This window comes from Parabacteroides sp. CAG:2 (genome assembly GCF_000436315.1).
Taxonomy (GTDB): Bacteria; Bacteroidota; Bacteroidia; order Bacteroidales; family Tannerellaceae; genus Parabacteroides; species Parabacteroides distasonis.
Genome location: NZ_FR885250.1, coordinates 1 through 49,092 on the forward strand (window position 1 = coordinate 1; position 49,092 = coordinate 49,092).

Sequence of the window (49,092 nt, forward strand, 5' to 3'; positions counted from 1 at the left end):
GGTAAAAATCCTAGGGCGCAAAAGGCGCATCTTTACGCTTTCAAAGAAACATTTTTAGAAAAATAATATTTACATCACTCTACAGACAAGAGGGGTATAAACGTTATTTACAGAAAAAGTTTTAGAAACATACGTAAAGATGCGCCCCTTGCGCCCTAACCTATCAGCAACATCCCTAATACGGGATACAAAAAAGTCAATGGGACACGGCCGTAAAGTCATTGAGAAACCATCTCTATTCCATTGACTTTACCACCGTTTCCCATTGAGATACTATCGCAAACCAGACACTTCAAGGACGGAAACTCATTCCCCGAAAAGAAACTTACAATCCCGTTCGGCCGCCGGTCTCGTCCAATCCTGCGGGATCATTTGCCATTGGTTTAAAGGTTGTGGGCTAAGTACGCCCTTTTCCTTTATATATTGAATCATATAATAACGGAGGTCTTTATCGGTCGAATGAATGATACGACTCTTTAACTCGTCTTGGGGAATACCGGCCCCTTTCGTCAATAACTCACCTCCTCCATTACCTCGGTAAGAGTTGAGAGCTACTTTATACGTTTTATTCTCGTCGAAAGGCCTGTTATCCGCCATTTTCAAGATCGTAATCTTCTCACCCTCTGGTTTCGTTACGTCCACGGTGTAAATGATACCAGCTGCGGAGTCAAAGTTAAAACTGAAGTTGACGAATGAGACATAATTCTCCTGTCCTTTCTTTCTCTCTTTCAATAATAAGACATGATCGTCCGGAGATTTCATCCGGTTGGTCCACATAGCGTATGATTCCTCCAAGAAACCTTTGATCTCGGCTCCCGTCAAATTCATCGTATAAAGCATATTCTCATATTTGTAAAGACTGAACATATCGCTGATCGTGATATCCCCTTTATCTATTTTTGCGTCAAAGGATAACGGGGCGGCAAAAGAGACGTCCGCACCAGTCAACTCCAATTGTAAAGAGTGAATAAAATCAATAAAAGCGGATGGCCCAAAGTAAGCGGGACGGGTCGCGATACTCTCCGTAAAAGTTCCCACCTTCTCGGAGACAAAATCATTCACCGCTTTGTATTGCGGAGCGAATTTCTCCATAAACTCCTTGCTAGGCTCCAACTTATCCACATCCGTCAAAACACCCGATACTTGTTTGTCCAAAACCTTTCCATGCTCCATCTTTAACACGACATCAACGGAACCGACTACACGCCCATTACTTGCCGGATTTATCAATAACACGGAATCTCCCTCGATATTCGCCACCTTACCACAATACCGGCGATGATCATGCCCCATCATCACCACATCGAAGCCCGGAATGCGCTGGGCAACCTCCATCGACGCATCCTCACGGTACTGGCCGGACATGGTACGAGCCTCATTTCCCGCATGAAAGATACCTACCACAACATCCGGTTTCTCCTTCTCCTGAATGATCTTCATCCATTTACGGGCCGTCTCTTCCATATCGGCGAAATAAAGACCTTGCCACAGAGTCTCCGGCAACCATACAGGAATGGCCGGAGTAATCATCCCCAGTACAACGATCTTCACACCATCACGCTCAAATACCTCATAAGGCTTTAAATAGTTCTCCCGGTCGGAGGTACGGATAATATTGGCACCCAAGATAGGGAAATCACATTGTTTGATCCAACGATCGAAAACGGCATGGCCAGCCTCTACATCATGGTTACCCATATTTCCCGCATTGTACCCCATATAATTCATCATGGCGGAAGCTATATGCGTAGAGACCGTATCCATGAAATTGTAATAATACGCCGAAGGTTGTCCTTGCAAGATATCGCCATTATCCAATAGCAAAAGGTTATCGCCATACGCCCGGCGTTCTTCTTGCACGAACGAATATACCCGTGCCAGACTTCCTCCCCACTCCCGCTGCTCGATAAAATTATACGGGAAGAAGTTTCCATGGATATCACTGGTTTCCACTAATTTCAACTTTACTTCCTTCGTTGTCGCCGACAGACCGAGAGCGACCAGCAGCAATAAGGCAATTGAATAAACTCGTCTCATATCAGGATTTTAGATAGATTAATGACGCGAAGATAACGAAATAACCTGTTCGCCCGGTTTCAACGGGATTTCTTTTCCATTCCAGATAAATATACCCGTAGTACCTTCCGGCAAGACCAGACGGGCGGTTCCCTCACCTCTCTCATCCAATTTATAAGCGGCGGTCACGCTTCCAAGCGGATGTGGGATCGTACCGGAAACCTCCTTCAGTTTTCCCAAAGACGGAGCGATCCGTATCTTCCTAAATCCGGGAGCATCGCTATCTATCCCCAACAAGATCCGGTAAAACTCGATATTCGGACTGGCTCCCCAAGCATGGCAATCAGAACGGGATGGCTCCGGCATCTCTGCCCATGTGGTCAATCCCAACGCCATCTGATCCCGCCATATTTGTAAGTTATCCAAGAACTGATCCCCTAAACCGGAAACTTTCAACGCTTGATTCAAGTAATAACGGAAATAGATCGTACACTGGATCAAGCTCGTATCCGCCAAGGTTTGGTTCATCACCTTTACGGCCTCCTCCCCTTTCGTAACCCCAGTCAAGATCGCCAAGGCGTTCACATGCTGGGAATAGCTGCGATGATCCTGCGTATCGGCGAATAGATTACGGGCAGCGTCCCAATATTTCGGGCGGATCGTCTTACGCATCTCGGTAGCGATCTTCCGGTAATGATCCGCCATGGCAGGGAGGCCGATCGCTTGTTCCATCTCCGCCGCAAACTCCAAGGTCATTATATACATCAAATCTTGGAGCGCCGAGTTTCCCTCTTTCTCCCGTATCGGCTCGCCATAATCAAAACCGGCCGCCCAATCCACGAAGAACCAATGAGGAACGTAGGACAAACTATAATCCGGCTTCAACCATTGCTCGTACCACGACAAAACCTGACGGTAAGCGGGAAGCAAGGTCTTCATGTATGCCTCATCCCCACGGTACATCCAATAATCGTGCCCCATGCAGATCCACCAGAGAGAGAACGAGGATATGAACTGATGCACGCTAGACGGATATCGGCTCATCGTAATCCCTTCCGCCACCATGGACTGCCGTCCTTGCTCCAGGGCATTCTTCACCATATAAAGGTCTGATGTATTATACATGGAAATCATTGCCTGTATGCGTGTATCCCCGAAATATTGCAGTTGCTCGTAATACGGGCAGTCCATATACGTCTCATTGGCGCACAGACGGGCGGTACGCCATCCTATCTCGAGCATACGGCCCAGCTCCTCATGTCCCGGAGCGGAGAAAGTGGTCTCGTTACGGAAAGGATAGGCGGAGAAAGTCCCATACATATCCTCGATCACCAAAGGCTCGGAAGCCGTCTTCACTTTCAACTCCACATATCTCCATGTACGCCACCACAGGGACGTGAAGAGACGATTATCTCCCCCATCAGCCAGTATCTTATCCCCGTACCCGATAAACCGCTTATCCGCCAGCTCGTCCCGATGTCCCTTGCCATTCAACGCATACGATTTAGTGGTCGATTCCTCTTCTTGCTTATAGAGGGCTTCCGAATAACCGATATGGATCTCGGCCTCCTTTCCTTTGCTGAAGGCCAAGGAGAAATAACCCGTCGTCAGGTAATCATTATCCAGAAGCAGGCGTACCTCCGTATTCGCCGGGATCGTCAAAGCTTTTGGCCAGTAAGGAAATCCTTGCGGGCATTCGATCCCTTCCGACCGGCGGAGCTTGGCCAGACGCTCGATCCGGCTATCCATCGGAGGGATCGGGCTAGGAACCAGCAACCGTCCCGGGTAATCTCTCGATCCTTTCGTGGCACCCTCCATGCCCCGTACGACCTTCTCCCATTTCCTGTCGTCGTAATCCGGTTGTTCCCAGCCCCAAGGATAAGCGGAGGCTTCCAGTTCCTCGCCCGGGCCAGCCACGTAATACCCCAATACCTGCCATTCGGTCCAAGGAGCATACGCCTTATTACGCAGGCAGACCCAAGTGGTATCCGTATTTACCACCGCCTCATGCCCCGTATTGCCTTGCAGGATAAAGCCGGTCTGTCCGTAACTGATCTGGGCGACAGGTTTCCGCTCGGCATAATTCCAGACAACGGAGGCCAGCGTATTCTTCCCTTTCCTCAGATAAGGAGCCAGATCCACCGTCTCGAAACTCCAGTTATAGATATCCCCACGGGCCGGGCCCAAGGATACCAATTTCCCGTTTACATATAATTTATAACGGTTATCGGCGGAAACATGGACGATAAACCGGGAAGGAACCACCTCCAGATCGAACGATTTACGAAAATGATAGACCCCATATACATTCGGGGCCTCACCCGGGTAGGAGATCCAACGGGCTTTCCAACGTCCCTCGAAAAGAGAAGGATCGATCTTCTCCTGATTATACCCTCCCAAGCTAATCTGGGAGGAAAGGGAGAAGGCTTGAAACACAAAAAGCAAAAGGAATAAATAGGTTTTCATACAAACACGGTATTATTTGAGATTAACGATCCGAACAAAGGTACAAAAAAAGAGAAAGCGCCAAAAGAACTTTTGCCTTTTGACGCTTTCCCTCACCATATACCGGATGCCCGGCCTTCCTTTAGAAGAACACCTCCGGCTCCCGGCGCGCGCTAAAGTTCTTATGGAGCATCGCCGTGTAAGGAGTATCGAAGGTACGTGCGCCCTCGGGACACTCCTTCACGCAGGCGCAGCACTTGATGCACAGGTTCGGGTCGCTATACATCCCCTCGTCCACCAAGGATATCGCGTGCGTAGGACACACATCCACGCAATACTCACATTGCGTACATAAATCGTTATCCGTGACCGGAGCCTGCGGCGTGGAAGGGCCTTTCGCCCGATACGGGAAATTGCCCTTCACCTCCAAGGCGGACAAGCATTCCACGCAGGAGACCTTCTCCAGCTCCTTGATGATCTTCTTCCCGAATTCCGTAGCCTGATTAAGATCCGACTCGTCCGGGCGCCCCTCGGCAATGGGCATCCCCTTGCGGCTGAAGGAATGCTCGCCGATAAAGGCTCCGGCAGCCACGGGCACGAAGCCCTGCTCGGACACTAGGTCGCAAAGCTCCTTCAAGGCATCCTCATAATCCCGGTTCCCGTACAGTACCACGGGGACCACCGGCGCATGGTGGGCGGAACGGAACATCCGGAAACGTTCCATGGCCGTCTCCGCCACACGGCCTCCGTATACGGGAGCGGCTATAATCGTCAGCTCATCATCAATATACTCTTCCATATCCAGGCTCTCACAAGTGACATCAGACTCGGACATCGAAGTGGCACCCATTCCTTCCGCTATCGCATAAGCGATCTTGGCGGACGTGTGTGTCGGAGAAAAATAAATTAAATGTATGTTACTATATTTCATGATTCTTATTTTAACGCACCCTCTATTTTAGTCATTAACTCAGCAAATTCCTCATCGGTATAGCCTTTGCTCGTATAAATGATCTTCCCGTCTTTTCCGACCAAATAGCCACGAGGGATCAAGTTCTTGGCGAAAGCGCCGAAAATAGCCCGGTCCTTATCGGGATACAATGGAAAATCGAAGCCTTTTTTCTCGTTATATTTCTGTAGATCGGCATCGGAATGCTCACGCCCGATCACCAAGAGAACGAAGTCCTTGTTGTTCTTGTATTTCGGCCAGAGGGTTTGTTGGACAGCGGCCAATTCTTTTTGGCAAGGAGGACACCAAGTGGCGAAAAAATTCACGAGGATCACTTTTCCCTTCAACGAAGCGGACTGCAACTTACTCCCGTTGTCGGAAACAATCGTAAATGACGGCATAGTATCACCGACCTTCACGATATCGGAATTATCCTCCTGAGCTTTGCCTACGAAAGCCAATAACGCTAGTAAACTAACCAATAAATACTTCTTCATAACCTTAATCATTTCTCGTTTAGGATTCAGCGACAAAGATACATTAAAATTCTCATCAAACCGCATAATTCTAAGGCTTACGAAAGTTCTACGGTGCCGTACCTACCCCTCGACAGCTCTTCTAAAAGTTCTAGGGGGTTAGATGTTAAAAAAAACGTACGTGAAACCCGGAGATGTCACGTACGCTGATATCATGCAAACCCGGAGAAAGATTTACCGCAGACTTTGCGCTAAGTCATAACCGGCTTTCAACGCCTTTAGGTTCATATTAACTATATCCTCGCCCTTACGACCGAATATCTGACGGATTCCCGCCTCGATCTTATCATACTCGATCCCGATAAATGGGGCAGCTGCACCCAACATCACGATATTGGCGGCACGGACAGAACCCGCTTCCTTGGCGATCTCCTCCACGTCCAATACGACCTTGTGAGGGAGCCTGTCCAACTCGGCGTTCACTTTCTCGATCTCCGGATAGTTCGGGATGTTCACGAACGGACGGGAGTTCGTCACCAGCCAACCCTCTTTCTTCAGGTAAGGCAGATAACGCAAGCTCTCCATCGGTTCCAAAGAGATGATCAAATCGGCGTGGCCCTTCGGGATCAAGTCCGAGGCGATCGGCTCGTCGGAAAGACGCAGGTTAGACTGCACGTCTCCCCCCCGTTGACTCATACCGTGTACTTCCGCTTGCTTCATATACAGACCTTCTTTTAAGGCAGCTTCTCCAATAACGGCGGCGATAGAAAGGATACCCTGTCCTCCTACGCCTGATAGTATAATATCTGTTTTCATTTCTTGCTTGCTTTTTTCTTTCTGGTTAATGTCTGGATACACTCACGGCGAGGGATCAATACGGATACGCCCTTGTACTCGATTTCCTCACGGATGATAGACTTCATCTCCTCGAAGTTCTTTTTTAAAGGAACCATCACACGGATGTGAGCCGGGTCCACACCGATACCGGCGCAGATAGATTCCAGACGTCCCGTTCCGGCGGAATCCTGCCCTCCGGTCATGGCCGTTGTCTCATTATCGGAGATAACGATGGTGATATTCGTGTTCTCGTTCACGCAATCCAGCAAACCAGTCATACCGGAATGGGTAAACGTAGAATCGCCAATCACGGAGATAGCCGGGAATACACCCGCGTCGGAAGCACCCTTCGCCATCGTGATAGAGGCCCCCATATCGATACAAGAATCGATCGCACGGAAAGGAGGCAAAGCTCCCAAGGTATAACAGCCGATATCGCCAAACACCTTAGCCGTACCGTTATACTCGGCGATCACCTCGTTCAAGGCCTCATACATATCCCGGTGTCCACAACCTTGGCACAATGCGGGCGGACGTTGCTCAACCACCTCGGGGATCGCATAATAGCTCTGGATCTCCTTACCCAAGGCTTTGCCTACCGCGTCTGGCGTAAGCTCGCCGTCACGCTGAAGCGTACCGTCCAGACGGCCATGAACCGTCACGCCTTTCGCCAAGAAACCTTTTAATTGCTCTTCAACGACCGGATATCCCTCTTCCAACACCAAGATCTCCTTACACTCGCCAACGATCTTCTCCACTTGCTTTCTCGGAAGCGGATACTGGGAGATCTTCAATACGGGATGCTCGAAACCGTCCGGATAATTCTCGGAAAGATAATTGAAAGCGATACCCGTCGTGATGATACCCAAGTCTTTATTCGGGGCATCGAAATACTTATTATATGCGGAATTCTCGGAAGCTTCCGTGAAAGCCTCTTGAGACGCCAGCAAACTCTTGAAACGTTTACGGGCCAATGCCGGGAGTAAGATAAAACGTTGACGACCGTCTTCCGGACAATTCATCCGGTTCTCCGGCTTCAACGGGCTGGTTACGACACCGGCACGAGAATGCGCCATACGGGTCGTTACACGCAGCAAGATAGGATACCCTAATTTCTCGGATAACTCGAATCCATGATATACCATATCATAAGCCTCTTGCTGGCTGGATGGCTCAAACATCGGGATCATGGCGAAATTGCCATAAACACGGTTGTCTTGCTCATTCTGGGAAGAGTGCATGGATGGGTCGTCGGCCGTAAGGATGATCATACCTCCGTTGATACCGCTCATAGCGGCGTTCATAAAGCAATCGGCGGCTACATTCAAACCCACGTGCTTCATGCAGCAAAGCGCACGTTTACCGGCATAGCACATACCCAAAGCGGCTTCCATGGCGGTTTTCTCATTTGTGCTCCAGCGACAATGGATACCTCTTTCCTTCGTTACCGGAGAACCTTGGATATATTCTGTGATTTCAGTAGAAGGGGTTCCCGGGTATGCGTACACCCCGGAGATTCCAGCGTCTATAGCGGCTTGCGCTATGGCCTCGTCCCCCAAAAATAAATGTTTTTCCATGTGTATCTGTTTTCTTAATATTGACTATTCACACTATTTAGCTGCCAAAGGTAATGAAAAATGTTCAATTTAGAATGAGAGACTTATGATTTATACTAGATCCATTACCGTATCCGGCGCCTATTCAACTCCGCCCGATACCGGTTGGCATTGCGGTTATGCTCCGCCAACGTCACGGCGAAATTATGCCGTCCCGAGAAATCCTCCTTAGCGCACATGTATAAGTATTTATGTTTCGTATGATTCAATACGCTATTCAAGCCCTTGATAGTAGGAATCCGTAGAGGACCGGGAGGTAGGCCCGCATATTTATAGGTATTATAGGGAGAATCTATTTCCAAATGCTCAAATAAGATACGTTGCAAAGAAAAATCCCCCACCGCAAACTTTACGGTAGGGTCCGCCTGTAAAGGAATACCGGCACGAAGGCGGTTGATATAAAGACCCGCCACGATTGGATATTCGTCCGATGCCGCCGTCTCCTCTTCTACGATAGAAGCCAAGATAGATACCTCAACTGGAGTAAGCCCGATCTCCTCTGCCTTTTTCAATCGTTCCGGTGTCCAGAAAGCGTCATATTCACGCTTCATGCGACGTATAAATTTATCCGCGGATATATTCCAATAAATCTCATAGGTATTAGGAATGAAAAGGGCATGGATCGTTTCCGGGGTAAAACCTAAAGAGTCGCAATACACGGAATCATTCAATAGACGCAGGAGATTTTCCTTCCCGAACATCAATTGATCACTTATACGTTCCGCCAAATCTTCCTTGAAACGGATATTATTAAAAGTAACCCGGGTCGCTACTTGATGTCCTCTCCGCAAGTCATTCAATAAGGTTAAATTACTCATGCCGGGTTTCACGGCGTATCGACCGGTACGCATGGACGCAGGATACTTCAACAATCCACTCAATTGCTTAAAGCTACCGATACGGAGACAGTTCGCCGAATCACTCAACTGCCGGCAAAGATCATCAAAATCCTTTTTATCATCTATATAGACATAGACCGTCTTATCCGGCTTAAAATTCGGAGCCCAAGCCAAACGGTACACCCAAAAGCCTCCACCGCCTATCAAAACAACGAGAATCGCTATCAAGGCGATAATTATCGGACGCCTCGATAAAATTTGTTTGTTCAAATCCATGAATAATCTATTGAATATCAGAATAAGGCACAAAAGTAGTATCTTTTTTCGAAAAAAATGATGTGCAAAGCCTTGTTTATTTAAAATTATAGTTCTACCTTTGCATCGCAATTCTAAGGAAGAAGCACAGAACACACAAGGAAGTGTGGGTGAGTGGCTGAAACCACCAGTTTGCTAAACTGACGTACTCGTTAGGGTACCGGGGGTTCGAATCCCCCCGCTTCCGCAAAGAGCCAACTAATAAATTTATTAGTTGGTTTTTTTGTTTTTAAGCCAACCGAATTAAAGTGTTTCATATATTTGTCATATTTGAACTTATCGTAAGTCGATCTGTTATTAAAAGGAGATAATTAAATATATACATTATGACAATTGCTTTTATCCGAACATATAACAATAAGCAAAACTCCGAGGTCCAAGAAGCTGTGATCCGGGAATTTGCAGAATCTCAGAAGATAGAGATCGGGAAGTGGGCTAAAGAGGTGGGAAATAGTCCTCGTGCGAACCGCAGACTGGAAAGTATTGTCAAATCTTTAAGTCCCGGGGATGAGATACTTGTGTCCGATATATCCCGTGTGAGCCGTAAGATGATCGAGATCATCCATATCATTTTGCTTTGTATAGAGCGAAAGGTAACGCTCCGTAGCGTAAGCGACGGATATGTGTTCGAGGATAATATCGACAGTAAGACTTTGGCCTTTACCTTCGGTCTGGTCTCTGAGATCGAGCGAAAGCTGGTCTCTATCCGTACGAAGGAAGCCCTTGCCTTGATCAGAAGTAAAGGTGTGGTGCTGGGCCGTCCGAAAGGTAGTCAACAAATGGGACGCTTGGAGCCTTATAAGGAACAAATCGAGAAAGACTTGAAAGACCCGAGCTTGACTTACGCTCAGATAGCGGAGAAATACAATGTATCGTTAAGTAGCTTCAAACGCTTTCTGAAAGAGTATCTTCCCGATAAGAAAAAGAAGAAGACTAAAAAATAAGAAAAGCTCCTTTCACCTCTGCTAAGTATATTAGCATTCAGTAGTGAAAGGAGCTTGTTTTTTTATTTCTCTATACGGATACGGGCGTCTACAGCGAACAAGCCTCTATCCGTAGCCACCAACGGATTTATATCCATTTCCTTTATCTCGCTGGCAAAACGCAATAAGGTAGAGAGGCGAACGATAATGTCCGCATATTGTTGCTCGTCGATACCCTTTTGCCCACGTGTACCTTTAATGATCGGATACCCTCTCAAAGAACGAATCATTGAATAAGTCTCATCGTATGACAACGGAGCCAAACCATAAGACACATCTTTCAATACCTCCACGAAGATTCCACCCAACCCGCAAAGTACCACATGGCCGAAACGATCCTCATATTTAGCTCCCAAGAATAATTCCTGTCCTTTCAACATCGGTTGTACCATGATGCCCGTAACACCCGGCAGACGCATCATACGTTCATACTCGAACAATAAATGCTCTTCTCCACGGATATTCAAGGCCACACCACCGATATCGCTCTTATGCACAGGCCCTACAACCTTGGCTACCACCGGATATTTCACCTTCTTGGCAAAAGCCAGCAACGCATCCCTATCATCCGAAGCATATTCCTCCACTAACGGGATATTAGCGGCACGCAACAATGTACGCACTTCCTCCGGATTTAAATAACCGCTACCCGGCAACCGATCTATGATACGACGAACTTCCGGTACATCCACGCCATATAGCTGGATATCCGTGCTCATCGGTTTCGGCGTATTGATCACCCGTGAAAGGGCAGTACCCAATGTCACCTCGTCCGAGAAGTTCACATGGCCTTTCTTGACAAAGCTCTTCACCTCCGGTCCGGCCGTTACGATAGACGGTAATATCGGGAAGATCGGCTTCTTGCACTCTTCCATCTTTTTATGAAGTACCTCGTAGGTATCATAAAGTTTTACCAAACCGGGACTACCGAAGATGACCATCATCAAATCCACATTATCGAAACGATTCTCACAGAAATCGATGGCTGTAGCCAGATGTTCCGGTGTCCCCGTACCGATAATATCAATCGGATTACCGACAGCGGCACCCGGATACAGTTTGGATTTCAACTCATCAGCGATAGGGCCTTCCAAACTAGGGACATTCAAACGCCCCTTGGATAAGGCGTCCGCCAGCATTACCGCAGGCCCTCCGGCATGTGTCACGATCGCACAATTCTTCCCTTTCACGTCTTTCAAGGTAAAGATACTCGCCACGGTAGTCAATTCCTCACGGCTAAAACAACGCACGATACCCGCCTTACGGAACAAAGCCTCCACGGCAGAGTCCGAACTAGCGATAGCGCCCGTATGCGAAGAGGCAGCTCGCTTTCCCGACTCCGTACTTCCCGCCTTGATAGCGGCGATCTTGCATCCCTTACGTATCAAGGAAGACGCATGATACAACAATTTATCCGGTTGCTTGATTTGCTCGATATACAACATCTTGATCTTGGAATCCAATACCGGATCAAAGTTCCGATCCATATATTCAAGGATATCCTCTACTCCATTCTGCTTGGAGTTTCCAACCGACCAAACAGAAGAGAAACGCAGCCCTTTTGTCAGCGCCGACTCGATAATGAACAAGGCCGTACCGCCGGAGCTAGAGATGAAATCCACGCCATCGGGATGGAATTCCGGTATCGGTTGCGTAAACACGCCATGATAATTCATATTCATCAACCCGATACAGTTCGGGCCGATCAAGGAAGCTCCCGCCTCATTCACGACATCCAGCATCTGTTGTTCCAAGATACCGCCTTCGTGTGTCTCCTCGCCGAAACCGGCTGAGATCACGATAAAAGCTTTTACCCCCTTTTGCCGGGCCAGCACTTCCATCACCTCGGGGCACGATTTACTCGGAATCGAGATGATCGCCAACTCCGTCTCCGGGATATCATGTACAGAAGGATAAGACTTGACGCCTTGCACGTCTGTCTCCTTGGCGTTTACCACACATAATTCTCCTTTATATTTTCCATCCAACAGGTTTCGCACGATACGACCGCCCGGTTTATGTACGTTGTTGGAACCTCCCACCACTACGATGCTTTGAGGATTAATCAATTCTCGGTTAATCATAACATTTTGATTAGTTAGATTCAATGAATGGGAGCAAATATAGTTTTTTTCTCCATTTATTCATTAAAACCCGGGGTATTTATTTACACTTTGCACTCTCTGTCTGCAACCAGTCACACCATGCATCCATCCCGTCTCCTTTCGTGGCGGATACCTCGAATATCTGGAGACGGTGATTTACCTTCAAGGCGTTTTCCCGAAGCACTTCCACTTTTGTATTCAGATAAGGAGCCAGATCAATCTTGTTGATTACGCAGATATCTGCCTCCTGAAAGATATGTGGGTATTTCAACGGTTTATCATCTCCCTCCGTCGTACTCACGATAACGACTTTCTTGGACTCTCCGAGATCGAACATGGCCGGACAGACCAGATTGCCGACATTCTCTATAAAAAGGATCGCTCCCTCCTTCGGATTCAGATGCTTAACGGCATGATTGACCATGTCGGCTTCCAAATGACAGCCGGTACCGGTATTTACCTGAAACACGGGAATCTCCAACGCCGCTATACGGTCGGCATCGTTTGAGGTTTGTTGATCGCCTTCTATCACATAGATCGATCGCTTCGCTTTCAAACGGCGGATCGTCTCTTCCAGCAAGGTTGTCTTACCGGATCCGGGCGAACTCATCAAGTTCAGGCAGAACAGGTTCTTAGCCTCGAAATATCCCCGGTTTCGCTCCGCCAATAAGTTGTTACGTTGAAGTATATCTTGTTCCAGATTGATTACGATCCCTTCATCAGGATGGTGATGATGTTCATGGCCATGAGAATGCTCATGCATATGATCGTGATGGTGATGATGCTCTCCGCATCCGCAAGTTCCGCACATAGTATTTAAGTTTTTATTTCATTAATATATCATTCCTTTTTAATAACAATCGACTTCACCCGAAGTTCCTTCCCTTTAAGGATTTTAACTAAATAGGAGCCACAATGGGGACAAGGGGAAAACAAGGCGTTCATTGGGAAAATGGTCTCACAGTCGCTACACTGTCCTTCCCCCTCAATATAATGACGGATAATCCGGGCCTTTTCCAGCTTGCTACCTTTTATGGCGCTATCCAATGCGAACTCTAAGGTTTGGATCTCTACGCCGGACAAATGTCCTATCTCTAACTCCAACTCTTCGACCACCGAGGCTCCCCGGTTATCCGCTTGTTCCTCGACCAGCTCCACGATGCTACGGGCTATAGACAACTCATGCATATCTGATCTCTTTTAAAAGGGAGTCACCGAGGCGATCGTTAATTGCCCCACGGCTATCCCCCCATCGTTACAAGGTATACGAGACGGAATATAGACGGGGACCCCAGCCATGATGAACTGTCTCCTCATCGACTCCGTCAATAATTTATTCTGGAAACATCCTCCCGAGATAACCACTTGTGTCGCTTTCGTCCGTTTAATCAACAAGCGGGCTTTCTGCACAAACAAGGAAGCCAATGTCGTATGGAAACGGGCGGATATCAAGCTCACCGGGACCTCGTTCGTCTTATCATGCAATAATGCCTCAAACAAAGAATAAAAAGAGATTTCCTCTCCCTCCGCCGAGACTGGATACGCATAAGCGTTCCTCTCTCCCATCGCCGCCTGCTCCAATAAGACCGGAGCCTCCGCTTGGTGGCTGGAGACATCGCAAATCCCCAATAAAGAAGCTACCGCATCAAACAGCCGGCCAGCGCTGGATGTATAGGGTGTATTCACACCTTTCTCCATCATTCGTTCAAGCATAGCGATCCTTTCCGTGCCTATGCGTTCCACGAAATCGGCCGGATAAGGAATACCCGACGGTTCGTCCTTGAAATAATGCCACAAATAGGCGACAACCATTCGCCATGGCTCCTCAGCCGCCTTGTCGCCTCCCGGTAACGGGACATACTCAAAATGGGAAAGGCGACGGTATTTCGCTCGGTCACAAAAGAAGAACTCGCCTCCCCAAACCTTACCATCATCACCCAGACCTGTCCCATCCATCACGATAGCGAGAACCGGCTCATTCAATCCATGCTCCAACATACAAGCAGCGGCATGAGCATGATGATGTTGTACCTTTAATAAAGGTAAGGAAAGAGATTTCGAGATACGTTCCGCCTCTTGGCTGGAAAGATAATCCGGATGCAGATCACAAACCAATCGCTGGAGATTGAAACGAAACAAATGACGAAACCGCTCCATAGATTCCGTATAGAACCGGAAAGTCTCCCAGTTCTTTAAGTCGCCAATATATTGACTTTGCAGGATCGTCTCTCCTTTTCCCAAAGCGAACGTGTTCACTTTCTCCGCACCGAAAGCCATGATCCCTTCCACATTTGTATCCGTGAAAAAGGGTTCCGGCACATAGCCTCGGGAACGACGGATCAAGCAGGGTTGTCCTCCGCAGACCTGCAACACAGAATCATCTACCCGGTTATGGATCGGGCGATTATGATGCAAGAGGATCGCTACCTTTCCCGCTAATTGCGCCTCCGCATCCTCTGGGGTGATCGCTATCGGCAAATCGCTTAGATTCCCGCTGGTCATTACCAACGCAGGTATCCCTGTACGAGCAAACCAATCGTAATGAATCGGCATATAAGACAACATACATCCTAGCGTATGCATGCCCGGATTGATTCCGGAAGCTAACCGGCTCCGTTGCCTCAGCAGCACGATCGGACGGCGCCAAGAGACGAGGCATCGCTCCTCCATCGGCTCCGTTGCCGTATAGACTTGCAAATGTTCCAGATCACGGAACATAACAGCGAATGGTTTGGTATCCCGCTGCTTTATCTCTCGCAGACGGGCAACCGCTCTCTCGTTCGAGGCATCACAAATCAAATGATAGCCTCCGATTCCTTTAGCCGCAATAACCTCTCCACCAAGCAATAGACGAGAGGTAAGTTTCAATAAGGTCTCATAATCGATATAAGTCTCCTCGTTATAAGTCGCGTAATAAGTCGGGCCACAATGATTGCAAGCGACCGGTTGGGCATGGAAACGGCGATCGATAACATTCGTATATTCTTTCTCACAATCGGGACACATAAGGAAACCGCCCATCGTTGTCTGCGAACGGTCGTAAGGAAGGTCCCGGATAATAGAGAAACGAGGGCCACAATGCGTACAATTAATAAAAGGATATCCGATTCGATGGGGTTGCGTAGTCCGGTCTCGCATACAATCCGCACAAACAGCGATATCCGGGGAGACCTGCGTGACCTCATCCGATTCTGAATGGCTGGGCGTAATCGTAAAATCGTCAAAATCATCTTCATCCATTTCCGTAGATGTATAGGAGATCCGATGGATATAAGCGACACGAGGATGCTCGGTCCGTATACGACTTATCAGCAAATCCCGATCATCCGGAGTAGCGGCAACCAATATACGTACTCCATTATTCATATTCTCCACACAACCTTTCATCCCCAGATCTTTAGCGATCCGGTAGATAAAAGGGCGAAAACCAACCCCTTGAACCAAGCCTTGAATAATCAACGCATATACTTTATTCTTCGCCATAGCACAAATATAAGAATAAATGTCTAATCAGACACGAATCGACTATCGTATTTACTAAAGAGATATTACCTATCATCTTATAAATAATATTTATCAATTTTATCTTTCCCTCTTAAACATATTAAGTATCTTTGAGGTTACTAAATAAATTGAAACGATATGTGTTTAGCGGTACCCGGAAAGATTATCTCAATCGATCGAAGCATCCCCGAAATGACCATGGCTAAAGTTGATTTCGGAGGCATCCTAAAGAATATATGTATTGAATGGGTGGATGTGAAACAGGGGGATTATATCCTCACTCACGCAGGGATCGCTATATCTGTTGTAGATGAGAAAGAAGCGGAGGAAACACTGAAAGACCTTAAAGAATTACAAAAGTGCGTTTCGTAGACGAATATAGAAGCAACGAGAAGGTACAAACTCTTCTGGAGGCCATCCGCAAAAAGGTGACACGACCTTGGTATATCATGGAGATTTGTGGCGGGCAAACACATGCTATCGCCCGTTATCGGCTGGAAGAGATGTTGCCGCCGGATCTTCAACTGCTCCATGGGCCGGGTTGCCCGGTCTGTGTAACACCGGTCGAGACAATCGACTACGCCTTGAAGTTGGCGACACAGCCGAATGTGATCTTAGCCTCTTTCGGGGATATGATGCGAGTTCCGGGAAGTAAGGAGGATTTATTGAGCGTAAAAGCGAGAGGAGCGGATATCCGTATGCTATATACGCCCTTGGATGCCCTATCACTGGCCGAGGAGAACCCGGATAAGGAAATCGTATTCTTCGCAATTGGTTTTGAGACGACCGCACCTGTTCACCTCATGGCTTTGAAAGAGGCCATACGCCGAGGACTTCCGAACTTTTCCATATTGACTTCCCTATTCACGGTACCACCCGCTATCGAGGCTATCTTATCCGATCCAGAAAGTAAAGTAGACGGTTTCCTGACAGCCGGACATGTCTGCGCCATCACAGGCAACAGGGCCTATCACCGATTAACCGCCCGATATAAAATCCCGATGGTCGTCACCGGATTCGAGCCGGTAGATCTATTATATGGTATCTACCGCTGTGTCTCCCAGTTGGAAGCCGGAAGTTATGAGGTAGAGAACGCTTACAAACGGGCCGTCCCCGAACAAGGGAATGCCGCCGCCCGCCAACTTATGGACGAGATGCTGGAACCTTGCGACCAAGACTGGCGGGGCATCGGAATCATCCCCTCCAGCGGGCTTCAACTTCGATCCGAATATAAAAGATATTCCTCCCGAATGAGATTTCAATTGTGTCCGGAAGAAAACCAGATCGCATCCGAATGTATCGCCGGACTGATTATGAGAGGTTTGAGACACCCCTCGGACTGTCCCCATTTCGGGAAGGCCTGCCATCCCACCCATCCGCTGGGAGCCCCGATGGTCTCCTCGGAAGGGGTTTGTGCCGCTTATTATAGATATAAATAGAAAGATATGGATATACACTTGAATTGCCCGATTCCTTTTACCGACTCAGACCGTGTGCTACTGGCGCACGGAGGGGGAGGACGCATGACACACCAACTGATCAGCCAAGTATTTTATCCGGCTTTCCGGAACCCATTATTGGAGCAGGATCATGACGGATGCGTGTTTCTTATGGAAGAAGGGCGACTGGCCTACTCTACCGACTCCTTCGTGGTAGACCCGATCTTTTTCCCCGGAGGAGATATCGGTGATCTGGCGATCAACGGGACCGTTAACGATCTGGCTTGTTGCGGTGCCCGTCCTTTGTATCTGACCGCCGGGTTTATACTGGAAGAGGGCTTGCCTCTAGCAGATCTTCAGCGTATCGTACAATCCATGAAACGTGCGGCGGAGCGTGCCGGCGTACAGATCGTAGCCGGGGACACAAAAGTGGTGGAACGGGGCAAGTGCGATAAATTGTTTATCAACACCAGTGGGATCGGGATCGTCCCTCCGGGCATACGAATCGCCCCAGACCAAGCCACTCCCGGCGATGTCGTCATTTGTAGCGGCCCGATTGGTCTACATGGTATCACGATCCTTTCCGCACGGGAAAGCTTGGGATTCGAGACGGATCTAAAAAGTGATACCGCTTCGCTAAACATTATGATTTCTGAGCTGTTACATACTATAGGAGAGGTACATGTCTTACGTGATCCCACCCGAGGTGGCGTAAGCGGAACCCTCAACGAGATCGCCCAAGACGCTGGTGTGGATATCCTGCTGGACGAAGACGCCCTGCCTATTCCTGAAGCGGTACGTGCCGCATCCGAGATGCTAGGATTAGACCCGCTCTATATAGCGAACGAAGGATTAGTTCTTGTGATCCTGCCGGAAAGCCGTGCGGAACAAGCGTTACCCCTTATGAGAGGTTTCGAGGAGGGCAGGCAAGCGACCGTTATCGGTCGTATCACCAAGCAAAGCGGAGAGCAAGCCCGGGTCAAGATGAAGACATTATACGGTAACTACCGGATCATCGATATGCTAAGCGGGGAACAACTCCCCCGTATTTGTTAGAATACTTAATTGCTGAGATATGGAAAATAAAAGACCGTCCGTTTACGAAGAGTGCCGTCAGAAAGGCATCTCCCGCCGGGACTTCCTGAAGTTCTGTACCACCATGGCCGCCCTTATGGGATTGGAGGCTTCGGGAGTGGCACAGGTAGTAAATGCCTTGGAGACGAAACCCCGCCTTCCGATCATCTGGCTACACCTACAGGAATGTACCTGTTGTACCGAATCGTTTATCCGTGCCGCCCACCCGATCGTGGCGACCTTGTTGTTAGACAAGATTTCCCTAGACTATACCGAGACGCTGATGGCCGCCGCCGGCGAACAGGCCGAGGCCGCTAAGGAAGAGACCATGAAAAAGTATTACGGCAATTATCTACTGATGATCGAGGGGTCGCTACCTACCAAGGACGAGGCTTATTGTTGCGTAGGCGGCAAGAGTGCCTTGCAGATCACCGAAGAGGCCGCCGCAGGAGCTAAAGCGATCATCGCTTGGGGCAACTGCGCTTCCGCCGGTTGCGTGCAAGCGGCGAACCCGAATCCTACCGGCGCTAAAGGTATTCATAAAGTCATCAAAGGTAAACCTATTATTAATGTACAAGGCTGTCCTCCGATCGCCGACGTGATGGCGGGTGTCATTATTTATATGTTGACTTTCGAACGCATGCCGCAATTGGACGGATTGGGCCGTCCGAAGATGTTCTACTCCCGCCGAGTACATGATACGTGCTACCGCCGTGCGAATTTCGACGCCGGCTTGTTCGTGGAGAGCTTCGACGATGAGAACGCCAAGCATGGCTACTGCTTGTATAAAGTGGGATGCAAAGGTCCGAGCACCTATAACTCGTGCGGTATCATCAAATGGAACGAGGGCACCAGTTACCCGATCCAGAGCGGTCACCCCTGTTTGGGTTGCAGCGAGGAGAATTTCTGGGACAACAGCCCGTTCTATAAACGTATGCCCGATATACACGGATTCGGTATCGAGGCCACGGCGGATCAGATCGGTCTGGCTCTAGGAGCCGCTACCGCCGCCGGTATCGCCGTACATGCCGTAGCAACTAACATACGGAAAAAAGAGCTTATCGACAATGATGAGCCGGAAAGTAAATCTACGATCTAATAAAACACTACTATCATGTCAGAAAGAATTGTCATAGACCCCATTACCCGTATAGAAGGCCACCTGCGGGTAGAGGCTGAAATAGAAGGTGGCACGATCAAGAACGCTTATAGCTCGGGTACTATGGTGCGGGGCATCGAGAATATCGTAAAAGACCGGGATCCCCGGGATGTATGGGCTTTCGTAGGCCGTGTTTGCGGCGTATGTACTTCCATCCACTCGCTTGCCTCGGTACGGGCGGTCGAGAACGCACGGGGTATCGTGATCCCTCCCAACGCCAGTATGGTTCGTAATATCATGCAAGCCGTATTGTACATGCATGACCATACGGTGCATTTCTATCAATTGCATGCATTGGATTGGGTAGATGTGGTATCCGCCTTAAAAGCCGATCCAAAAGCCGCCGCTTTACTTGCCCAGCAACTTTCTCCATGGGCAAAGAATACCGAGGGGTATTTCACCGCCACTCAAGAACGACTAAAGAAGTTCGTTGCCAGCGGGCAGCTTGGTATATTCGCCAATGGGTATTGGGGACATCCGGACTATAAACTTACGCCGGAACAGAACCTTATCGCTACCGTCCATTATCTGGACGCATTGGAATGGCAGAAAGAGGTCGTCAAGGTACACGCTGTGTTCGGGGGCAAGAATCCGCATCCAAACTATATCGTAGGCGGTATGCCTTGCAGCATCGACTTAAATGAGGCCAATGCGATCAACGCAGATCGACTCGCTCTGGTAAAGCAGAAACTAGAGGAGGCGAAAACTTTCATTAATCAAGTGTATATCCCAGATTTATTGATGATCGCCAACGTCTATAAAGACAAATGGAGTAAGATTGGCGGAGGCGTACGAAACTATTTGTCTTACGGAGACTACCCGGTGTTCGATCTCGGGGAAGTGGAAAGTTATAAGATCCCCAGAGGAATCGTCTTGGATCGTGACCTTAGCAAGGTACATCCCGTAGACGCTAACTCCCCGGAAGAAATCAAGGAGTACATTTATCATTCATGGTATAAATACACGCAAGGAGACAAAGCCGGTTTGCATCCCTACGAGGGAGAGACCCATCTGGAATATACTGGCCCTCGTCCCCCCTATAAGTTATTGGACGTAGAGGATAAATATAGTTGGATCAAGACGCCACGGTGGAAACAGGAACCAATGGAAGTGGGTCCGTTAGCCCGTTTGATCGTAGCTTACGCCGCAGGGAAGGAACCTCAAAAGAGTATCGTAGACGAGACTTTACGTCAGCTTGACTTACCGGTAGATGCTTTATTCTCTACCCTAGGACGTACCGCCGCTCGTGGATTGGAATGTAGAATGGCAGCAGACTGGGCCCTTGAGTTTTTCAACCAATTGATCAAGAACCTCGAGAACGGGGATTCCCGGATGGCAAACAGTGCCGAATGGGAACGGGAGAACTGGCCCGATCATGAGCAAGGCGTAGGATTGGCCGAAGCTCCCCGTGGAGCATTAGCCCATTTTATCGTGATCGACAAGAACCGGGTAAAGAACTACCAGATGGTAGTGCCTACTACTTGGAACGCCTCACCGAGGGATGAGAACGGCGTATTGTCCGCCTACGAATCCGCTTTGATCGGTACGCCGATATACGATCCGAAGCAACCCCTAGAGATTCTTCGGACGATCCACTCTTTCGATCCTTGTCTGGCTTGTGCCGTGCATCTGTATGACGAGGAAGGAAAATATGTGCACCAAGTTGATACATTCTAAAAAACAATAGAGCCATGAAGAGTCGTAAGAAACGTTTAAGAGAAGTGTATGTATGGGAATTACCCGTACGTATCTATCATTGGGTGAATGCGCTCTGTATCGTCATACTCTGCGTGACAGGCTTTATCATCGCCGATCCTCCCGCAATCATGTCCGCTTCGGAGGCTTATTTCAGCTATTGGTTCGGCGTGGTTCGGTTTATCCATTTCGTAACAGCGTTCGTATTCTTCTTCAATTTCGTATTCCGGCTTTATTGGGGATTCGTCGGGAATCGTTATGCCAGATGGAATAACTTCATCCCTTTAAAGAAATCCCAATGGAAAGAGGTATTGGAGGTGATCAAGGTAGATATCTTGATGATTAAGAACAAACCGGTAGACAGTATCGGGCATAACGCCTTGGCTAGCTTGATTTATTTCGGAACTTTCTGGGCATTTTTGTTACAAAGTATCACAGGATTCGGCCTGTACGCGAAGATGAGCCAGTCCTTCTTCCCGCAACTGTTCGCATGGACAGTTCCCTTGATGGGCGGGGATTTGATGGCTCGCCAGATCCATCATTTCCTGATGTGGTTCTTCATCCTTTTCGCTATCGTTCATATTTATCTGGTATTTTATCATGACTATATCGAGCAACGTGGCGAGACTTCGTCCATCATCGGTGGCTGGAAGTTTATCGAGGAAGACATAGCGGACAAGGAAGAGGTAACCGAGACTGCCGAGACTATCACTAAGATCGCTAAAAAAGGATGAAAGCGGAGAAGGAAACATTAGTATTAGGAGTAGGCAATTTATTGCTGAAAGACGAAGGGGTAGGCATACACGTTATCAAGGCTTTAGAAAACGAGAAGCTCCCGGCTCACGTCCATTTGATGGACGGGGGCACGGGAGGGCTTCATTTATTAAGTTGGCTGCAAGGATATGACCGTATCATCATGATCGATGCCACGCTGGATAATAACCCTCCGGGCACCGTCCGTCTGATCCAACCTCGTTACGCTACCGACTTTCCCCCGCTTATGAGCGCCCACGAGATCGGTCTAAAAGATATGATCGACGCCATGATCCTGACCGACGATCTCCCGGAAACCCATCTCATTGTCATCTCCGCCCTCAATATCAACGAGGTCGGAATGGATCTGACACCCGAGGTAAAAGCGGCGGTTCCGAAAGTGATCCGGATGATACAAGAGATTATTTCAATACATAATAGAGCATACCGGCAATAGCGGCCCCAGCTATCGGCCCTAAAACAGGTACCCAAGCATACTCCCAATGGCTGCTGCCTTTTCCCTTGATCGGCAAAATAAAGTGTATGAACCGGGGAGCTAAATCACGGGCAGGGTTAATCGCGTAACCGGTAGTTCCACCTAAGGAAAGGCCGATTACCCAGACCGTAAACGCTACCGGAATGGCACCTACCGAACCTAAACCTATCGGCAAGGTACTATTGCTTTCGTAGGTTAGTTCTCCGTCCGTTATAAAAAATACGACAAACATCAAGGCGAACGTACCGATCATCTCACCTAAGAAATTAATTGGATAATCTTTGATAGCAGGACTCGTACAGAATACGCCTAATTCCGCATCCGGATCATCCGTAGCGTTGAAGTGATCCTTATAAACCAGCCAGACCAATAAAGCGCCCAAAGCGGCACCTATCATTTGCCCGGCTATATAAGTACATACATCACACCAAGGGAAAGTCCCTCCGATCGCCAAGCCGATCGATACCGCCGGATTCAAATGTGCGCCACTATAAGGGCCGGCTACCACAACACCGATAAATACGCCTAAAGCCCAAGCGGTCGTTATCGCTATCCAGCCCGCTCCATTGCCTTTTGTTTTCGACAAACAGACATTCGCTACAACTCCTCCTCCCATCAGGATCAAGAGCATAGTCCCTAATAATTCCGCTAAAAATGGAGACATAAGATAATAATTTAAGAATTTGTTAACTTGTTAATCTGCCTATAAGATGATTTTCATTATTCAGCCCAATTCTGAGAACGCCCCACCGCCTTATGCCATTCGTTCAATAATTTACGGGCGGTATCCTCTTTCATTTGTGGGTTAAAGACCTTATCCAAGCACCATTGTTCTTTCAGTTCATCGATATCCTTCCAATAGCCGATCGCCAAGCCCGCCAAATAAGCGGCTCCCAAAGCAGTCGTCTCCAATACATTCGGACGTACGACCGGACAGCGGCAGATATCGGACTGGAATTGCATCAAGAAGTTATTAGCGATAGCACCGCCATCTACCCGAATCTCTTTCGGCTTGGCGTGAATATCGTTTTCCATGGCCATCAATACATCATATACTTGATAGCAGATGCCCTCCAAAGCCGCACGGGTCAAGTGGGCCGCCGTAGTTCCGCGGGTAATCCCGATAATAGCGCCACGTGCGTATTGATCCCAATACGGCGCACCCAAGCCTGTTAACGCCGGCACAAAATAAACGCCCCCATTATCACTGACGGATTTCGCCATTTGCTCCGTAATCGAGGCATTCGGAATCAGGCCGATCCCATCCCTCAACCATTGAACGACGGCACCTCCCACAAAGACACTACCTTCCAGCGCATAGGTCGTCTGATCCCCTAATTTCCATGCGATCGTTGTCAATAGGTTATTCTGGGAAAGAACGGGTTCCTTACCGGTATTCAGGATCATAAAGCAGCCGGTTCCGTAGGTTGTCTTGATCATACCATCCTCTACGCAGAGCTGGCCGAACAGAGCCGCCTGTTGGTCGCCGGCCATACCGGATACCGGAATGCCTTTCTTAAAAATAGGAGTTGATGTCTCGCAGTAAACCTCGCTACAGGCTTTCACTTGCGGTAACATCGAGGCAGGTATCGTAAACAAGTCCAATAACTCTTGGTCCCATTGCAAAGTACGGATATTGAAAAGCATGGTACGGGAAGCGTTCGTCACATCCGTAATGAATTGAGCGCCCCGGGTAAGTTTCCAAACCAGCCAAGTATCTACCGTTCCGAAGCATAGTTCTCCCCGCTCCGCACGCTCCCGGATACCCTTTACGTTATCCAATATCCATTTTATCTTCGTGGCGGAGAAATAAGCGTCGATCACCAACCCGGTCTTCTGCAGGATACGTTCCGCCCAGCCTTGGGATTTAAGTTCCTCGCAATAATCCGCCGTACGGCGATCCTGCCATACGATCGCATTGTATACGGGAAAGCCAGTCTCCCGGTCCCAGATGATGGTAGTCTCCCGTTGGTTAGCGATTCCGATACAGGCGATATGGCTATCCGTGACATCCGCTTTTGCCATCGCCTCCTTGATGACAGACGATTGGGTGTACCAAATCTCATTCGGGTCGTGCTCTACCCAGCCCGGTTTCGGGAAATACTGTTGGAATGGCTTCTGAGCCAACGTAATAATAGTTCCTTGATGATTAAACAGGATAGCCCGGGAGCTAGTGGTTCCCTGATCAATCGCCAACACATATTTATTTCGAAAATTCATATCCTTCTATATTAGTATCGTTTATCAATTTGTCAATTCAGTATATAATTCGAGGCAACCTCATTAAACGCCTTTACCTGAGCAGAGGTCCAAGTCTCGTCCTTCCCCCATTCCGTAGCCAGAATCCCCGCTACTTTAGGAGCCATCGCCATCGCCGCCCGTGCGTCTAAGAATAAGATACGCAAACGGCGGGCCAATACATCCTCCAAAGTACGAGGCATCTCATTACGGACCAGCCAAGTTACCTCTCCTACCGTATAGGCATAGTCCGGATGCAACTTCTCCGCCATGGCGGGGGAAGAGGCCACTAAGTTACGGATTTCGTCGGCATCCGTACCATATACGTATAAAGGATCGGAGAAATCCGGATTCTTCCGGCTACCATGGATTTGGTAACGCTCGGTAATACAATCTTTTGTAGGAATATGCATGTAACGTATCGCTAGGTCTAGGGTATCTTGGGCCATTTTCCGGTAGGTTGTCCATTTGCCTCCGATAATGGTGATCAAGCCGGATTTCTCCCGGATCAATTTATGGCTACGTGATATCTCTTTTGTCTTTTTACCTTCGCTACGGGGAGCGGCGAGCGGACGAAGCCCCGCAAACACGGATAAGACATCGCTTCGCTTGGGTGGCCGGGTCAAATAATTAGCGGCCGTATCGAGTATAAATTGGATTTCTTTCTCTAAGGCTACCGGCTCCTTTTCCGGCGATTCCATCAAGGTATCCGTTGTCCCTACCACGACTTTATCATGCCAAGGTACGGCGAACAACACACGTCCATCCGATGTCTTAGGAATCATAATGGCGCAATCACTTTGCAAGAAAGAGGAATCCAATACCAAATGGACTCCTTGGCTGGGGCGAACGGTCGGGCGTTTACCCGGCTCGTCCATTTGCAAGATCTCATCGGCGAAGACACCGGTAGCATTGATCACGCAACGGGATCTTACTTGATAAACCGTACCGGTCTCCTCATCTCGAACCGTAACGCCGGATACTTTGCGGTCGCCATCCTTCAGAAGCCCTATGACTTTCGCATAGTTCAAGATACAAGCGCCAGCGTCGATAGAGCTGCGGACCATATTAATCGCAAGGCGGGAATCATCGAACTGGCCGTCGTGATAAAGCACCCCGGCGGTCATCCCTTTCGGACGAAGCATCGGAATGGTACGGAGCGCCCGTTTCGGACCGATACAAACCGAACGTCCCAGACCTAATTTTCCGGCCATCACATCATATAGGATCAGGCCTATCGTATAAAACGGGCCTTCCCACCAACGATAACAAGGGATTAAGAAGGTTTGATCTTTTACCAAATGGGGAGCGTTCTGGCGTAGCAGGCCTCGTTCGCGCAAAGCTTCCAGAACCAAGGAGACATCTCCTTGCGCCAAATAACGGACACCGCCATGGACCAACTTCGTACTACGGCTGGAAGTTCCTTTCGTAAAGTCCGATTGTTCGAATAAGGCGACTCTATATCCTCTTGTCGAAGCATCCAGAGCGATACCTATGCCGGTAGCTCCTCCTCCGATCACAAGAAAATCAAAGACTTCAGACGGGTCTTCCAACTGAGAAATCATTTTACTACGGTCCATATAGCTCCTCCTTTATTAAGATTAACAGTCACAAATCTAACCATTAATTCTTAGTATAACAAAGGATTTGGGAAAAAGGATCAGTAGCGCTTTCTGTTTTCCATAAAGATAACTGCAGTTTCTATTGGAAGAAACAAAAGTTTCCTGCTGAAGAAACTTTTGTTTTGCTATAGGGAAACAAAAGTTTTCCTTACGGGGAATTAAAAAAAACTGTAATAGTCTGATTATTATCACTCAAACATCTTATCGATACCTCCCGTATCCGGTGGGGTCGTGGGGCTATCTTCCTCCCCACCTTCGCTACATGGGTTCGCGTATTTCTCGGGGATCTCGAAAGTCTCGTCTTCCGAGTAGCCTAACGTTTTATCTTTATAAACCTTTTGCATATAAAGGGCGTAAATCGGTAACGCCATACTCGCTCCCTGCCCTTCCGCCAAGCGGTCGAAATGGATGGAACGGTCCTCGCCGCCTACCCAGCAGCCGGAAACCAAGCTAGGCGTAAATCCCATGAACCAACCGTCGGAGTTATTCTGGGTCGTTCCGGTCTTACCTCCCATCTCCGCCTTGATGCCGTAGCGGAAACGTACACGTCCTCCGGTACCACCGTCGATTACGCTTTTCAACATATGTAGCATCTTATAGGAAGCATCTTCCGTCAGCACCTCACTCATCTGTGGGGTAAAGTTCGCGATTGTATTTCCATATGAATCTTCTATACGGGTCACAAATAAAGGTTCTACCCGGATGCCCTTGTTGGCAAATACCGTATAGGCCCCGACCATCTCACCCACCGATACATCCGGAGTACCCAGACAGACCGAGATAACCGGATCGATATGATTCTTCAAGCCGAAAGAATGAAGCAAACGAACAAACGTATAAGGTGAGAGCTGGCTCATCAGATAAGCGGTTACCCAGTTATCCGAGTTCTGTAATCCCCACTTGATCGTAACCATCTCGCCGATTCGCTTCGCGCTGGCGTTACGGGGAACCCACAAACGACCGTTCTCGTCCATCAACTGCTGCTGCACATGTAGCATCTGGTCGCAAGGACTGATCCCCTCGATCATCGCCAACGAATAAAGGAACGGTTTCATGGTAGAACCGATCTGACGGCGACCGCCATTCACCATATCATATTGGAAGTCATTATAGTCAATACCACCTACATAAGCCTTGACCTGCCCGGTGCGAGGGTCCATCGACATAAACGCCGTACGCAAGAAACTCTTATGATAACGAATCGAATCCAAGGGAGACATGATCGTATCGATCGGACCATCCCAACTAAACACACGCATATCGACAGGCTTCTCAAACTCCTTGCGCATATCGGCCTCAGCCATTCCACTCTTCTTCATCGCCCGGTAACGATCTGTCTGGTGCATCGCACGCATCAACATCGTGTCTACTTGACCGACACTTACGTCTCTTGAGAACGGAGCATAGCTACGTCCCTTCTTTTCCCGGAAGAAAGCCGGTTGAAGATCTTTACTCATATGCTCGCGGACAGCATCTTCCGCATATTTCTGCATACGGGAATCGATGCTCGTATAGATTTTCAAGCCATCCGTATAAAGATTATAGTATTCTCCGTCGGCTTTTTTATTTTTGTTACACCATCCATATAATGGATTCGTTGCCCAAGATAATGAATCTTCACTGAATTTCTGAGATTGCCAAGAGGCGTAATCCTTACGCTCCGGTTTCTTCGCGGTCATTGTCAGACGAAGGTATTCACGGAAGTAAGGAGCCAAACCGTCTTTATGGTCCATACGGGTAAAATGTACGACCAAGGGTAAAGCCTTCAACGAATCACATTCCGCCTTGGTTATGTACCCGGCCTTTTCCATCTGCTCCAAAACCGTATTACGACGGCCGATGGTACGCTTGTTATGGCGAACCGGATTGAAATAAGAAGGGTTCTTGCACATGCCTACCAACGTGGCGGCTTCCTCGATCTTCAAGGTTTTAGGGGTCTTCCCGAAATACACACGAGACGCGGATTGGATTCCCACGGCATTGTACAAGAAGTCAAACTTATTCAGATACATATTTATAATCTCTTCCTTTGTGTAATAACGTTCCAATTGAACCGCAATCACCCATTCGATCGGTTTCTGGAAAAGACGTTCCATCATATTATCGGCACTCGGCGAGAATAATTGCTTCGCTAATTGCTGGGTAATGGTACTACCGCCACCACCGCTTTTTTGCATCAAGATACCCCGCTTCACGATGGCACGAAACAAACCCTGCGCATCGATACCGCTATGTTCGGCGAACCGGATATCCTCGGTAGCGATCAAGGCCTTCACCAAATCCGGCGAAAGATCCTCATAATTCACGTAAATACGATTGTCTTTGCTATGCGCATAGGCTCCCAACGCCTTTCCGTCCGAGGAGATAACTTGGGAAGCATATTTATCAATCGGGTTCTCCAATTGTTCCACCGGAGGCATATAACCAATTGAACCATTCGCTATCGCCATAAACACCATTACCACCGCCCCTAATATAGCGAGGTATACTATCCAACAAGAAATAAGGATACCTTTTGTAATCTTTGATGCCATCTTTTTATATTTCACGGTATGGATAAAAGACTCATCTTATCCACAACGACCTATTTAAGATCACAAAAATAGAGGAAAATACGATCTTATGCAAGTTGAGGCACATATTTCGCCAACAAATAACCACCAGCTAGTAACCAAACATATAAAATAGTGGCCAAAACAAAGGGCTTAGCGCCAGCTTTCTTAAATTTCTCGATACTAGTCTCCGTACCAAGAGCAGTCATGGCCATTGTCAGCATGAATGTATCTACCTGATTGATCCCATCTACAACCGCATGAGGAAGCAAGTCGAGCGAATTGAAACCAATCACGGCCAAGAAACCAAACGCAAACCAAGGAATAGTGATCTTACCACGAGAAGGGGCAACGCCTCCGCCATTCCTCCCCCCGTTAACAACGGACTTCACAGCGGTTCGAGCCAACATGAAACTCATGACTACTAGCACAGGAGCTAACATCATCACACGAATCATTTTCACGATAATAGCCGCATCCGAAATTTCCTTTCCCATAGCGTTACCGGCTCCTACCACATGAGCTACCTCATGCAAGGTCGCACCCGTATAAAGTCCCATTTGCTCCGGGTCTAAATCAAGAATACCCGCACGGTACATCACCGGATAAATAAACATAGAAAGCGTACCGAAAATCACGACTGTCGATACGGCAACCGCCGTCTTATGAGCCTCGCACTTCACGACCGGTTCAGCGCCCAATACCGCGGCAGCCCCGCAAATAGCGCTACCCGTGGCGGTCAGTAAAGCAAGGTCTTTATCCATTTTCATCAATCGCCCCACCCAAACACCGATCAAGATGGTAAGCACCACGATCACCATATCGATCAGGATTGCCGGAAGGCCGATCGCAATCACGCTCTGGAAGGTCAGCTTAAACCCATATAGTACGATACCCGCACGAAGCACTTGCTTAGTACAAAACAGGATACCCGGAACCCACGTCTCCGGCAAATGGTTTCTCAGGCTGTTGGCGTACAACATACCTAAAATAATGCCGACAATCAGCGGACTGAATGACAATTGTTTAATAAACTGGAACTCCGCGATATAGAATGCGGAACAAGAGAAAAGAGCTATCAGCAAGACACCATGTAATACGTTACCTCGTTTTTCACTAAACATAATTATTGATTTATTTAGTACAACATATCATTATTTGATTTCGTTCGCGAAAGTACATATTTTCATCCGATCCCTTACTTCACAAGTTTTTATAGCGAATAACCTAAAGTTATTGCCAATGTTGACTGGCAAAACGCATGAAACTTTCTTCCATACCGCTGTTCTGTCCCTGCGGCTCCACAAAGGAGAAAGTCCGTTCGGCCTTAAAACCCTCAATATCGATCACTTTCAAACGTCCTGCCATCAGCTCACGTGTCACCGCCCGAATAGAAAGAATTCCCAAAGCATCGGAATTTTCCAAGAATAATTTGATACTCTCCGTACTACCTAGCTGCAATAATACGTTCAATTGCGACAGTTTGATCTGGTGTTTTGCTAAAGCCCCCTCCAAGACCTCAAGCGTACCGGAGCCGTTTTCACGAAGTACTACGGGCAAAGCACAAAGTTGTTCCAACGTCAGTTCGTCATAAGCAGCCAACTTAGACCCTACATGAGTGACAACCACTAACTCATCCCTCATAAAAGGTATATAATGCATCGTATTTTGACGGGTAGTCCCTTCCACCAATCCTAACGTTATTTTTCCATCTCGCAAAGCCAACTCTATATCCCGGCTATTCCCATTCAATACAGATACATGTATATCCGGAAACATCTTAATGAATAAAGCAAGCACGGGCGGAAGAACATATTGGGATATTGTCGTACTGGCACCTAAATGTAAATCCCCCAGAAAATTATTTGTCAACAGATTCATCTCGAAATCCAATTGACGATACGAAGCCAATAAGGAATGGGTATGCGAAAACAACAACTCGCCCGCACGAGTTAAACGGATCTGGCTACCTGTTCGTTCAAAGAGAGGCGTCTTATATTGAACCTCCAACTCATGGATATGCTTACTAATAGCGGGTTGACTAATGAACAACTCCCGGGACGCTTTCGTGAAACTTAGGTTACAAGCTACGCTATGAAATACTTTTAATCGAAAATCCATGATATTCTATCTTTTGCCGTTTTAATTTAACAAAGATAAAAATAATACTATATATTTGTGGATTGAAACATAAATATATGAATGAATATGAAATATCTATATGTTTTATTGTTGACGTTGACCGTCAATGCATGCAGTGGTCAACGCAATCAAAAAACGGAAGAATCCAATGTAGCGCCACCCACCTTTGAAATGGTCTCGGTCCCCACCTTAATCACGGACCCAGTGGAAAGGGCCGAATATTTAGTGAAACATTATTGGGATAAATTCGACTTCAAGGATACGACCTATATCCATGAACCTCAAGTGACCGAGCAGGCATTATCCAACTATATAGATTTGATGAACTATGTCTCGCCTGCGGCTATGTCTTCTTCCGTAAAAGCGATGATGAAACAAACAGAACAAGACAGTGCCATGTTTCAGTACTTTTCCGAGATGATGGAGAAATATCTATACGACCCGAACTCCCCCCTAAGGAATGAGGAAATGTATATAGCCGTATTGGAATATCTTACCGAATCCTCGTCATTAAGCGATATGGAAAAGATACGTCCCGCCCATTTGCTAGAGCTCGCATTAAAAAACAGAATCGGGACGCCTGCGACCGATTTCACGTACACATTAGCGAACGGAAAAACCGGGAAATTATACAATATAAAAGCGGATTATCTATTATTATTTTTCTATAATCCGGACTGCCATGCTTGTCAAGAAATAACCAGACAAATGGAATCGTCCTTCTTGATCAATGAATTTTCAAAAAGCAACAAACTAAAGATCTTAGCCGTTTATCCGGACGAGGATCTGGACGCATGGAAAGAGCATGTTTCCGTCATGCCTAAAGATTGGATCAACTCATACGACAAAAGTGTTTCGCTTAAAAACGACGAGATCTACGACTTAAAAGCGATACCCACATTATATCTATTAAACAAAGAGAAAAAAGTATTGTTGAAAGACGCTACTTTTCAACAGATCGAAAATTATTTATCACAAACAACTAACTAATTTAAAACATGAAAAAAATCTTATTGTCCTTGGCTTTCTTAGCAGGAGTGAGCCTAACGGTTTCCGCCCAATTCAAGATTGGCGGCAAGACCATTAATACGAAAAAAGTGATTAATGCCGCGACTGATGTAGCGCATGCCGCTACTCTATCCGACGAGGATGTAGCCAAAATGGCAAAAGAGTACATCCAATGGATGGACACTCATAACGAGGTAGCAGGTCCGGATACGGAAATGGGACAACGCTTGGAACGCTTGACCGCCAATGTAAAGAAAGTTTCCGGCCTAGACTTAAACTTTAAAGTATATAATGTAGTAGATGTAAACGCTTTCGCCTGTGGAGACGGAAGTGTACGTGTATGTGGCGGATTGATGAAAATCATGGACGATGACGAGGTATTCGCCGTTATCGGTCATGAGATCGGGCACGTCGTTCATTCCGACTCTAAAGACGCCATGAAAAACGCTTACTTGACCTCCGCCGCTAAAAACGCCGCCGGAGCTGTAAGTGGAACCGTATCCAAACTGACCGACTCTCAACTGGGAGACATGGCACAGGCCTTGGCCGGCGCTCAATATTCCCAGAAACAAGAGTATGAGGCGGACGAATTCGGTTTCCAGTTTTGTATAGATAACGGGCGAGATCCGTACGGAATGTCTAACTCATTAAATAAATTGTTACAACTAAGTGAGTCAGAAGCTAAATCGTCCAAGTTTATGCAGATGTTCTCAAGCCATCCCGAGACTCAAAAACGTGCCGATCGGGTAAAAGAGAAGGCCGATGAGTACGTGAAAAGCAAGCAATAACTGTTAACGGTCCTTTAGCAGGAAGGACTATTATTAAAATAAAGCTAACGTATCAAGGATTTGCGCCACGAAATCATGCTGTACAACATAAAATACTATATATTTGCACCGTGTTTTTCATGGTATTAGGTTTAAGGTTAGCAATGAAGATTGGTCGTCCGTGACGGATGACCATTTTTTTGCTTTGATAATCAAAAGAACTTCTACCTTTGCGAAAGATCTATCTATTGAGAGTCATGAAACACACACATAAATATCTAGTTCTCACAATACCCATATTTCTTGTTTCTTTGTTAGCCTTAGGTTGCCAAGAAAAAGAAGAAAAGAAAGTCGTGCTTATCCATTCTTTTGAGCAAAAGAAAGATACCTACCCGATTTTTAATGAAACGCTGAAACGAACATTCGATAAACAAAAGGTAAACCCGGAGATTCATACATTCTATCTAGATTGTGAGCAATATCTGGATAGTGCCGAAATAGCCCGAATGTATAATTATATTGACTCGATCAAAGAGATTAAACCCGATATCATATTAGTAAACGATGATCAAGCTTGCTACTCTTTATTAGCTTGCGGGCACCCGTATCTAAAAGAAATACCGATTGTTTTCGCCGGCGTAAATTATCCGAATTGGTCGCTTTTAAAGAAGTACCCCAATGTTACCGGACTACACGACAAACAAGACTTCATCAAGAATATAGAATTTATACATAAATTATTCGGAGTATTGCAAATCCAGATTCCTTGCGACCGGACAATCCTTGGAAGAAAATCCTTTAATGACTTTTGGCCACAAATACAAGGACACCCGGAAATAGAAATAATCCGCCTTAAAATCCGAGGGCTAGAGTTAGATAAAATCGGAACAAATGACAGTCTATTTGTAAAGAGGCTCATAGACCTTACCCAAAATGGCACTCAGATGCGGTCGCTACCGGGAAAAAACTGTATAGCAAAAATAAATACCCTTCCATACCGAGTTTTACCGGGATCTTCTTTGCTCTTTAATTTGTCCGGCACTCTGGATCAAAGCACTTATCTAGATATAAAATACGATCATACCTCCGAAGCTTTTTATCAATTAGTCAATTATCCCAGCTTCTCCGCTCATTACGAACCGATTCAATATCATCCGGCTAAAAGACGGAATCGATACATCGGAGGTTATTTCACATCCGTAGAAATACAAGCACAAGAACAGGCGGAAATGGCTTCGTTAGTGTTGAAAGGGATCCCTGTCGCAGAAATTCCGATCAAAGAAAGCAGTAAGGAATATATTCTCGTATGGCATAGCATAAAAGCATGGGGAATACCTATCGAGAAGATCCCTTCTTATGCCCGTTTAGTCAATATCCCTTTTTATGAGCTATACAAGAAACAGCTGATCGCTTTCATTTGCGTAGCGTTCATCTTTATCAATATCGTTGCCACGGGATTATGGAAGCTATATTCCAGAGAACAGAAATATAAGAAATTAGCGCAAGCCAATTTGGTAAAACAGAACAAGGAACTGGAAGTAGCCTTAGAGAAGGCTAAAGAGTCCGACCAAATGAAATCGGCATTTTTAGCGAATATGAGCCATGAGATACGGACTCCATTGAACGCTATTGTCGGATTCTCGAATCTTATGAACACAGACATCGAGCTCAGTAAGGCAGAACGGGAAAACTTTACCGAGTTAATCAATACGAACAGCGATCTGTTATTGAACCTTATCAATGATATCTTAGATCTTTCCCGTATCGAATCGGGCCGTATGTCATTCTCTTTCCAGCAATATTCTCTAAATGAATTAATAAGCACGATTTACCAGACTTTCCAAGTTTTAATGCCGGAGAACGTAGAACTTCGTATGCAAATACCGGAAAAAAGCATATCCATTCCCACGGATAAGTTTCGGTTGACACAAGTGATTACCAACTTTCTTAGCAACGCTATCAAATTCACGCAAAAGGGATATATATTGATTGGTTATGAATACCGAGAGGAAGAGCGGCATGTACATATTTTCGTAGAAGATACCGGCATTGGTATCCCGAAAGAAAAGCAAGACGCCGTTTTCAATCGTTTCACGAAACTGGATGAATTCGCCAAAGGTACCGGCTTGGGACTATCCATTTGCAAAGTGATAGCCGAACGTTTCGATGGGTATATCGCCGTAGAGTCCGAAATAGGAAAAGGAAGCCGTTTTTCCATTATCCTTCCCCTTAACCCCAAACACACTGAAAGTGATTAATCACATTTATTCGCGATAATCCCGAAAATAATATTACTTTTGCTTTTGTATACAATTTTAAATTTCAGATCTGTGAGTACAAGAATAAAATTAAGGGTTCAAGGATTAGCGAACAGCCAAATTCAATCCGGGGCCTATGCGTTAATTTTGGCAGAGGAAAATGGTCCACGGCGAATTCCAATCATCGTAGGAACCGCTGAAGCACAGTCTATAGCGATCGCTTTGGAGCATATCGTACCTCCTCGTCCATTAACACACGACTTATTCGCCACTTTTGCGCAAGCCTTCAACGTCATTCTTAAGGAAGTCTACATATACAAATTCGAAGATGGTGTGTTTTACTCAGAATTAGAGTTTAGCGACGGTGAGCGCTCGATAAAGCTGGACTCTCGCACTTCCGATGCGATTGCCATAGCGCTTCGGGTAAATTGCGACATCTTTACTTCCGAGGAGATTGTAAAGGAATGCGGTGTCGTACTGGAAGACACCCTGTCCATCCCCGCTGACGAACCGGAGGAGGATGACAATTTATTAGAATTAGAACCGGATGAGATTAAGGACGAAGCCCAGTTAAAGAAATGGTTAAGCCTATTGGATATCCAAGAAATAAACGAGCGATTGGAAGACGCTATAGCGGACGAAAATTACGAATACGCGAAAATGTATAAAGACGAGTTGCGCCGTCGAGAAGAAGAGGAGGACACAAACAAATGATTGGAGAACAAGGAGGATTCGGACTGGTCTCACTTTTAAGAGGTCTGCTTGGGATCATTACGATTTTAGGTATCGCCTATGCGATGAGTTATGACCGTAAACGGATCGATTGGAAATTAGTAGGTGGAGGTTTGTTCATGCAGATCGTATTCGCCTTGGCGGTTTTATATGTGCCGTTCGTCGGAAGCCTATTGGAAGGATGTGGCAAGATATTTGTTAAGTTGATGGACTTCACGGATGCCGGTCTTACTTTCTTATTAGGCCCGTATGCCTCTAAAGCGGCAGGATTCAGTTTCTTGCTTCATTCGCTACCGATTGTTATTTTCTTCTCCGCCTTGGTTTCCATGTTTTACCATTGGGGGATTATCCAGAAAGTAGTCGGTGCCTTTGCGTGGGTATTGCGTAAATTCATGAATATATCCGGCTCGGAGGGATTAGTGGCCGCCGGTAATATTTTTATGGGAATGACAGAATCTCCTGTGTTGATCAAGAATTACCTGCCGACAATGAATCGTTCGGAGATATTTTTGGTCATGGTATCCGGAATGGGTACGATCGCCGGTTCCGTAATGGGTACTTACATAGGTATGTTGGGAGGAACAGACCCGGCGGCGAAGGTTTTATTCGCCACTCACTTGCTCTCGGCTTCCGTAATGGCAGTACCGGGTTCAATCGTTTTAGCGAAAATGCTTTGTCCGCAGACGGAAGAAGCCACGGACCATGTAGCTATCTCCGGCAAGGAAAAAGAGAACTCGAATATTCTAGATGCCATCTCATCGGGTACGGTTACCGGCGTAAAATTAATGACGAATATCGCTGCCATGTTATTGGTATTCATCTCGTTAGTAGCGTTAGCGAATTATGTTACGGAAGACGTAATTGGACGTTACACGGGATTGAACGACTGGATCGTACAGATCTCGGACGGCAAAGCAAAAGGACTGACTTTCCAGTTCATACTGGGCGTAATCACCGCTCCTTTCATGTGGTTGATAGGTGTACCGGGCCAGGATATCATGCTGGTAGGATCTTTACTGGGACAAAAGACCATATTGAACGAATTTGTCGCCTATTTCCAATTACAGCAATGGAAAGATGCCGGATTATTCATGTATGAGAAATCGATCTTGATGTCTACTTATATCCTTTGCGGATTCGCTAATATATCGTCTATCGGTATCTTATTAGGCGGATTGGGCGTATTAGCCCCGGAAAAACGAGGATTAATTTCACGTATCGGCGTACCGGCCATGATCGGCGGAGCCCTGGTCTCTGTGCTATCGGCTACTATAATTGGTATGATCCTTGGGTAATTGAAAATTGAGAATTGAGAATTGAAAATTAGATGGTCATGCAGATTTTTTATACACCAGATATAGCTATCAAGCCGGAATTACCGGAAGAAGAAGCAGGACATTGTATACGGGTACTTCGTCTAGGTGAAGGCGATGAGATAGTATTGACGGATGGGCAAGGCTCTTTTTATAAAGCGGCTATTAGCCGGGCGCATCCCAAACATTGTGAGGTGACCCTCTTAGAGAGTTGGAAACAACCCGATCTCTGGAACTTCAATCTCCATATAGCCATAGCTCCTACCAAAAACATGGACCGGATGGAGTGGTTCGTGGAGAAAGCGACGGAAATAGGGATCAATGCGATCACCTGTTTGAATTGTCGTTTCTCAGAGCGTAAAGAGATCAAGCCGATTCGATTGGAGAAGATATTGGTCAGTGCCATGAAGCAATCCCAGAAAGCGACTTTGCCGGCGTTAGAAGGAATGACAGATTTCAAGAAGTTTGTCGCCACTCCCTTTGACGGGCGTAAGTTTATCGCCCATTGCGAGGAAGGCGAGAAGCCACTATTAAAACATACGTATCAGCCGGGAGAGAATGCCTTAATCCTCATCGGACCGGAAGGTGATTTTAGCCCGGAAGAAATCAAGCTGGCTCAAGAGAATGGCTTCGAGCCGATCTCTTTAGGAGAGAGCCGGCTGCGTACGGAAACGGCCGCGCTAGTGGCTTGCCATACGATTCATGTGTTAAATCAATAGAATAATCCTATTTCCATTAAAAATACGTTAATCCTCATAAGGGTTATTAAGCAAATTGCTACATTTGTAATGATATTAACAAATCTAATCTAATAACAATTTAAGTAACATGAAAAAGTTGTTCAAATCATTCTTGATTCTTTCGGCCATAGCTATGGCTATCCCCTGTTTCGCTCAAACTCCGAATACATTGACTAAGAAGGAAAAAAAAGCTGGCTGGGAATTATTATTCAACGGAAAAGACTTCTCTGGATGGCGCCAATGTAACGGTACCGCTATGCCCGCAAACTGGGTTATAGAAGACAATGCCATGAAAGTATTTACCGGCGAAGGTAAGAAACCGGGACAAGGCGCTAATGGCGATATCCTTTACCAGAACAAAAAGTTCAAAAACTTCGAGCTTTCGGTAGACTGGAAAGCGAGCAAGATGGGAAACTCCGGTATCTTCTATTATGTACGCGAGGTACCCGGTAAACCTATTTATTATGCGGCTCCCGAAGTACAGGTGCTAGATAACGTGGACGCAACCGACAACAAATTAGCGAACCACCTAGCAGGTTCTCTATATGACATGCTTCCCGCAGATCCGAAAACAGTTAATCCTGCCGGCGAGCGGAATACGATCGTAATCCGTGTAAAAGATGGAAAAGTAACGCATACCCAAAATGGTAAGAAAGTTGTTGAGTATACTTTATGGAGCAAAGAGTGGGATGATTTGGTAGCTAACAGTAAATTCAAGAACTTCCCGGGCTTTACCGAAGGTATTTCTAAAGAAGGTTATATCGGTCTGCAAGATCATGGCTATCCGATCTGGTTCCGTAATATCAAGATCCGTGAACTAAAATAGTTCTTCGAATCTATCGTATATAAATAAAAAGCCCGGGATTCTGATAAATCACCGGGCCTTTTTATATCTGTTTAATAAGTAAGCCTAATTACTCCCACTCAATTGTCGCATTCGGTTTCGGAGACATATCGTAGCATACACGGTTCACGTTCTTCACCTCTTTCAAAATACGATCCGTAATCTTCATCAAGATAGGCCAATCAACCGGTTCGATCGTAGCGGTCATGGCATCTACCGTATTGACGGCACGGATAATCACGGGCCATTCGAAAGAACGGGCGTTATCACGTACGCCAACCGACTTAAAGTCGGGTACTACCGTAAAGTATTGCCATACCTTTTTATCCAACCCGGCGTTCTTGAACTCCTCCCGTAAGATCGCATCCGACTCACGTACCGCTTCCAGTCTATCACGAGTGATAGCGCCCAAGCAACGTACGCCCAAACCCGGTCCGGGGAACGGCTGGCGATAAACCATGTCATAAGGCAAACCTAACTCTACGCCACAAGCACGAACCTCGTCCTTAAATAATTGACGCAAAGGCTCAACCAACTCAAACTGTAAATCATCCGGCAGACCACCTACGTTGTGATGGGATTTCACCATCTTAGCCGTCTTCGTTCCACTCTCCACGATATCCGGATAGATCGTTCCTTGAGCCAAGAAATCGATTCCATCTAATTTGCGAGCTTCTTCCTCAAATACACGGATAAACTCACCACCGATAATCTTACGCTTTTGCTCCGGATCTTCCACGTCAGCTAGCTTATTCAAGAAACGATCGGTAGCGTCTACATACACCAAATTGGCATTCAACTGGTTCTTGAAGACCTCAACGACATCCTCGGACTCGCCCTTACGCATCAAACCATGGTTCACATGCACGCAAACCAATTTATCGCCGATCGCTTTCAAAAGTAAAGCGGCTACTACAGAGCTATCGACACCTCCAGACAAGGCCAGCAGAACTTTCTTATCCCCTACCTGACGCTTTACCAATTCAATCTGGTCATTGACAAAATTCGTCATATTCCAGTTTGCCTCAGCCTTGCAAGTATCGAACACGAAAGACTTGACAGCGCCCTTGATCGCCTCGACATCATCCGTAAACTCCGGCAATTTAACCTCGCACAACGCCTTATCGTGACCTGCGGCCATTACAGGAGTGCCCATCTCGTAAATACCCGGATTCACGTCGATAGCTACACCGTCGATAACATTGTTTGGGCCACCATTGATAATGATACCTTTCACGTTTGGCAAGGCTTTTAATTCCTCAACCGTGATGTCATGCGGATAAATCTCACTATAAACGCCTAACGCACGAATAGCACGAGCCAACACCGTATTCTCATGACTACCTAAATCCAAGATAACAATCATATCTTGCTTCATGTGACTTTTTAATTTTATTGATTTTACACTTTGTTATACCTAAGACAAATGTCACTCCCACTCGATGGTTGCAGGCGGCTTCGAGCTGATGTCGTACACGACTCTATTTACGCCTTTCACCTTATTGATAATCTCGTTGGAAACTTTGGCGAGGAACTCGTACGGAAGCTGCGCCCAATCGGCGGTCATAGCGTCTGTAGAAGTTACCGCACGTAAAGCTACCGTATTCTCATAGGTACGCTCATCGCCCATTACACCTACGGATTGAATCGGAAGTAAGATTACCCCAGCTTGCCAAATCTTATCGTAAAGTCCCCACTCACGCATCAATGACATATAGATATCGTCAGCGTCTTGCAGGATACGTACCTTTTCCGGCGTGATATCACCCAAGATACGGATACCCAATCCCGGTCCCGGGAACGGATGGCGCTTGATCAAATGCGGTTGCATACCCAACTCCATACCGACACGGCGAACCTCATCCTTGAAAAGAAGACGAAGCGGCTCGACGAGTTTCAAGTTCATCGTATCCGGAAGTCCACCCACATTATGATGGCTCTTGATAACCGTACCTGTGATAGAAAGCGACTCAATCACATCCGGATAAATCGTACCTTGCCCCAGCCACTTGATATCTTTCAGCTTATGCGCCTCCTCATCGAAGACATCGATAAATCCTTTGCCGATGATCTTACGTTTCTTCTCCGGTTCCGTAACGCCCGCTAGTTCTTTATAGAACTTATCTTTCGCGTTTACGCCGATCACGTTCAATCCTAAATGCTCATAATCCCTCATTACGTTCTCGAACTCATTCTTGCGCAGCAAACCATGATCCACGAAAATGCAAGTCAAGTTCTTACCGATCGCCTTATTCAGCAATACGGCCGTAACAGATGAATCCACACCGCCGGAAAGAGCCAAGATCACCTTGTCATCTCCCAATTGCTCCTTCAACTCAGCTACGGTAGATTCGATAAAGGAAGCCGGTGTCCAATCCTTGGCGCATCCGCAAATATTCAAGAAGTTATCCAGCAACTTCGTACCGTCTGTCGAATGGAATACTTCCGGATGAAACTGAACGCCCCACGTTTGCTCACCTTCCACATGGTAAGCGGCAGCCCTCACGTCGTCCGTGCTGGCGATCACCTTGAAATTATCCGGCAATACGGTAATCGTATCTCCATGAGACATCCATATCTGCGAACCCACATGGATCCCTTTCAGTAATTCATCCTCACCATCAATGTGCGACAAATTAGCACGTCCATACTCACGTGAATTAGCCGGTTCCACATTACCTCCGGATGTATAAGCTAGAAACTGCGCTCCATAACAAATACCTAAGACGGGATACTTCCCCCGTATCTCGGTCAAATCAGCCTTAAAGGCATTCTCGTCGTATACGGAATAAGGACTTCCGGAAAGGATCACACCTTTCACATCGGTAGCGTCATGCGGGAATTTGTTATAAGGAACGATCTCACAATACATATTCAACTCTCTGACCCTACGGCCGATAAGCTGGGTTGTTTGCGAGCCGAAATCAAGAATAATAAGTTTCTCGTGCATGCAATTATGATTATTTAATTGAGTGGCGCAAAGGTAGTAATAAATTCGGGAAGCATAAACACACTGGGCAAATATTCTTCCTTATCACGATACTTTTAAAGGATCTTCCCTTGTCCTATTACGCCTTTCCTCCTGAGACATTCATTATCCACCATCCATTGCACGATCGTCCACCAACTGTTACATGATCATGCAACGGATGGTGGACGATCATGCAACAGCCATTAGAAGATGAATACCTCAAGAGGAAAACCACAAATCCCCCTAAGGATCCGGCCAAGGGAAGCCATGAAAACAGCGAACCGCCCGACAACCCGGCGAGAGTTACAAACGGACAAAACAAAAAAAGCCTCGAAGCGTTCATTACAAACAACTTCGAGGCTTTCCTCCGAGGTTCCTGGCGGATTTTAAACCACCAAGATAATCTCTTTATTTCCAATTGATTAGAATATTCTTAGTTCCGCTACTGTAAAACAATTGTAAAACAAATATTCTGTTTAAATCGTTTATTAATAGTCACAAAGATAAACTGATAATTTTGATTTGCAAAGAAAAAATGGAAAGAATTATTCTATTTTTTCTTTTATAGTGAGCCTAAGCCATGATAGACAAATACTTCTGCAATGCAGCTATTTCCGCTTCAATAACCAGCTTTTGAAAGTCTTCCGGTAACTGTTCCGTATGTGACATTTCCAAAGCCTTGTAATAGTTTACTTTTGCATCATTACTACCTTTCAGGGTAATAATAACATAGCCATGACGAAGAAGATACAAGTTCATCAACAAACGGGAGGTACGCCCGTTACCATCTATAAACGGATGAATCCGCACCAATTCATCATGTAGATAGGCAGCAATAAGAACAGGATGTACCTTTTCTGCTTCCATTTGCTTGAAACGGAGAATAAAATCTTCCATCTGTTTCTCTATCAAATAAGGTTGTGGCGGCATATGTGTGCTACCTGAAATCATAACCGGAACAGTGCGATACCTTCCGGCATTCTCACGGTCTATCCCATGAAGAATAAGGGCGTGTATCTCTTTGATGGTTCGCTCGCTTATCTCTATATCTTGCTTGGCAATATCTTTAATATAGCTGATAGCTTCCGCATGATTAATAGCTTCCAAATGTTCGCGCATGGACTTACCCGAAATAGTAACACCTTCATTCACTACAAGAGCTGTTTCCTGCAATGTGAGCGTATTACCTTCTATACGGTTACTTTCGTAGGTGTATTCAATATCCAAAGCATCCTGAATCTTTTTCAAGGCTTCTTCGGGCAATGGACGTAAAGCTGATAGCTGTTCTTTCTGAACATCCACCTCTTTCAGCATAACATTTATATCTTCACTCATGGTTATTCTATTTCTTTAATTCGTTCTACTTGCTTATTCAGGAAGTAATCGGCATACGGAGAATAATTTCCTGTTTCATAAAAGGCAATCAGCCCTTTCCTGTAGTTCAGTATATCAGCATCCCTTGAAGAATAAACAGGGATAATATTTGCGTTCATCAATGCAATGCTTTCCATCATCCGGGAGGTACGCTTGTTTCCGTCAATGAAAGGTTGCAGTTTGGCAATGTTGCAATGAATATAAACGGCTCGCTCCAATGGATTTGTATATTGTTCTTGTTCATAAAGTATTTCATTCAACTTTGCCCGAATATCATGCAAATCCTTTGGCGGTATATACTCCGTGCCGCTAATACGAACAGCCCTTGTCCTTAAAAAGCCTGATTCTTCATCAGAAACCAACCCTGTAGATATGGATTGATGCACTCTGAATAAAGTACGCTCATCTATCATTTCCTGATTTTTCCCTTTATTGATATATTCCAGTTCGGAAATGAAAGTATTATATAAATTCTTCAACATCTTGGCATCCTCATATTTCTTTTCAGAGGTGATGCCATCTTTAAGCAATGCTTCTGTTTCCACATAAGTATAAGTGTTACCCTCAATTTTTCCTGAATAGTAACACCATACAACGGCTAAGTCCTTTATTTCATTTGAACGCAAATCCGATAGCTTTGCCAAAGGATGATTCAAAATGAATTGCGCTTTTTCCTGCTGCTCTTTATTAAATATCTGTTCCATTGTTTATGGTCAAATCTTGTTATTTCCTATAATACTCTTACCTTCATAATACTTAATCCTGCCTTTAAGTTCATCAATATCTTTCTTGATGGAATCAGAGATAGGAATATTATGCTTATCCAAAAAAGCAGTGAGCTTTTGAAGTTCTTCCTGCACTTCCATCTTTCGGATGCCATAATAATAGGTAGAAGTGAAATCAAATTCATCTTTGGTCATTAATACCCGTGCCACATCTTTAGGAGTGGTCTTATCGGTGATATGAATATCCCTTTCCAGCATCGAAGATATGTATTTTAAATCCGAAGCATCAGGGCTATACTGTTTTTTTAGTATATCAAAGTATGAATTAAACTTTTGTTCCTTGGTGTCCCATTCAAGTTTCACCATTCCGAAACCATGAATAGAATAAGCTATCACTTTCTTGATAAGCCCCTCCAGTTCTTTTTTACTGATACAAACACCATCTGATGCACCAGCAGAATAGCTATCAAAGAAATAAGCAGGCTCTACATTAAAGTATTGAGCTATACTTAATAATGTGTCTATTTTAGTAGAGTTTGCCTTGATAATTTTGTGCAAGCTCTGCTCTGTCATGCCCAATTCAACAGCAGCCTGTTTCATTGTTACATTTTTCTTTTCGCACAACTCCTTTATTCTTTCAAGATGAACCATACAATTGTATTTAAAAGTTAAATGCTAAACAAATAGTTTAGCTTAAATATATTATTTCTATATTTGCAGCATCAAAGGTAAGAAATAAAATTTAGTATTCAAATAATAAACAGATTTTCTAACTAAAAAAGTAGAAGCATGGAAACAGTAATTGTAACTACAGAATCCGCTATCGAAAAGATAATGGAAAGAGTATTGGATAAGAAGTTGCCAAAGCCTCCTGAATCGGATGTAGAGAAGACTTATAGTATTAATCAAGTAGCCAGAATGATGGGACGCTCACACAAGAAAATTTCAGACCTTGTGGCAGCAGGTGTACTAAAGGCTACTGCTGATAACCGAATTTTTGAGAGTTCTATTAAAGAGTACAACAACAAGTAGAGCTAATTGCTAAACTAAAAGTTGAACTAAAATTCTTTTTCATCCACCACTTGAAAGAGCAAGGTAGCGTCCCTTTGCAGAGACGCTACCCAACAAATGAACTGACATGACAATACCCAAAGAAACAAATATCTGCATATCAGAACCTAAAGAGGAAGAAGGCTTTCCTGTTTCTGTTTTTCCCAAGCCGATAAGGGAAATTATAAGTGAAACGAAAGCCACTCTGAATTATCCGGCAGACTTTATTGCTTCCGCTATTTGCTTTACCTTATCCGTAGGTATCGGCAACAATTTTGTAGCGAAGGTAAAGGAAGGCTGGAATGAACGTGCCATCTTGTACATGGCAATCATCGGACGTTCAGGAGTAAACAAAAGCCATCCGCTTAGTTTTGCCATGCAGCCATTGTTTGAACTGGATATTAAATCATCTGTAAAATATCAGAAAGAGCGAAGAGAATATGAAAAATACATTCTTGCTTGTAAAAAAGAGAAAGAAGATAAGGAGCAAGCGACAGAACCCGTATTGAAAAAGTTTATTGTGTCGGATATTACTCCTGAACGGCTTATCACCATTCATCAAGATAATAAAAGAGGAATCTGCCTGTATGTGGACGAACTGATGTCATGGCTCAAAAACTTCAATCGCTATAATAGCGGTTCGGAAGAACAATTTTGGCTGTCCGTATTCAGTGGAAAACCTATCATACTTGATAGACAAGGAAATAAGAACTCCGCATTCATCAAACATTCTTTTATATCTGTAATTGGCACGATACAAAAAGGACTGCTCAAAGAACTGGCGAAAGGGGAAAGGAGTGAGAACGGTTTTATCGACCGTATTTTGTTTGTCTTCCCACCTAATCTGAAAAAAGAGTACTGGAACGAGCTTGAATTATCCACACACATAGTTCCTCTTTGGAACTCCATTGTAAAGAAGCTAACAGATATCCAGTGTATTACAGATGAAGATGGAGAACTTGTACCTACCCAGCTTCCTTTTAATACGGAAGCCCGCACACTACTTTATCATTGGCAGCATAAGAATACAGATTTATGTAATAGCGAAATGGATGAAGTGTTAGTTGGCGTATATAGCAAGCTGGATATATATGTTATCCGCTTTAGTCTGATATTACAGCTCTCACGATGGGCTTGTGATGAAAGTGATAAAAAGGAAATAGACAGTACAAGTGTTGAAGGAGCAATCTCAATCGTTGAATATTTCCGCATTACAGCCAAAAGGGTACAAGGTATAACAAACTCATCGACTATGTTAGAACAGTTACCAACAGATAAACTTTCGTTATATAATACTTTACCTGTGGAGTTCACTACAAGCGAAGGCATTACAGTTGCTCAAAAGCAAAATATCTCGGTAGATTCATTCAAACGCTTTTTAGCAGACAAAAAAGGAAAACTATTTGAAAATGTCAAGCATGGGAGATATAAGAAGCTGATTTAATAAAGTCCGCACTTCTCACACTTTCCACATTTTGGCTTATTGTCAATTGATTATCAATAATGTATATGTGCGCATAAAAGTAGAAATCGCCACACTTTATGCCATCGTTAAAAAATGGCGAAGATAAAGATTATGACTTATCAGGAAGCTAACAACATAAGTATCAAGGACTATTTGAAATCACTGGGCATCCTGCCCGTAGTGGATAAACTTTATTACGGTATGTACCACAGCCCGTTACGGCAGGACGATACGCCCAGTTTCAAGGTGGATTACGGTGTAAACCTTTGGTGCGACTTTGGGACGGGTGAGGGCGGCTCGCTCATCGACCTTGTGATGAAACAGTACGGCTGCAATGCTTACGGGGCTATCAGCCGACTGGAACAGAGCTATTACTCCGCCAATACTTTTTCTTTTCAAGGGAAAAATATCCCCGAAAGGAATCCGGCAAGGGAGGAAAGGAAGCAACCAGCCAGCCCGGTAGAAATCCGTAGCATCCAGCCGTTACAGCATCCGGCACTCATCAATTATCTGAAAAGCCGGGGCATTGCGCCCGAAGTGGCAGCGGACTATGTGCAGGAAATGTATTACCGTGTAAACGGGAAGCCGCTTTTTGCACTCGCTTTCAAGAACGATGCAGGAGGGTACGAACTCCGCAATCCCGGCTACAAGGGCTGCACCTCTCCCAAAGACATCACACGCATACAGTTTGCAGAAAAGAAGAACGATGCCTGTTTCGTTTTCGAGGGGTTTATGGACTACCTTTCTTTCCTGACTATCCGGCATAAGAACAGCCTGGCTTATCCCTGTATCGACTGGCAGGATTACATCATCCTGAACTCGACCGCCAATGTTGATAAAGCATTATACCCGTTAGGCGAGTACGAAAAGATACACTGCCTTTTGGATAATGACGAAGCCGGGCGTAAAGCCACCCAAGCCATACAAAAGGAATACGGCTGGCGTGTGCGTGATGCCTCACACCTGTACAGCGGACACAAGGACTTGAACGACCACTTATGCCAAAAGTCCAGTCTGCCGGAGAAGCAAACACAGTCTGCCAAGCAACCGAAGCAGGAAGAGAAAAACAAACAATCTCCCGGTGAAAAAAGAAAAAGAGGCAGACGGTTGTAGTCAGGAGGACAGGCAAGGCGTACCAATGGCAAGCGGTGTAATTTAGGAGAGCAAGGTTATGTTTCGGTAGACCGAAACCCCTTGCTTTGCCTGACAGCAAAGAAAATTTCTCCCGTTGGTCGCAATTTTAAAGATACCATTCAATAAACAAAACGTATGACAGAGATAAGGAACAAATCAGGAGGCCGCCCGGCAAAAAGCCGGATAGACAAACAAAAGAGAGTAGTCAGCACGAAGCTGACCGAACTTCAATACTACGTCATTAAGAAGCGAGCCGGAGAATCCGGTCTGCCCGTCAGCGAGTACGTCCGGCAGGCGGTTGTTTCGGCAGAGATAACGCCCCGGCTGAACAGGCAAGATGCCGATACCATCCGCAAGCTGGCAGGGGAAGCCAACAATATAAACCAACTGGCGCACCGTGCCAATGCCGGAGGGTTCGCACTGGTAGCGGTGGAACTGGTGAAACTGAAAAATAGAATCGTTGAAATCATAAACCAACTTTCGGATGATTGGAAAAATAAAAAAGGGAAGCGGATTTAAGGGCTGTGTAAACTATGTGCTGGGCAAGGAACAGGCAACCTTGCTTCATGCCGAGGGAGTGTTGGCGGAAAGCAACCGGGACATCATACGTAGTTTCTGTATGCAAACCGAAATGAATCCCGACTTAAAGAAGCCAGTCGGACACATTGCGTTAAGTTATTCGGCAGTGGATGCACCCAAGCTGACGGACGAGAAGATGATACAGTTGGCGCAGGAATATATGCATGAAATGAAAATCACCGATACGCAGTATATCATCGTGCGCCACCAAGACCGGGAGCATCCGCACGTGCATATCGTGTTCAATCGGATAGACAACAACGGAAAGACCATATCCGATAAAAACGATATGTACCGGAACGAGCAGGTTTGCAAGAAACTGAAAACCAAACACAGGCTTTACTTTGCTGTTGGTAAAGAACAGGTAAAGCAACACCGTTTGAGAGAGCCGGACAAATCAAAATACGAGATTTACACGGCAGTAAAGAATGAAATCGGTAAATCCAAGAACTGGCAACAGCTACAACGGCAGTTAGCTGAAAAAAGTATTAGCATTCAGTTCAAGAACAAAGGGCAGACGGATGAAATACAGGGCATTTCCTTTTCCAAAGGTGAACACACGTTCAAGGGCTCGGAAATAGACCGGAATTTCAGCTATCCCAAACTGGATAAATATTTCGGGGATGCAGGACTGACTACTGCCGGAAGCAACAGGCAGACGGTTGGTGAATCCATTCGGGAGCCAGCACCCATGCCCGGCAAAGCGGATAATTCATTTGTCACAGGTTTGGGCGGTCTGTTTTCCGCTTCACCCTCTCCGGCTGATGAAACGCCCGACAATCCCGATTTGAGAAAGAAGAAGAAAAAGAAACGACAATTTAAGTTATAAACGTATGGAAGACAATTTGATTTTAGAGGGGCTTCTCTCTATGGTTAC

The 49,092-nt window shown here is 46.1% G+C and carries 42 protein-coding genes and 1 tRNA gene; 21 read left to right on the forward strand and 22 right to left on the reverse strand.

Features of this window, described 5'->3' with window-relative positions; translation table 11 throughout:
* Nucleotides 1-306: 306 nt before the first annotated feature.
* The 7 genes from QVP94_RS00085 to mltG form a co-directional block, all read right to left on the reverse strand.
* On the reverse strand, nt 307-2,037 hold the full coding sequence (locus QVP94_RS00085) for a bifunctional metallophosphatase/5'-nucleotidase (RefSeq protein WP_022191706.1): 1,731 nt from the start codon (nt 2,035-2,037) through the stop codon (nt 307-309).
* 18 nt (nt 2,038-2,055) lie between these two features.
* Nucleotides 2,056-4,482: an alpha-L-rhamnosidase-related protein gene (locus tag QVP94_RS00090; protein WP_022191707.1), complete on the reverse strand. Its 2,427-nt coding sequence runs from the start codon at nt 4,480-4,482 to the stop codon at nt 2,056-2,058.
* Between the two features lie 121 nt (nt 4,483-4,603).
* Entirely contained in the window at nt 4,604-5,392 is a 789-nt protein-coding gene (locus QVP94_RS00095) for a 4Fe-4S binding protein (protein ID WP_022191708.1), read from the reverse strand.
* A 5-nt stretch (nt 5,393-5,397) separates the two neighbouring features.
* A complete protein-coding gene (locus QVP94_RS00100) occupies nt 5,398-5,907 on the reverse strand; it encodes a TlpA family protein disulfide reductase (protein ID WP_029257199.1) in 510 nt (169 codons plus the stop codon).
* A 213-nt stretch (nt 5,908-6,120) separates the two neighbouring features.
* Entirely contained in the window at nt 6,121-6,702 is a 582-nt protein-coding gene (locus QVP94_RS00105; protein WP_005855039.1) for an indolepyruvate oxidoreductase subunit beta, read from the reverse strand.
* Nucleotides 6,699-8,300 carry a thiamine pyrophosphate-dependent enzyme gene (locus QVP94_RS00110; protein WP_005855037.1) on the reverse strand — a complete coding sequence of 534 codons (1,602 nt, stop codon included), beginning with the start codon at nt 8,298-8,300 and terminating at the stop codon, nt 6,699-6,701. Before QVP94_RS00110 ends, QVP94_RS00105 begins: the two co-directional genes overlap by 4 nt.
* Nucleotides 8,301-8,404: 104 nt before the next feature.
* Nucleotides 8,405-9,454, reverse strand: coding sequence for an endolytic transglycosylase MltG (mltG, locus tag QVP94_RS00115; protein WP_009018288.1), 1,050 nt, complete (start codon nt 9,452-9,454; stop codon nt 8,405-8,407).
* A 139-nt stretch (nt 9,455-9,593) separates the two neighbouring features.
* Here mltG and QVP94_RS00120 point away from each other — a divergent pair.
* Together QVP94_RS00120 and QVP94_RS00125 are read left to right on the forward strand one after the other, a co-directional pair.
* Nucleotides 9,594-9,680: transfer RNA gene (locus tag QVP94_RS00120), tRNA-Ser, on the forward strand.
* A gap of 139 nt (nt 9,681-9,819) precedes the next feature.
* On the forward strand, nt 9,820-10,437 hold the full coding sequence (locus tag QVP94_RS00125) for a recombinase family protein (RefSeq protein WP_005855033.1): 618 nt from the start codon (nt 9,820-9,822) through the stop codon (nt 10,435-10,437).
* Nucleotides 10,438-10,499: 62 nt separating this feature from the next.
* Here QVP94_RS00125 and QVP94_RS00130 read toward each other — a convergent pair whose 3' ends face one another.
* From QVP94_RS00130 to hypF, 4 genes are all read right to left on the reverse strand, one after another.
* On the reverse strand, nt 10,500-12,560 hold the full coding sequence (locus QVP94_RS00130) for an acetate--CoA ligase family protein (protein WP_005855031.1): 2,061 nt from the start codon (nt 12,558-12,560) through the stop codon (nt 10,500-10,502).
* A 79-nt stretch (nt 12,561-12,639) separates the two neighbouring features.
* Nucleotides 12,640-13,392: a hydrogenase nickel incorporation protein HypB gene (hypB, locus tag QVP94_RS00135; protein ID WP_011966598.1), complete on the reverse strand. Its 753-nt coding sequence runs from the start codon at nt 13,390-13,392 to the stop codon at nt 12,640-12,642.
* Nucleotides 13,393-13,421: 29 nt separating this feature from the next.
* Complete coding sequence (gene hypA / locus QVP94_RS00140) at nt 13,422-13,769, reverse strand: hydrogenase maturation nickel metallochaperone HypA (RefSeq protein ID WP_005855027.1); 348 nt, start codon at nt 13,767-13,769, stop codon at nt 13,422-13,424.
* Nucleotides 13,770-13,781: 12 nt separating this feature from the next.
* A complete protein-coding gene (gene hypF, locus QVP94_RS00145; RefSeq protein ID WP_005855025.1) occupies nt 13,782-16,064 on the reverse strand; it encodes a carbamoyltransferase HypF in 2,283 nt (760 codons plus the stop codon).
* A 159-nt stretch (nt 16,065-16,223) separates the two neighbouring features.
* Between hypF and QVP94_RS00150 the strand changes: the two genes are divergently transcribed.
* Genes QVP94_RS00150 through QVP94_RS00180 form a run of 7 tightly spaced genes read left to right on the forward strand, consistent with a single transcriptional unit; the run spans nt 16,224 to nt 22,662 of the window.
* Nucleotides 16,224-16,457: a HypC/HybG/HupF family hydrogenase formation chaperone gene (locus QVP94_RS00150; RefSeq protein ID WP_005855023.1), complete on the forward strand. Its 234-nt coding sequence runs from the start codon at nt 16,224-16,226 to the stop codon at nt 16,455-16,457.
* A complete protein-coding gene (hypD, locus tag QVP94_RS00155; protein ID WP_005855021.1) occupies nt 16,445-17,524 on the forward strand; it encodes a hydrogenase formation protein HypD in 1,080 nt (359 codons plus the stop codon). Before QVP94_RS00150 ends, hypD begins: the two co-directional genes overlap by 13 nt.
* Nucleotides 17,525-17,530: 6 nt before the next feature.
* On the forward strand, nt 17,531-18,580 hold the full coding sequence (hypE, locus tag QVP94_RS00160) for a hydrogenase expression/formation protein HypE (RefSeq protein WP_005855019.1): 1,050 nt from the start codon (nt 17,531-17,533) through the stop codon (nt 18,578-18,580).
* Between the two features lie 19 nt (nt 18,581-18,599).
* Nucleotides 18,600-19,697 carry a hydrogenase small subunit gene (locus tag QVP94_RS00165; RefSeq protein WP_005855017.1) on the forward strand — a complete coding sequence of 366 codons (1,098 nt, stop codon included), beginning with the start codon at nt 18,600-18,602 and terminating at the stop codon, nt 19,695-19,697.
* Between the two features lie 15 nt (nt 19,698-19,712).
* Complete coding sequence (locus tag QVP94_RS00170) at nt 19,713-21,434, forward strand: nickel-dependent hydrogenase large subunit (protein WP_005855015.1); 1,722 nt, start codon at nt 19,713-19,715, stop codon at nt 21,432-21,434.
* 14 nt (nt 21,435-21,448) lie between these two features.
* Complete coding sequence (gene cybH / locus QVP94_RS00175) at nt 21,449-22,186, forward strand: Ni/Fe-hydrogenase, b-type cytochrome subunit (protein WP_008773316.1); 738 nt, start codon at nt 21,449-21,451, stop codon at nt 22,184-22,186.
* Nucleotides 22,183-22,662: a HyaD/HybD family hydrogenase maturation endopeptidase gene (locus QVP94_RS00180; RefSeq protein ID WP_005855012.1), complete on the forward strand. Its 480-nt coding sequence runs from the start codon at nt 22,183-22,185 to the stop codon at nt 22,660-22,662. Before cybH ends, QVP94_RS00180 begins: the two co-directional genes overlap by 4 nt.
* Here the strand turns inward: QVP94_RS00180 and QVP94_RS00185 are convergent.
* The 6 genes from QVP94_RS00185 to QVP94_RS00210 form a co-directional block, all read right to left on the reverse strand.
* A complete protein-coding gene (locus QVP94_RS00185; RefSeq protein ID WP_005855011.1) occupies nt 22,628-23,365 on the reverse strand; it encodes an MIP/aquaporin family protein in 738 nt (245 codons plus the stop codon). The genes QVP94_RS00180 and QVP94_RS00185 overlap by 35 nt on opposite strands.
* A gap of 56 nt (nt 23,366-23,421) precedes the next feature.
* Entirely contained in the window at nt 23,422-24,921 is a 1,500-nt protein-coding gene (gene glpK / locus QVP94_RS00190; RefSeq protein WP_005855008.1) for a glycerol kinase GlpK, read from the reverse strand.
* Nucleotides 24,922-24,953: 32 nt separating this feature from the next.
* Nucleotides 24,954-26,519 (reverse strand): glycerol-3-phosphate dehydrogenase/oxidase, encoded by a 1,566-nt coding sequence (locus QVP94_RS00195; RefSeq protein WP_005855006.1) that lies wholly within the window; start codon nt 26,517-26,519, stop codon nt 24,954-24,956.
* A 230-nt stretch (nt 26,520-26,749) separates the two neighbouring features.
* Complete coding sequence (locus tag QVP94_RS00200; RefSeq protein ID WP_005855004.1) at nt 26,750-29,095, reverse strand: transglycosylase domain-containing protein; 2,346 nt, start codon at nt 29,093-29,095, stop codon at nt 26,750-26,752.
* 86 nt (nt 29,096-29,181) lie between these two features.
* Complete coding sequence (locus tag QVP94_RS00205) at nt 29,182-30,237, reverse strand: YeiH family protein (RefSeq protein WP_022191709.1); 1,056 nt, start codon at nt 30,235-30,237, stop codon at nt 29,182-29,184.
* A 109-nt stretch (nt 30,238-30,346) separates the two neighbouring features.
* Complete coding sequence (locus tag QVP94_RS00210; protein ID WP_022191710.1) at nt 30,347-31,234, reverse strand: LysR family transcriptional regulator; 888 nt, start codon at nt 31,232-31,234, stop codon at nt 30,347-30,349.
* Nucleotides 31,235-31,315: 81 nt separating this feature from the next.
* Here QVP94_RS00210 and QVP94_RS00215 point away from each other — a divergent pair, with 81 nt between their 5' ends.
* The 7 genes from QVP94_RS00215 to QVP94_RS00245 all read left to right on the forward strand — a co-directional run bounded on the left by QVP94_RS00215 (nt 31,316) and on the right by QVP94_RS00245 (nt 38,899).
* Complete coding sequence (locus tag QVP94_RS00215; RefSeq protein ID WP_353884498.1) at nt 31,316-32,245, forward strand: DUF5106 domain-containing protein; 930 nt, start codon at nt 31,316-31,318, stop codon at nt 32,243-32,245.
* Between the two features lie 8 nt (nt 32,246-32,253).
* The gene (locus QVP94_RS00220; protein WP_008773322.1) at nt 32,254-33,051 is read left to right on the forward strand and encodes a M48 family metallopeptidase; all 798 of its coding nucleotides are present in this window, start codon (nt 32,254-32,256) and stop codon (nt 33,049-33,051) included.
* A 236-nt stretch (nt 33,052-33,287) separates the two neighbouring features.
* Nucleotides 33,288-35,288, forward strand: coding sequence for a sensor histidine kinase (locus QVP94_RS00225; RefSeq protein WP_502685435.1), 2,001 nt, complete (start codon nt 33,288-33,290; stop codon nt 35,286-35,288).
* A 72-nt stretch (nt 35,289-35,360) separates the two neighbouring features.
* The gene (locus QVP94_RS00230) at nt 35,361-36,002 is read left to right on the forward strand and encodes a bifunctional nuclease family protein (protein WP_005854990.1); all 642 of its coding nucleotides are present in this window, start codon (nt 35,361-35,363) and stop codon (nt 36,000-36,002) included.
* Complete coding sequence (locus QVP94_RS00235; protein WP_022191713.1) at nt 35,999-37,315, forward strand: NupC/NupG family nucleoside CNT transporter; 1,317 nt, start codon at nt 35,999-36,001, stop codon at nt 37,313-37,315. The genes QVP94_RS00230 and QVP94_RS00235 overlap by 4 nt, the downstream gene beginning before the upstream one ends.
* Nucleotides 37,316-37,353: 38 nt before the next feature.
* The gene (locus QVP94_RS00240; RefSeq protein WP_005854983.1) at nt 37,354-38,052 is read left to right on the forward strand and encodes a 16S rRNA (uracil(1498)-N(3))-methyltransferase; all 699 of its coding nucleotides are present in this window, start codon (nt 37,354-37,356) and stop codon (nt 38,050-38,052) included.
* A gap of 109 nt (nt 38,053-38,161) precedes the next feature.
* Nucleotides 38,162-38,899: a 3-keto-disaccharide hydrolase gene (locus tag QVP94_RS00245; RefSeq protein ID WP_022191715.1), complete on the forward strand. Its 738-nt coding sequence runs from the start codon at nt 38,162-38,164 to the stop codon at nt 38,897-38,899.
* 88 nt (nt 38,900-38,987) lie between these two features.
* On the opposite strand, the gene guaA (QVP94_RS00250) is transcribed toward QVP94_RS00245, so the two are convergent.
* The 5 genes from guaA (QVP94_RS00250) to QVP94_RS00270 all read right to left on the reverse strand — a co-directional run bounded on the left by guaA (QVP94_RS00250) (nt 38,988) and on the right by QVP94_RS00270 (nt 44,638).
* On the reverse strand, nt 38,988-40,295 hold the full coding sequence (guaA, locus tag QVP94_RS00250; protein WP_022191716.1) for a glutamine-hydrolyzing GMP synthase: 1,308 nt from the start codon (nt 40,293-40,295) through the stop codon (nt 38,988-38,990).
* A gap of 51 nt (nt 40,296-40,346) precedes the next feature.
* Nucleotides 40,347-41,867, reverse strand: a complete 1,521-nt coding sequence (gene guaA, locus QVP94_RS00255) for a glutamine-hydrolyzing GMP synthase (RefSeq protein WP_005854975.1) — start codon at nt 41,865-41,867, stop codon at nt 40,347-40,349.
* 594 nt (nt 41,868-42,461) lie between these two features.
* The gene (locus tag QVP94_RS00260; RefSeq protein WP_022191717.1) at nt 42,462-43,223 is read right to left on the reverse strand and encodes a Fic family protein; all 762 of its coding nucleotides are present in this window, start codon (nt 43,221-43,223) and stop codon (nt 42,462-42,464) included.
* Nucleotides 43,224-43,225: 2 nt separating this feature from the next.
* Nucleotides 43,226-43,966, reverse strand: coding sequence for a Fic family protein (locus tag QVP94_RS00265; RefSeq protein WP_022191718.1), 741 nt, complete (start codon nt 43,964-43,966; stop codon nt 43,226-43,228).
* Nucleotides 43,967-43,975: 9 nt separating this feature from the next.
* Nucleotides 43,976-44,638, reverse strand: coding sequence for a helix-turn-helix domain-containing protein (locus tag QVP94_RS00270; RefSeq protein WP_022191719.1), 663 nt, complete (start codon nt 44,636-44,638; stop codon nt 43,976-43,978).
* Nucleotides 44,639-44,776: 138 nt separating this feature from the next.
* Here QVP94_RS00270 and QVP94_RS00275 point away from each other — a divergent pair, with 138 nt between their 5' ends.
* The 5 genes from QVP94_RS00275 (at nt 44,777) to QVP94_RS00295 (ending at nt 49,044) form a co-directional block, all read left to right on the forward strand.
* A complete protein-coding gene (locus tag QVP94_RS00275; protein ID WP_005847908.1) occupies nt 44,777-45,019 on the forward strand; it encodes a hypothetical protein in 243 nt (80 codons plus the stop codon).
* A 106-nt stretch (nt 45,020-45,125) separates the two neighbouring features.
* Nucleotides 45,126-46,481, forward strand: a complete 1,356-nt coding sequence (locus tag QVP94_RS00280; protein ID WP_022191720.1) for a DUF3987 domain-containing protein — start codon at nt 45,126-45,128, stop codon at nt 46,479-46,481.
* 132 nt (nt 46,482-46,613) lie between these two features.
* Complete coding sequence (locus QVP94_RS00285; RefSeq protein ID WP_130882623.1) at nt 46,614-47,615, forward strand: toprim domain-containing protein; 1,002 nt, start codon at nt 46,614-46,616, stop codon at nt 47,613-47,615.
* 156 nt (nt 47,616-47,771) lie between these two features.
* On the forward strand, nt 47,772-48,155 hold the full coding sequence (locus QVP94_RS00290) for a MobC family plasmid mobilization relaxosome protein (RefSeq protein WP_022191722.1): 384 nt from the start codon (nt 47,772-47,774) through the stop codon (nt 48,153-48,155).
* Nucleotides 48,121-49,044, forward strand: a complete 924-nt coding sequence (locus QVP94_RS00295) for a relaxase/mobilization nuclease domain-containing protein (protein ID WP_022191723.1) — start codon at nt 48,121-48,123, stop codon at nt 49,042-49,044. Before QVP94_RS00290 ends, QVP94_RS00295 begins: the two co-directional genes overlap by 35 nt.
* Nucleotides 49,045-49,092: the final 48 nt, after the last annotated feature.

Coding starts and splice junctions, on each gene's coding strand:
- QVP94_RS00085 (WP_022191706.1), bottom strand. CDS start 2,037: ATGAGACGAGTTTATTCAATTGCCTTATTGCTGCTGGTCGCTCTCGGT.
- QVP94_RS00090 (WP_022191707.1), bottom strand. CDS start 4,482: ATGAAAACCTATTTATTCCTTTTGCTTTTTGTGTTTCAAGCCTTCTCC.
- QVP94_RS00095 (WP_022191708.1), bottom strand. CDS start 5,392: ATGAAATATAGTAACATACATTTAATTTATTTTTCTCCGACACACACG.
- QVP94_RS00100 (WP_029257199.1), bottom strand. CDS start 5,907: ATGAAGAAGTATTTATTGGTTAGTTTACTAGCGTTATTGGCTTTCGTA.
- QVP94_RS00105 (WP_005855039.1), bottom strand. CDS start 6,702: ATGAAAACAGATATTATACTATCAGGCGTAGGAGGACAGGGTATCCTT.
- QVP94_RS00110 (WP_005855037.1), bottom strand. CDS start 8,300: ATGGAAAAACATTTATTTTTGGGGGACGAGGCCATAGCGCAAGCCGCT.
- mltG (WP_009018288.1), bottom strand. CDS start 9,454: ATGGATTTGAACAAACAAATTTTATCGAGGCGTCCGATAATTATCGCC.
- QVP94_RS00125 (WP_005855033.1), top strand. CDS start 9,820: ATGACAATTGCTTTTATCCGAACATATAACAATAAGCAAAACTCCGAG.
- QVP94_RS00130 (WP_005855031.1), bottom strand. CDS start 12,560: ATGATTAACCGAGAATTGATTAATCCTCAAAGCATCGTAGTGGTGGGA.
- hypB (WP_011966598.1), bottom strand. CDS start 13,392: ATGTGCGGAACTTGCGGATGCGGAGAGCATCATCACCATCACGATCAT.
- hypA (WP_005855027.1), bottom strand. CDS start 13,769: ATGCATGAGTTGTCTATAGCCCGTAGCATCGTGGAGCTGGTCGAGGAA.
- hypF (WP_005855025.1), bottom strand. CDS start 16,064: ATGGCGAAGAATAAAGTATATGCGTTGATTATTCAAGGCTTGGTTCAA.
- QVP94_RS00150 (WP_005855023.1), top strand. CDS start 16,224: ATGTGTTTAGCGGTACCCGGAAAGATTATCTCAATCGATCGAAGCATC.
- hypE (WP_005855019.1), top strand. CDS start 17,531: ATGGATATACACTTGAATTGCCCGATTCCTTTTACCGACTCAGACCGT.
- QVP94_RS00165 (WP_005855017.1), top strand. CDS start 18,600: ATGGAAAATAAAAGACCGTCCGTTTACGAAGAGTGCCGTCAGAAAGGC.
- QVP94_RS00170 (WP_005855015.1), top strand. CDS start 19,713: ATGTCAGAAAGAATTGTCATAGACCCCATTACCCGTATAGAAGGCCAC.
- cybH (WP_008773316.1), top strand. CDS start 21,449: ATGAAGAGTCGTAAGAAACGTTTAAGAGAAGTGTATGTATGGGAATTA.
- QVP94_RS00180 (WP_005855012.1), top strand. CDS start 22,183: ATGAAAGCGGAGAAGGAAACATTAGTATTAGGAGTAGGCAATTTATTG.
- QVP94_RS00185 (WP_005855011.1), bottom strand. CDS start 23,365: ATGTCTCCATTTTTAGCGGAATTATTAGGGACTATGCTCTTGATCCTG.
- glpK (WP_005855008.1), bottom strand. CDS start 24,921: ATGAATTTTCGAAATAAATATGTGTTGGCGATTGATCAGGGAACCACT.
- QVP94_RS00195 (WP_005855006.1), bottom strand. CDS start 26,519: ATGGACCGTAGTAAAATGATTTCTCAGTTGGAAGACCCGTCTGAAGTC.
- QVP94_RS00200 (WP_005855004.1), bottom strand. CDS start 29,095: ATGGCATCAAAGATTACAAAAGGTATCCTTATTTCTTGTTGGATAGTA.
- QVP94_RS00205 (WP_022191709.1), bottom strand. CDS start 30,237: ATGTTTAGTGAAAAACGAGGTAACGTATTACATGGTGTCTTGCTGATA.
- QVP94_RS00210 (WP_022191710.1), bottom strand. CDS start 31,234: ATGGATTTTCGATTAAAAGTATTTCATAGCGTAGCTTGTAACCTAAGT.
- QVP94_RS00215 (WP_353884498.1), top strand. CDS start 31,316: ATGAATATGAAATATCTATATGTTTTATTGTTGACGTTGACCGTCAAT.
- QVP94_RS00220 (WP_008773322.1), top strand. CDS start 32,254: ATGAAAAAAATCTTATTGTCCTTGGCTTTCTTAGCAGGAGTGAGCCTA.
- QVP94_RS00225 (WP_502685435.1), top strand. CDS start 33,288: ATGAAACACACACATAAATATCTAGTTCTCACAATACCCATATTTCTT.
- QVP94_RS00235 (WP_022191713.1), top strand. CDS start 35,999: ATGATTGGAGAACAAGGAGGATTCGGACTGGTCTCACTTTTAAGAGGT.
- QVP94_RS00240 (WP_005854983.1), top strand. CDS start 37,354: ATGCAGATTTTTTATACACCAGATATAGCTATCAAGCCGGAATTACCG.
- QVP94_RS00245 (WP_022191715.1), top strand. CDS start 38,162: ATGAAAAAGTTGTTCAAATCATTCTTGATTCTTTCGGCCATAGCTATG.
- guaA (WP_022191716.1), bottom strand. CDS start 40,295: ATGAAGCAAGATATGATTGTTATCTTGGATTTAGGTAGTCATGAGAAT.
- guaA (WP_005854975.1), bottom strand. CDS start 41,867: ATGCACGAGAAACTTATTATTCTTGATTTCGGCTCGCAAACAACCCAG.
- QVP94_RS00260 (WP_022191717.1), bottom strand. CDS start 43,223: ATGAGTGAAGATATAAATGTTATGCTGAAAGAGGTGGATGTTCAGAAA.
- QVP94_RS00265 (WP_022191718.1), bottom strand. CDS start 43,966: ATGGAACAGATATTTAATAAAGAGCAGCAGGAAAAAGCGCAATTCATT.
- QVP94_RS00270 (WP_022191719.1), bottom strand. CDS start 44,638: ATGGTTCATCTTGAAAGAATAAAGGAGTTGTGCGAAAAGAAAAATGTA.
- QVP94_RS00275 (WP_005847908.1), top strand. CDS start 44,777: ATGGAAACAGTAATTGTAACTACAGAATCCGCTATCGAAAAGATAATG.
- QVP94_RS00280 (WP_022191720.1), top strand. CDS start 45,126: ATGACAATACCCAAAGAAACAAATATCTGCATATCAGAACCTAAAGAG.
- QVP94_RS00285 (WP_130882623.1), top strand. CDS start 46,614: ATGACTTATCAGGAAGCTAACAACATAAGTATCAAGGACTATTTGAAA.
- QVP94_RS00290 (WP_022191722.1), top strand. CDS start 47,772: ATGACAGAGATAAGGAACAAATCAGGAGGCCGCCCGGCAAAAAGCCGG.
- QVP94_RS00295 (WP_022191723.1), top strand. CDS start 48,121: ATGATTGGAAAAATAAAAAAGGGAAGCGGATTTAAGGGCTGTGTAAAC.